This window comes from Bradyrhizobium sp. 195 (genome assembly GCF_023101665.1).
Taxonomy (GTDB): Bacteria; Pseudomonadota; Alphaproteobacteria; order Rhizobiales; family Xanthobacteraceae; genus Bradyrhizobium.
In genome coordinates this window covers 624,916-680,593 of sequence record NZ_CP082161.1, presented here as the reverse complement: position 1 = coordinate 680,593, position 55,678 = coordinate 624,916, and the positions used below count along the sequence as shown (strand labels likewise).

Annotated in this window: 53 protein-coding genes and 1 pseudogene (2 of these 54 running past the window's edge); 19 read left to right on the top strand and 35 right to left on the bottom strand. The window is 65.6% G+C overall.

All coding sequences use genetic code 11. From position 1 onward, the window contains the following. The 3 genes in view from IVB26_RS03150 to IVB26_RS03140 are tightly spaced (at most 45 nt apart) and all read right to left on the bottom strand, a layout consistent with a single transcriptional unit that may run on beyond the window. On the bottom strand, positions 1-390 hold the 5' end (the start) of the coding sequence (locus tag IVB26_RS03150) for a fumarylacetoacetate hydrolase family protein (RefSeq protein WP_247970582.1). The gene continues 471 nt to the left of window position 1, outside the view; 390 of the gene's 861 nt are visible here — the first part of the coding sequence; the start codon lies at positions 388-390; the stop codon falls past the left edge of the window. A gap of 45 nt (positions 391-435) precedes the next feature. Further along, positions 436-1,053 (bottom strand): flavin reductase family protein, encoded by a 618-nt coding sequence (locus tag IVB26_RS03145; RefSeq protein WP_247970581.1) that lies wholly within the window; start codon positions 1,051-1,053, stop codon positions 436-438. Between the two features lie 3 nt (positions 1,054-1,056). Beyond that, the gene (locus tag IVB26_RS03140; protein WP_247970580.1) at positions 1,057-2,022 is read right to left on the bottom strand and encodes a Bug family tripartite tricarboxylate transporter substrate binding protein; all 966 of its coding nucleotides are present in this window, start codon (positions 2,020-2,022) and stop codon (positions 1,057-1,059) included. Positions 2,023-2,162: 140 nt separating this feature from the next. On the opposite strand from IVB26_RS03140, the gene IVB26_RS03135 reads away from it, so the two are divergent. The 4 genes from IVB26_RS03135 (at position 2,163) to IVB26_RS03120 (ending at position 5,865) form a co-directional block, all read left to right on the top strand. Next, positions 2,163-2,954 carry an IclR family transcriptional regulator gene (locus tag IVB26_RS03135; RefSeq protein ID WP_247970579.1) on the top strand — a complete coding sequence of 264 codons (792 nt, stop codon included), beginning with the start codon at positions 2,163-2,165 and terminating at the stop codon, positions 2,952-2,954. A gap of 260 nt (positions 2,955-3,214) precedes the next feature. After that, complete coding sequence (locus tag IVB26_RS03130; RefSeq protein ID WP_247970578.1) at positions 3,215-4,510, top strand: O-acetylhomoserine aminocarboxypropyltransferase; 1,296 nt, start codon at positions 3,215-3,217, stop codon at positions 4,508-4,510. Positions 4,511-4,513: 3 nt separating this feature from the next. Continuing rightward, positions 4,514-5,296, top strand: coding sequence for an alpha/beta fold hydrolase (locus tag IVB26_RS03125; protein WP_247970577.1), 783 nt, complete (start codon positions 4,514-4,516; stop codon positions 5,294-5,296). A 68-nt stretch (positions 5,297-5,364) separates the two neighbouring features. Beyond that, a complete protein-coding gene (locus tag IVB26_RS03120) occupies positions 5,365-5,865 on the top strand; it encodes a DUF6496 domain-containing protein (RefSeq protein WP_247970576.1) in 501 nt (166 codons plus the stop codon). On the opposite strand, the gene IVB26_RS03115 is transcribed toward IVB26_RS03120, so the two are convergent. The 10 genes from IVB26_RS03115 to phnG all read right to left on the bottom strand — a co-directional run bounded on the left by IVB26_RS03115 (position 5,866) and on the right by phnG (position 13,761). Continuing rightward, positions 5,866-6,069, bottom strand: a complete 204-nt coding sequence (locus IVB26_RS03115) for a hypothetical protein (protein ID WP_247970575.1) — start codon at positions 6,067-6,069, stop codon at positions 5,866-5,868. Positions 6,070-6,787: 718 nt separating this feature from the next. Beyond that, entirely contained in the window at positions 6,788-7,399 is a 612-nt protein-coding gene (locus tag IVB26_RS03110) for a pyridoxamine 5'-phosphate oxidase family protein (RefSeq protein ID WP_247970574.1), read from the bottom strand. Positions 7,400-7,421: 22 nt separating this feature from the next. Further along, positions 7,422-8,018: a phosphonate metabolism protein/1,5-bisphosphokinase (PRPP-forming) PhnN gene (phnN, locus tag IVB26_RS03105; RefSeq protein ID WP_247970573.1), complete on the bottom strand. Its 597-nt coding sequence runs from the start codon at positions 8,016-8,018 to the stop codon at positions 7,422-7,424. After that, positions 8,015-9,169, bottom strand: coding sequence for an alpha-D-ribose 1-methylphosphonate 5-triphosphate diphosphatase (locus tag IVB26_RS03100; RefSeq protein ID WP_247970572.1), 1,155 nt, complete (start codon positions 9,167-9,169; stop codon positions 8,015-8,017). Before IVB26_RS03100 ends, phnN begins: the two co-directional genes overlap by 4 nt. An 11-nt stretch (positions 9,170-9,180) precedes the next feature. Continuing rightward, entirely contained in the window at positions 9,181-9,879 is a 699-nt protein-coding gene (phnL, locus tag IVB26_RS03095) for a phosphonate C-P lyase system protein PhnL (protein WP_247970571.1), read from the bottom strand. An 8-nt stretch (positions 9,880-9,887) separates the two neighbouring features. Next, entirely contained in the window at positions 9,888-10,685 is a 798-nt protein-coding gene (phnK, locus tag IVB26_RS03090) for a phosphonate C-P lyase system protein PhnK (protein ID WP_247970570.1), read from the bottom strand. After that, positions 10,678-11,568 carry an alpha-D-ribose 1-methylphosphonate 5-phosphate C-P-lyase PhnJ gene (locus IVB26_RS03085; protein ID WP_247970569.1) on the bottom strand — a complete coding sequence of 297 codons (891 nt, stop codon included), beginning with the start codon at positions 11,566-11,568 and terminating at the stop codon, positions 10,678-10,680. Before IVB26_RS03085 ends, phnK begins: the two co-directional genes overlap by 8 nt. After that, complete coding sequence (locus tag IVB26_RS03080) at positions 11,565-12,668, bottom strand: carbon-phosphorus lyase complex subunit PhnI (RefSeq protein ID WP_247970568.1); 1,104 nt, start codon at positions 12,666-12,668, stop codon at positions 11,565-11,567. Before IVB26_RS03080 ends, IVB26_RS03085 begins: the two co-directional genes overlap by 4 nt. A gap of 3 nt (positions 12,669-12,671) precedes the next feature. Then, positions 12,672-13,280 carry a phosphonate C-P lyase system protein PhnH gene (gene phnH, locus IVB26_RS03075; RefSeq protein ID WP_247970567.1) on the bottom strand — a complete coding sequence of 203 codons (609 nt, stop codon included), beginning with the start codon at positions 13,278-13,280 and terminating at the stop codon, positions 12,672-12,674. Between the two features lie 4 nt (positions 13,281-13,284). After that, a complete protein-coding gene (gene phnG / locus IVB26_RS03070; protein WP_247970566.1) occupies positions 13,285-13,761 on the bottom strand; it encodes a phosphonate C-P lyase system protein PhnG in 477 nt (158 codons plus the stop codon). Between the two features lie 107 nt (positions 13,762-13,868). Between phnG and phnF the strand changes: the two genes are divergently transcribed. Beyond that, positions 13,869-14,597, top strand: coding sequence for a phosphonate metabolism transcriptional regulator PhnF (gene phnF / locus IVB26_RS03065; protein WP_247970565.1), 729 nt, complete (start codon positions 13,869-13,871; stop codon positions 14,595-14,597). A 128-nt stretch (positions 14,598-14,725) separates the two neighbouring features. Here phnF and phnE (IVB26_RS03060) read toward each other — a convergent pair whose 3' ends face one another. The 4 genes from phnE (IVB26_RS03060) to phnC all read right to left on the bottom strand — a co-directional run bounded on the left by phnE (IVB26_RS03060) (position 14,726) and on the right by phnC (position 18,336). Beyond that, on the bottom strand, positions 14,726-15,574 hold the full coding sequence (phnE, locus tag IVB26_RS03060; RefSeq protein WP_247970564.1) for a phosphonate ABC transporter, permease protein PhnE: 849 nt from the start codon (positions 15,572-15,574) through the stop codon (positions 14,726-14,728). Next, positions 15,571-16,455, bottom strand: a complete 885-nt coding sequence (phnE, locus tag IVB26_RS03055) for a phosphonate ABC transporter, permease protein PhnE (protein ID WP_247970563.1) — start codon at positions 16,453-16,455, stop codon at positions 15,571-15,573. Before phnE (IVB26_RS03055) ends, phnE (IVB26_RS03060) begins: the two co-directional genes overlap by 4 nt. 73 nt (positions 16,456-16,528) lie before the next feature. Then, positions 16,529-17,464 (bottom strand): phosphonate ABC transporter substrate-binding protein, encoded by a 936-nt coding sequence (gene phnD, locus IVB26_RS03050; RefSeq protein ID WP_247970562.1) that lies wholly within the window; start codon positions 17,462-17,464, stop codon positions 16,529-16,531. A 62-nt stretch (positions 17,465-17,526) separates the two neighbouring features. Beyond that, positions 17,527-18,336: a phosphonate ABC transporter ATP-binding protein gene (phnC, locus tag IVB26_RS03045; protein WP_247970561.1), complete on the bottom strand. Its 810-nt coding sequence runs from the start codon at positions 18,334-18,336 to the stop codon at positions 17,527-17,529. A gap of 173 nt (positions 18,337-18,509) precedes the next feature. Here phnC and IVB26_RS03040 point away from each other — a divergent pair, with 173 nt between their 5' ends. The 3 genes from IVB26_RS03040 to IVB26_RS03030 are packed head-to-tail and all read left to right on the top strand — an operon-like array spanning position 18,510 to position 21,112. Continuing rightward, positions 18,510-19,205, top strand: coding sequence for a transferase hexapeptide repeat family protein (locus IVB26_RS03040; protein ID WP_247970560.1), 696 nt, complete (start codon positions 18,510-18,512; stop codon positions 19,203-19,205). Continuing rightward, complete coding sequence (locus tag IVB26_RS03035) at positions 19,202-20,395, top strand: alpha-D-ribose 1-methylphosphonate 5-triphosphate diphosphatase (protein WP_247970559.1); 1,194 nt, start codon at positions 19,202-19,204, stop codon at positions 20,393-20,395. The genes IVB26_RS03040 and IVB26_RS03035 overlap by 4 nt, the downstream gene beginning before the upstream one ends. Positions 20,396-20,413: 18 nt before the next feature. Then, on the top strand, positions 20,414-21,112 hold the full coding sequence (locus IVB26_RS03030; protein ID WP_247970558.1) for a DUF1045 domain-containing protein: 699 nt from the start codon (positions 20,414-20,416) through the stop codon (positions 21,110-21,112). Positions 21,113-21,121: 9 nt separating this feature from the next. Here IVB26_RS03030 and IVB26_RS03025 read toward each other — a convergent pair whose 3' ends face one another. From IVB26_RS03025 to IVB26_RS03000, 6 genes are all read right to left on the bottom strand, one after another. Further along, the gene (locus IVB26_RS03025) at positions 21,122-21,709 is read right to left on the bottom strand and encodes a hypothetical protein (protein WP_247970557.1); all 588 of its coding nucleotides are present in this window, start codon (positions 21,707-21,709) and stop codon (positions 21,122-21,124) included. Between the two features lie 83 nt (positions 21,710-21,792). Beyond that, positions 21,793-23,193, bottom strand: a complete 1,401-nt coding sequence (locus IVB26_RS03020) for a selenium-binding family protein (protein ID WP_247970556.1) — start codon at positions 23,191-23,193, stop codon at positions 21,793-21,795. Positions 23,194-23,595: 402 nt separating this feature from the next. Then, positions 23,596-24,534, bottom strand: a complete 939-nt coding sequence (locus IVB26_RS03015; protein WP_247970555.1) for a dihydrodipicolinate synthase family protein — start codon at positions 24,532-24,534, stop codon at positions 23,596-23,598. A 131-nt stretch (positions 24,535-24,665) separates the two neighbouring features. Further along, a complete protein-coding gene (locus IVB26_RS03010) occupies positions 24,666-26,747 on the bottom strand; it encodes a methyl-accepting chemotaxis protein (protein ID WP_247970554.1) in 2,082 nt (693 codons plus the stop codon). Positions 26,748-26,868: 121 nt separating this feature from the next. Then, positions 26,869-27,639 (bottom strand): enoyl-CoA hydratase, encoded by a 771-nt coding sequence (locus IVB26_RS03005; RefSeq protein WP_247970553.1) that lies wholly within the window; start codon positions 27,637-27,639, stop codon positions 26,869-26,871. A gap of 12 nt (positions 27,640-27,651) precedes the next feature. Beyond that, positions 27,652-28,101, bottom strand: a complete 450-nt coding sequence (locus tag IVB26_RS03000; RefSeq protein WP_247970552.1) for a MarR family winged helix-turn-helix transcriptional regulator — start codon at positions 28,099-28,101, stop codon at positions 27,652-27,654. A 223-nt stretch (positions 28,102-28,324) separates the two neighbouring features. Here IVB26_RS03000 and IVB26_RS02995 point away from each other — a divergent pair, with 223 nt between their 5' ends. Then, the gene (locus IVB26_RS02995; RefSeq protein ID WP_247970551.1) at positions 28,325-29,590 is read left to right on the top strand and encodes an ATP-binding protein; all 1,266 of its coding nucleotides are present in this window, start codon (positions 28,325-28,327) and stop codon (positions 29,588-29,590) included. A gap of 31 nt (positions 29,591-29,621) precedes the next feature. Here IVB26_RS02995 and IVB26_RS02990 read toward each other — a convergent pair whose 3' ends face one another. Next, positions 29,622-31,283 carry a tannase/feruloyl esterase family alpha/beta hydrolase gene (locus IVB26_RS02990; protein WP_247970550.1) on the bottom strand — a complete coding sequence of 554 codons (1,662 nt, stop codon included), beginning with the start codon at positions 31,281-31,283 and terminating at the stop codon, positions 29,622-29,624. A 270-nt stretch (positions 31,284-31,553) separates the two neighbouring features. Between IVB26_RS02990 and IVB26_RS02985 the strand changes: the two genes are divergently transcribed. The 4 genes from IVB26_RS02985 to IVB26_RS02970 all read left to right on the top strand — a co-directional run bounded on the left by IVB26_RS02985 (position 31,554) and on the right by IVB26_RS02970 (position 36,052). After that, on the top strand, positions 31,554-32,639 hold the full coding sequence (locus tag IVB26_RS02985; RefSeq protein ID WP_458309309.1) for a toxic anion resistance protein: 1,086 nt from the start codon (positions 31,554-31,556) through the stop codon (positions 32,637-32,639). A 66-nt stretch (positions 32,640-32,705) separates the two neighbouring features. Next, complete coding sequence (locus IVB26_RS02980) at positions 32,706-34,295, top strand: vWA domain-containing protein (protein ID WP_247970548.1); 1,590 nt, start codon at positions 32,706-32,708, stop codon at positions 34,293-34,295. Beyond that, entirely contained in the window at positions 34,296-34,943 is a 648-nt protein-coding gene (locus tag IVB26_RS02975) for a 5-bromo-4-chloroindolyl phosphate hydrolysis family protein (protein ID WP_247970547.1), read from the top strand. Beyond that, entirely contained in the window at positions 34,943-36,052 is a 1,110-nt protein-coding gene (locus IVB26_RS02970; RefSeq protein WP_247970546.1) for a hypothetical protein, read from the top strand. The genes IVB26_RS02975 and IVB26_RS02970 overlap by 1 nt, the downstream gene beginning before the upstream one ends. Before the next feature lie 18 nt (positions 36,053-36,070). Here the strand turns inward: IVB26_RS02970 and IVB26_RS02965 are convergent. The 8 genes and pseudogenes from IVB26_RS02965 to IVB26_RS02930 form a co-directional block, all read right to left on the bottom strand. Further along, positions 36,071-36,697: pseudogene (locus tag IVB26_RS02965) on the bottom strand (GntP family permease); the annotation flags it as partial. A gap of 187 nt (positions 36,698-36,884) precedes the next feature. Continuing rightward, positions 36,885-37,904, bottom strand: coding sequence for a patatin-like phospholipase family protein (locus IVB26_RS02960; RefSeq protein WP_247970545.1), 1,020 nt, complete (start codon positions 37,902-37,904; stop codon positions 36,885-36,887). A gap of 111 nt (positions 37,905-38,015) precedes the next feature. Next, on the bottom strand, positions 38,016-39,260 hold the full coding sequence (gene serA / locus IVB26_RS02955) for a phosphoglycerate dehydrogenase (protein WP_247970544.1): 1,245 nt from the start codon (positions 39,258-39,260) through the stop codon (positions 38,016-38,018). A 270-nt stretch (positions 39,261-39,530) separates the two neighbouring features. Next, positions 39,531-40,763, bottom strand: a complete 1,233-nt coding sequence (locus tag IVB26_RS02950) for a rhodanese-like domain-containing protein (RefSeq protein ID WP_247970543.1) — start codon at positions 40,761-40,763, stop codon at positions 39,531-39,533. Positions 40,764-40,860: 97 nt separating this feature from the next. Then, the gene (locus tag IVB26_RS02945; protein ID WP_247970542.1) at positions 40,861-42,144 is read right to left on the bottom strand and encodes a DUF1963 domain-containing protein; all 1,284 of its coding nucleotides are present in this window, start codon (positions 42,142-42,144) and stop codon (positions 40,861-40,863) included. Between the two features lie 167 nt (positions 42,145-42,311). After that, positions 42,312-43,493: a PepSY-associated TM helix domain-containing protein gene (locus tag IVB26_RS02940; RefSeq protein WP_247970541.1), complete on the bottom strand. Its 1,182-nt coding sequence runs from the start codon at positions 43,491-43,493 to the stop codon at positions 42,312-42,314. Positions 43,494-43,495: 2 nt separating this feature from the next. Then, positions 43,496-45,814: a TonB-dependent siderophore receptor gene (locus IVB26_RS02935; RefSeq protein ID WP_247970540.1), complete on the bottom strand. Its 2,319-nt coding sequence runs from the start codon at positions 45,812-45,814 to the stop codon at positions 43,496-43,498. Between the two features lie 204 nt (positions 45,815-46,018). Continuing rightward, positions 46,019-46,903 (bottom strand): dihydrodipicolinate synthase family protein, encoded by an 885-nt coding sequence (locus IVB26_RS02930; protein ID WP_247970539.1) that lies wholly within the window; start codon positions 46,901-46,903, stop codon positions 46,019-46,021. 178 nt (positions 46,904-47,081) lie between these two features. Here IVB26_RS02930 and IVB26_RS02925 point away from each other — a divergent pair, with 178 nt between their 5' ends. After that, the gene (locus IVB26_RS02925) at positions 47,082-48,494 is read left to right on the top strand and encodes an FAD-binding oxidoreductase (protein WP_247970538.1); all 1,413 of its coding nucleotides are present in this window, start codon (positions 47,082-47,084) and stop codon (positions 48,492-48,494) included. A gap of 8 nt (positions 48,495-48,502) precedes the next feature. Beyond that, positions 48,503-49,168 (top strand): GntR family transcriptional regulator, encoded by a 666-nt coding sequence (locus tag IVB26_RS02920; protein ID WP_247970537.1) that lies wholly within the window; start codon positions 48,503-48,505, stop codon positions 49,166-49,168. A 311-nt stretch (positions 49,169-49,479) separates the two neighbouring features. On the opposite strand, the gene IVB26_RS02915 is transcribed toward IVB26_RS02920, so the two are convergent. Both IVB26_RS02915 and IVB26_RS02910 read right to left on the bottom strand, forming a co-directional pair. Beyond that, complete coding sequence (locus IVB26_RS02915) at positions 49,480-50,424, bottom strand: DMT family transporter (RefSeq protein WP_247970536.1); 945 nt, start codon at positions 50,422-50,424, stop codon at positions 49,480-49,482. Positions 50,425-50,492: 68 nt separating this feature from the next. After that, a complete protein-coding gene (locus IVB26_RS02910) occupies positions 50,493-50,678 on the bottom strand; it encodes a hypothetical protein (RefSeq protein WP_247970535.1) in 186 nt (61 codons plus the stop codon). Between the two features lie 158 nt (positions 50,679-50,836). Between IVB26_RS02910 and IVB26_RS02905 the strand changes: the two genes are divergently transcribed. Both IVB26_RS02905 and IVB26_RS02900 read left to right on the top strand, forming a co-directional pair. Then, the gene (locus IVB26_RS02905; RefSeq protein WP_247970534.1) at positions 50,837-51,703 is read left to right on the top strand and encodes a beta-keto acid cleavage family enzyme; all 867 of its coding nucleotides are present in this window, start codon (positions 50,837-50,839) and stop codon (positions 51,701-51,703) included. Between the two features lie 84 nt (positions 51,704-51,787). After that, the gene (locus IVB26_RS02900; protein WP_247970533.1) at positions 51,788-53,809 is read left to right on the top strand and encodes a YgiQ family radical SAM protein; all 2,022 of its coding nucleotides are present in this window, start codon (positions 51,788-51,790) and stop codon (positions 53,807-53,809) included. 17 nt (positions 53,810-53,826) lie between these two features. Here IVB26_RS02900 and IVB26_RS02895 read toward each other — a convergent pair whose 3' ends face one another. Beyond that, positions 53,827-54,120 (bottom strand): DUF718 domain-containing protein, encoded by a 294-nt coding sequence (locus IVB26_RS02895; RefSeq protein ID WP_247970532.1) that lies wholly within the window; start codon positions 54,118-54,120, stop codon positions 53,827-53,829. Positions 54,121-54,590: 470 nt separating this feature from the next. Here IVB26_RS02895 and IVB26_RS02890 point away from each other — a divergent pair, with 470 nt between their 5' ends. After that, positions 54,591-55,049, top strand: a complete 459-nt coding sequence (locus IVB26_RS02890; protein WP_247970531.1) for an Rrf2 family transcriptional regulator — start codon at positions 54,591-54,593, stop codon at positions 55,047-55,049. 26 nt (positions 55,050-55,075) lie between these two features. Then, a protein-coding gene (locus IVB26_RS02885) for a class I SAM-dependent methyltransferase (RefSeq protein ID WP_247970530.1) crosses the window boundary here: on the top strand, positions 55,076-55,678 show its 5' portion. The gene runs 81 nt beyond the window's last position; only the first 603 of its 684 coding nucleotides appear in the window; it begins with the start codon at positions 55,076-55,078; its stop codon lies beyond the right edge, outside the window.

The window sequence follows — 55,678 nt, the reverse complement described above, 5'->3', positions numbered from 1 at the left end:
GCCCTCGTAGTCGAGCTGATCCGAAACCTTCGGCTTCTCCAGCGGCTGGCCCGAGCCCGTCATCGACGACATGCTGCGCACGAACAGGCTCGGATATTTGGGCAGGTCCGAATTGTCCTGATATTCGGCGTTGCGCTCGGCGTAATTGACGCCGATGCACCACAGCTTTTCCGGCGCCAGCACCGGCGGCAGCAGGACGAGGTCGTCCAGCGCGTAGTCGGGCTTGACGCCGGCTACCGCTTCCTGCGCATCGGCGAGCGCATTGGCCGCGATCAGCGCGCGGACATCGGAGAAGTCGCGGCCGATCCGCCTGGTCAGATCGATCACGCCGCCTTCAACGGCCGCGCCATAGCGCGGCTCTCCATCCAAGAGATAGCTTACGAGGCGCATGGTCGTTCTCCAATGGTGTTCGGGCAGCGCGGCGGGCGGCGGCGCTCAGTCTTTCGATTTCGGCGTCTGGAACACGGTCTTGAGCGTCACGATCTCGCCGAGCCGGGCGTAACGAGGACCGCCGATGCGGGCGATCGGGTCGAGCGCGGCGGTCTCAACCTTGCCGTCGTTCACGAGGCCGTCGCGGATATGGAACATCATGACCTCGCCGACGATGAGCCGGCTCTTGGCGTCGCCGAATTCGAGGCATTGCCGAAAGCGGCATTCCATCGCGACGGGCGCCGCCGCCAGCCGACGCACCTTGATGCGCTCGCAGGGCAGCGTTTCGAGTCCGAGATGTTCGACCTCGCTGATCTCAGGCGGATGCTCGACCGATGAATCGTGCACCGCTGACATCAGCGGCGCATCGGCGATGTGGATGACGTATTCCTCGGTATCGAGGATGTTGTGCGCGGTGTCCTTGTAGTCGGCGCCCTTGCGGCCGACGCTGATGGCGAGCATCGGCGGCTTCTGCGAGACGAAGGTGAAGGCGCTGAACGGGGCGAGGTTGAGCACGCCGGATCGCGACAGGCTGGTGACCCACGCGATGGGACGCGGCACCACGATGCCGGTCATCAGACGGTAGATGCGCTCGGCGCCGAGCTCGGTGGGATCGATCCGCATGGCTCAGTTCGCCGTGATGTTGGCCTTGCGCACCACCGGAATCCACTTGGCGTCCTCGCGCTCGAGATAGGCCCTGAATTCATCCGGCGTCATCGGCGTGGCTTCGCCGCCGAGTTTTTCGAATTTGTCGACCACGCCAGGGTCCTTCAGGATCGCGACAAGCGTTTCGTGCAGCTTCTCCACGATCGGCGCCGGCGTGCCCGCGGGCGCGAACAGGCCCGTAAAAGTCTGGCCGTCGAAATCCTTGTAGCCGAGCTCGGTGAAGGTCGGCACGTCGGGCAGCGACTTCAGGCGGTGCGGGCTGGTAACGGCGAGCGCGCGGAACAAGCCGGCCTTGATGTGCTGCAGGCTGACCGTGAGCTGGTCGAACGCGAACTGCACCTGGCCGCCGAGCAGATCGTTGATGGCCGGCGCATTGCCGCGGTAATGCGCGGTGACCCATTGCACGTCGAGGTTCGACTGCATCAGCTCGCTGAGCAGATGGTTGGTGGTGCCGGGGCCGGGCGAGGCCATCGTCAGCTTGCCGGGCTCGCGCTTGGCGAGCTCGATGAACTCCTTCAGCGTCGTTGCCTGCACGGACGGATGGACCTCGAGCACCAGCGGCGTCATCGAGATCGTCGAGATCGGCAGAAAGTCCTTCTTCCAGTTATAGGCGTCGCGCTTGTTGATCTCGGTCGCGAACAGCACCGGGCCGTTGGCGCCGACGAACAGCGTGTAGCCGTCGGGCGCCGATTTCGCGAAGGCCTCGCCCGCGATCATGCCGCCGGCGCCGGCCTTGTTCTCGATGACGAAGGGCTGGCCGAGCTTTTCCTGCAGCTTGTCGGCGACGATGCGCGCGGCGCTGTCGACATTGCCGCCGGCGGGATAGGGCACGATCAGCTTGACGTTGCGTGCCGGCCATTGCTGGCCCGACGCTGGCCCGGCCAGCATCGCAGTAGCGGCAGCTATGGCAATCCAGATTAATCTCATGTTAACCTCCCGGCGGCGCTTCCAATTTCGTCGAATGCCCTGACGTCGCGCATGGCAACTCGAAAGGCACCTCGATCGGAGCGCAATTTCCAAAGGCGCGCTTTACCTGTCGAGTGAATTGTGGCGTTCTTGTCCATATTATGGACAGAACCAGAGTAGCCCGCAACGCGATGGCACCGCGGCAGGGCGCGCAGGCAATCCGCCGCGCGCTCGCGGTGCTGCGCATTCTCGCCGCAGGCCGCGAGGCCGGTGTGCCATTGGCCGACGTCGTGCGCGCGACCGGCCTCACCCGACCGACCGTGCATCGCATCGTGCACGTGCTGATCGAGGAAGGCATCGTCGAGCGGAACGAGCGGAGCGGCCGCTACGCGATCGGCAACCAGGTGCCGGAACTGGCGCTGGCCCGGCCGCGGCCGTCGCGGCTGCTGATTGCCGCCAATCCGTCGCTGCAACGTGCCTCCGCCGAGATCGGCGACACGCTGTTCCTGACGGTTCGCACCGGCAACGACACGCTGTGCGTCGATCGCAGGATCGGCGTCTATCCGATCCAGGTGCTGTCGATCGAGATCGGCGCGCGCCGGCCGCTCGGCGTCTCCAGCGCGGGCGTCGCCATCCTCGCCGCGATGCCGGCGCAGGACGCGCGAAAGATCGTCGCAGCCAACGAAAAGAGGTTCGAGGCCTACCAGACCGACGTCGCCGCCGTGATGAGCCATGTCACCACGGCGCGGCGGCGAGGCTACAACATGAGAGAGATCGGCCTCGTGCAGGGCACGAAATCGATCTCGACCTGGATCAAGACCCCGGATGGGCAGCCGGCTGCGGCGATCACGGTCTCCGCCGTTCGGACGAGGCTCGGGCCAAGGCGCGAACAGGAGGTCGCGGAGATATTGCTGCGGGAGGCGCGGATCATCGAGCAGGCCATTCGCGGCTAAGCACGGACGGCGCTTCTTCGCCTCTCCCGCCTGCGGGAGAGGCCGACGCGCTCGCAGAGCGCGGCGGGTGAGGGCTCTCACCACGCAGGGACATCCGCTGCAATCCTCGACAATCCCGACGCGGCGATACCCCCACCCCAACCCTCCCCCGCAAGCGGGAGAGGGAGCGCACCGTCTTTCGCAGCGCTGTCAATGGGCTGACTTCGCGCGCCATTTTGTGGCACAACGCCTCCATCGCCGACAGACCCACGAGGCCACGCATGCCCGCGCCAAAACCGCCTGCCTTCGAGACCCTGAGCCTGCATGCGGGCCAGCATCCGGATCCCGCGACCGGGGCCCGCGCGGTGCCGATCTACCAGACCACGTCCTACGTGTTCCAGGACTCCGATCACGCGGCTGCGCTGTTCAATCTGGAGCGCGCCGGCCACATCTATACGCGCATCTCCAATCCGACCACCGGCGTGCTGGAAGAGCGGCTCGCGGCACTGGAAGGCGGCGTCGGTGCGATCTGCACCGCGAGCGGCATGGCCGCGCTGCATCTGGCGATCGCGACGCTGCTGAGCGCCGGTGACCATATCGTAGCGTCGAGCTCGCTCTATGGCGGTACCATCAACCTCCTGGCGCACACGCTGCCGCGCTTCGGCATCACCACGACGTTTGTGAAACCGCGCGATCTCGACGCGTTCCGCAGCGCCATCAAGCCGAACACGAAGCTCGTGATCGGCGAGACCATCGGCAATCCGGGGCTGGAGGTGCTCGACATTCCCAAGGTCGCGCAGATCGCGCATGACGCGAAGATTCCGCTGCTGATCGACAACACCTTTGCCACGCCCTATCTGAGCCGGCCGATCGAACTCGGCGCCGACATCGTCATGCACTCCGCGACCAAATGGATCGGCGGCCACGGCATCGCGATCGGCGGCGCCATCGTCGACGGCGGCCGCTTCGACTGGCGCGCATCGGGAAAGTTCGCCGTGCTGACCGAGCCCTATGGCGGCTATCACGGCATCGTCTTCGACGAGCAGTTCGGCACGGCCGCCTTCATCATGCGCGCGCGCACCGAGGGACTGCGCGATTTCGGCGCCTGCCTGTCGCCGACCAACGCGTTCCAGCTGCTGCAGGGCGTCGAGACGCTCGGCGTGCGCATGGACCGCCACATGCAGAACACGCATCTCGCGCTGGAAGCACTGAAGTCCAACAAGGCCGTCGACTGGGTGCTGCATCCCTCGCTGGAGACGCACACGGACTATCAGCTCGCAAAGCAGCTCCTGCCGCGCGGCGCCGGCTCGATCATCTCCTTCGGCATCAAGGGCGGGCGACCCGCGGGCCGCAAGTTCATCGAGAGCCTGCGCATGATCAGCCATCTCGCCAATGTCGGGGATGCCAAGACGCTGGTGATCCACCCGGCCTCGACCACGCATCAGCAGATGGATTCCGAACAGCTCAAGGCTGCCGGCATCGGCGAGGAGCTGGTGCGACTGTCGGTCGGCATCGAGACCGCGAGCGACATCATCGACGATCTCGCCCAAGCGCTGCGCATCTCGCAAAAGGTTTAAGCTATGAAGCTCTCCGTCAACGGAACCGAGGTGTTTGTCGCAACCGGCGGCCGCGACTTCGACAAATCCCTGCCCGCGGTCGCCTTCATCCATGGCGCCGGCTTCGACCATTCGACCTGGGCGCTGCATACACGCTGGTTCGCTCATCACGGCTTTGCCGTGCTCGCGCCTGATATGCCCGGTCACGGCCGTTCGGCCGGGCCATCGCTTGGCAGCATCGCCGAGATGGCCGACTGGACGGCGGCGCTGCTCGACGCGGCCGGTAGCTCGAAGGCGCATCTGATCGGCCATTCCATGGGATCGCTGATCTCGCTGGAGACCGCCGCGCGGCATCCCGACAAGGTGTCCGCGCTGAGCCTGATCGGCACCGCCGCGACCATGACGGTCGGCCCGGATCTCCTGAAGGCAGCCGAGGCCAACTCGCAGGACGCAAACGATATGGTGTCGATCTGGGGCCTTGGCTTCAACGCGGAGCTCGGCGGCAGTCTCGCGCCGGGCCTGTGGATGCATGGCGGCGCGCAGGCGGTGCTGAAGGCTTGCGAACCCGGCGTGCTGTTCAGGGATTTGTCGGCCTGCAATGCCTACGCGAATGCGCTTCAAGCCGCCGCGAGCCTCAAGGTGCCGACAACGCTGATCCTCGGCGAGCGGGACATGATGACACCGGCGAAGGCCGGCAAAGCTCTCGCTGCGGCAATCCCGCATGCGAAGACCGTCGTGGTGCCGGGCGCCGGTCACATGATCATGGCCGAGCGGCCTGATGAACTGCTGGCGGCCTTACGGAACTGAAAAGGATCAATCGTCCGCGTCATGCGTTGCGGTCAGATATCCCGATGTCTCTCAGAGGGAACTCGGCCATGCCAAGACAGGAAATCATTCGCAAAGCGAAGCAGGACAAGCGCGCCGGCAAATCGGCAAGCACGCAGGCCGGCGAATTCGTCAAGGATGAGATCGACAGGATCCGCAAAGGCAAGCACGGCGCACGCTCGACGAAGCAGGCCATCGCCATCGGCCTGTCGGAGGCGCGCCGCGCCGGCGTCGACCTGCCGCCGCGCAAGGGACGCACCAAGAAAGCGACGCGCCGCAGCGCCAAATACGCCTACGAGGTCGGCCAGGGCAAACGCACGCCGAAGCGCCGGCCGAAAGTGTCGCGCGCGGTCGAGAACGTCCTGAAGAAGGAGCCGCGCTCGACCGCATCGCGGAGCGCGCTGTCGAAGCAGGGCAAGCGTGCTGCAAGCCGGCGAACCGCCGCGTCGCGTTCGGCCGCCGCGCGAAAGGCGAGCCACACCAAGGGTGCCAAGGTGCGGTCCGCTGCAGCAAAGAAGGCAGCGCGCACCAGGACGCGCCGCCGGAGCTGATCAACTCAAACGCCGGCCCCGCTCGGAGAACACCGCGCGTGCGGCGCGCTCGGCCTCGCGCGCCGAGCGAAACTGGCGGCCTTCGAGACTGTCGAACAGGCGCTCGGAGGAGAAGAAGCGGAAGCCGCGCGCATCTCGCGTGACGATGCCGGCGGCGCGGTCGTGGATCTCGATGATGTAGGCGTTCGACTGGGTCTGGGACATGGCTGCTCGTTCGCCGATGGCTCGGCGTTCCTGTCTGGGGATTCTTGGTGCTGGGAGGTGCTAGGAGGCGGTCAGCAACAACAACAGGCGCCCGTGGCCGCCGAGACACAGCGCCGCATCATGCATGCATGCATGCATGTCATCGGGATTGCGCTGGTGATCGATTTTCATGTCGCGGCTTGGGCTCGAGGAGCAGTTAACTCTGTGACTATCGAGCGATTGGGGCGATCGGTCAATGAAATGGCTATCCATATTTGGCAGCGCCGCGCCGGGGCGTTTCTCTCGCGACGAGCGGGGACAGCCGGATTCATCTCGCGCGGCGCTGCCGTTCCCTTCTCCCCTTGTGGGAGAAGGTGGCGCGAAGCGCCGGATGAGGGGTATCTGTCCGCGTGCAACACTTTTCGTGAGGGGAGATACCCCTGACCCGTCTCGCCGCTTCGCGACGAGCCAGCCTCTCCCACAAGGGGAGAGGGGAAAGAAGTGCGTGTAACCGGAGAGAGTTCGTGGGCACGGCGCAAGCGCGCCTTTGCCCACCCTACGATTCCTGCATGGAAAGGAGACAGCTGGCGAGGAAAACGAGAGAGACGGTAGCGTGGGCAAAGCGGCGCGTGCCCACCATTTGCGTGCGACCGGCGAGAGTTCGTGGGCACGGCGCGAGTGCGCCTTTGCCCACCCTACGATTCTTCTCGTGAGGAGAGAGACCCTCACTCAAGAAAGGTCACCACATCGTCGCGGCAGCGCGCTCGGGCCAGGCGCGATCATACTCCGCGCCACCGACCTTATTCTCGCTCATCTCAGCGAGGATCTGGCCGGGCGTCGGCAGCGTCTTCGGGTCGACCCGCTTGTCGGGATTCCAGAGGTCGGAGCGCACGATGGCGCGGGCGCACTGGAAGTAGATCTCGTCGACCTTCATCACCATGACGCTGCGCGGCGCCTTGCCCTCGACCTTGAACGAGGCCAGCAGTTCGGGATCGATAGAGAGATGGGCGCGGCCGTTGACGCGGGTCGCGTTGCCGGAGCCGGGGATCAGGAACATCAGCGACACCCTGGGATCACGCACGATATTGCGCAAGGAATCGACGCGGTTGTTGCCGCGGCGATCCGGCAGCATCAGCGTCTTGGGATCGTGGATGCGGACGAATCCGGGCAGATCGCCACGCGGCGAGCAGTCGATCCCTTCCGGCCCAATGGTGGCGAGCGCCGCAAACGGCGCCTTCTCGATGAAGACCCGATAGAGCGGCGTGACGTGGTCGGCGACTTTCACGGTCGAGGCGTCGTTGATGACGCCGTAGATGGCCTCCAGCTGTTCGACCGTTTCGATCACCGACATTCCGTTCTCCTTGCTGTACCGGCTATTCCTGCCAGCCTTGATTCCTGATCACGCGCAGGAGCTGGCGGCTATGATAGTCCGCGGTGCCGGCGTTGAGGATGGTGACATCGGCAGGCGCCGAGGCCTCATCGACGTTGCGGGTGAGACGTTCGGCGATGTTGCCGTCGCTGTGCCGCGCGCGCGCGGCAAGCCGCGCCGCCAACACCTCCGGCGGCGCAGTGACCGCGACCACCACGACATTCGCATAGGTCTGGCGAAGTGCAGAGATCACCGTGCGCGAGACGTTGACGACGACCGTGCGCCCGGCGCGGATATCGTCGTCGATCCCGGTCGACAAGGCGTAGAAATGCCCGTGCGCCTCCCAATGCACAGCGAAATCGCCGTGCTCGCGCGCACGACGGAATTCGTCGAATGTCACCGCGATGTTGTCCTCGTCGGCGGAGGATTCGCGCGTCACGACACGACGCGGAAAGACGACGCTGGGGTCATCGACGCTCGCCGCCCGCGCCAGACGCAACAGCGTGTCCTTGCCGGCGCCGCTGGGGCCGACCACGAGCACGAGCCGCCCGGGTCCGATCCCGCCTGCCGCGTCCTGCGTCATGGTAGCGGCCTCGCTCATGCGACGCGACTGCCTTCGCGCCAGACGCTGCGAACCACCGGAACGTGGCCTGCGACGTGCACGCGAATGAGGTCGGCGCGCCTGCCGATCGCGACCTCGCCGCGATCGGTGAGGCCAACCGCCTCGGCCGGCGCCTTCGTCACCGTGCGGATCGCGGCGGGAAGGCTGATGGCCGGCACATGCTCGGGCAATTGCAACGCACCCATCAGCAGGCTCGACGGGATGTAGTCCGAGGACAGGATGTCGAGCAGACCTTCGCGGGCGAGATCGACCGCGGCGATGTTGCCGGAATGCGAGCCGCCACGCACGACGTTGGGCGCGCCCATCAGGATGTCGATGCCGGCCTCATGCAGGCCGCGCGCGGCTTCCAGCGTGGTCGGGAACTCCGCGACGGCGACGCCGTCGCGCACGGCGTCCGCGACGTTCTCGTTGGTGGTGTCGTCATGGCTTGCGAGCGGGATCTTGTAGGCCTGCGCCAGCGCCACGATCTCGCGCATGTTGGTGGCGGCATAGGCCTTCTGGTACTCGAAGCGCTTTGCGAACAGCTCGTCGAGCTCGGCATCGGTCTTGCCGCCGCCCTTGCCGCGGTAATAGTCGCGCAGCTTGACCTCGTCGCGGAACTGGCGCTGGCCAGGGGTGTGATCCATCAGCGACATCAGCTTGACGTCGGGGCGGTCGATCAGCTCCTTGGCCTCCTCGACCACGCTCGGCATCGGGATTTCGCAGCGCAGATGCAGGAAGTGGTCGGCGCGCAGCAGGCTGGCGTCGCGCGCGGTGGTGATCGCGGCGGCGAGCACGCCGGCACGGCCGTCGACTTCCTCGGCGCCGTCCTCACGCCAGACCCGGAGCGAATCGAACACGGTGGTGATGCCTGAGGTGGCGAGCTGACCGTCATAGGAGATCACGGCGGCGACCGGATTCCAGAACACTTTTGGGCGCGGCACGTAGTGAGCTTCGAGGTGGTCGGTGTGGAGCTCGATCAGGCCCGGCATGATCAGATCGCCGCCGGCATTCTCCGCACCCGCAGGGGCCCCGCCCTCACCGATCTCGGCAATGCGGCCGTTGGCAAGGGCGAGCCAGCCCTGCTCGATCACCCGGTCGGCCAACACGATCCTGGCATTGGCGATCACGATATCCTTCGGGGCGTTCATTTCCATTTCCTTCAGGCCGCGGCGGCAAAGCTGGTGACGTCGACGATACGGTCGGCAATCAGATGACGGATTTCGTCGTCGTGGACAATGGCGACCATGGCGACGCCCTGGCGCTTTTTCTCGGCGACAAGCTCGACCACCACAGTGCGGTTGGCGGCATCGAGTGAGGCGGTCGGCTCGTCGAGCAGCAGGATCGGCAGGTCCGAGATGAAGCCGCGGGCGATGTTGACGCGCTGCTGCTCGCCGCCGGAGAAAGTCGCGGGCGGAAGCTGCCAGAGCCGCTCGGGGATGTTGAGACGATGCAGCAGCTCGCCGGCGCGGGCCCGTGCATCGGCCCGGGCCATGCCACCAGCGATCAGCGGCTCGGCGACGACGTCGATGGTGGCGACGCGCGGCACCGCACGCAGGAACTGGCTGACATAGCCGATGGTCGAGCGGCGGACGTTGAGCACCTGGCGCGGCTCGGCGGCGGCAAGATCGATCAGCGCGCCGCGATGGCGGATGCCGATGCGGCCGGAATCGCAACGGTAGTTGCCGAAGATCATCTTCAGGATCGACGATTTTCCGGCGCCCGACGGCCCCGACAGCACGACGCATTCGCCGGGATCGACCTGGAAGGTCACGCCGCTGACAACCGGCAATTCGATGCCGCCCTGCAGGTGCATCGTGAAGGTCTTCTTGGCGTCGGCGATATCGATCATGGCGGACATTGCAATGCTCATGGCGGCAGAATCGAGGAGACAAGGAGTTGCGTATAGGGCTCGCGAGGATCGTCGAGCACCTGGTCGGTGAGACCGGTCTCGATGACGCGGCCGCCCTTCATCACCATCACGCGATGCGACAACAGGCGCGCCACCGCGAGATCGTGGGTGACGATGATGACCGCGAGATGCAACTCGGCGACGAGGCTGCGCAGGAGGTCGAGCAGGCGGGCCTGCACGGAGACGTCGAGGCCACCGGTCGGCTCGTCCATGAACACCAGGCGCGGCTCGGTGACGAGATTGCGGGCGATCTGGAGCCGCTGGCGCATGCCGCCCGAATAGGTGCGCGGCGCATCGTCGATGCGGGCGACGTCGATCTCGACGCGCGTGAGCCAGTCCGATGCGGTGTCGCGGATGCGGCCGTAGTGATTCCAGCCCACCGCCATCAGCCGCTCGCCGACATTGGCGCCGGCCGACACCGCCATGCGCAGCCCTTGCGCAGGATCCTGATGCACGAAGCCCCAATCGGTCCGGAACAGGAAGCGCCGCTCGGCTTCGCCGAGCGTGGCGAGATCGCGCGCGACGCCGTCGCGCATCCGATAGGACACATGGCCGCCGCTGGCCGCCAGCTGGCCCGATAGCAGCTGAAGCAGCGTCGACTTGCCCGAGCCGGACTCGCCGACGATCGCCAGCACCTCGCCGGGATAGAGCGAGAACGACACGTCGCGGCAGGCGGCGATGCGGCCGAAGGATTTGCTGAGAGATCTTGCGACCAGCAGCGGTTGGTCGTTTTCAAGGGTATCGAGATCAGCCATGCGAGCCCGCCTTCTCCTTGTATGGCGCGGCGCTGAGGCTGCCGTGATGGCCGGCAGCCTGGCGGCCCTCGCAATAATCGGTGTCCGAGCAGACAAACATGCGGCCGCCCTTGTCGTCGGTGACGATCTCGTCGAGATAGGAGTTTTCCGCGGCGCACAGCGCGCAGGGCGCGTTGAAGCGGTAGGGCTCGAACGGATGGTCCTCGAAGTCCAGCGACACCACCTGCGTATAAGGCGGGATCGCGTAGATGCGCTTCTCGCGGCCGGCGCCGAACAATTGCAGCGCCGGGCAATTGTCCATCTTGGGATTGTCGAATTTCGGCGTCGGCGACGGGTCCATCACGTAGCGCGCGTTCACCTTCACCGGATAGGCATAGGCGGTAGCGATGTGGCCGAAGCGGGCGATGTCCTCATAGAGCTTCACATGCATCAGGCCGTATTCGGCCAGCGCGTGCATGCGCCGCGTCTCGGTCTCGCGCGGCTCGAGGAACCGCAACGGTTCCGGGATCGGCACCTGATAGACCAGCACCTGATTTTCGTGCAGCGTCGTCTCCGGGATGCGGTGACGCGTCTGGATCACCGTCGCATCGTCAGTCGCCGTGGTCGTGGCGACGCCCGCGGTCTTGGCAAAGAATTTTCGGATCGAGATCGCGTTGGTGGTGTCGTCGGAGCCCTGGTCGATCACCTTCAACACGTCGGCGGGACCGATGATCGCCGCCGTCACCTGCACGCCGCCGGTGCCCCAGCCATAGGGCATCGGCATTTCGCGGCTGGCGAACGGCACCTGGTAGCCGGGGATCGCGATCGCCTTCAGGATGGCGCGGCGGATCATCCGCTTGGTCTGCTCGTCGAGATAGGCGAAGTTGTAGGCGGGCGCGTTCATTCCGCGGCCTCCTTCATGGCATCGGGCGCTTGGGCCTCCGCGAACTCCTGACGCAGCTTGCGCAAAAGCCCGAGCTCGGACTGGAAGTCGACATAATGCGGCAGCTTCAGATGCTCGACGAAGCCGGTGGCTTGGACGTTGTCCGAATGCGACATCACGAACTCCTCGTCCTGCGCCGGTGCACGCACCTCCTCGCCGAGTTCGCGGGCGCGCAGTGCGCGATCGACCAGCGCCATCGACATGGTCTTGCGCTCGCTTTGGCCGAAGGCGAGGCCATAGCCGCGGGTGAAGCACGGCGCTTCCGTCGCAGAGCCCTTGAACTGATTGACCATCTGGCACTCGGTCAGTTCGATCGAACCCAGCGGCACGGCGAAGCCGGCGTCTTCCGCGACGAATTCCACCTCGACCTCGCCGAAGCGGATCTCGCCGGCAAACGGATGGTTGCGGCCATAGCCACGCTGGGTGGAATAGCCCATCGCCAGCAAAAACCCTTCGTCGCCGCGCGCGAGATTTTGCAGACGCAAATCGCGGTCGGCCGGGAAGTTCAGCGGCTCGCGGGTGAGATCGCCGACGCTGGCGCCATCTTCGGCCTGCGGCGAGGATTCGATCAAGCCGTCGCGGCCGAGAATGTCCGTCACGCGCGGCGTCGGCGCCGTGGACGCATCAGCAGTCGCCGGCGCCTCCGGCACAAAACCTTGCGCGAGCGAGGGATCGAGCAGGCGGTGGGTATAGTCGAAGGTCGGCCCGAGGATCTGGCCGCCCGGAATGTCCTTGAAGGTCGAGGACACCCGCCGCTGCACGCGCATCGCGCCGGTGTCGACCGGCTCGCTCGCACCGAAACGCGGCATGGTGGCGCGGAAGGCGCGAACCAGGAAGATCGCCTCGATCAGATCGCCGCGCGCCTGCTTGATCGCAAGCGAGGCAAGCTCGCGATCGTAGAGCGAGCCTTCACTCATGACACGGTCGACGGCGAGGCCAAGCTGCTCCGAGATCTGGTCGAGCGTGAGCTCCGGAATGCTTTGGTCGCCGCGCCGCTTGTGTGCGAGCAGGCGATGAGCGTTCTCGATGGCGCGTTCGCCGCCTTTGACTGCGACATACATGCTTCAGCTTCCCTTGCTCACGACGCGCGTGGTGCGGGGGATCGCCACCACGGCGTCATCGGCGACCAGCACGACATCGATGCCGCGTGGAAACAGCGCCTCGTTGACATGCAGGCGCTCGAACAGATCGAACGGCTTGATCGACGCCTGGAGCGTCGCGGCGCCGTCGATGCCGGGGCCGCGCAGCTCGAAGCCGCGGCCTGCATCAAGGCGCTCGACCTGGATGATCAAGGTGGTCGAACGATCCGGATATTCGCTCGTCCCGAGCGCAAAGCGTTCGAGCGGCGGAAGCGCTCCGCCATCGCTGATCAGCGCGAAGCTCGCGATGGAGGAATCCTGCACCACCGGCGCGCCGGTGTGGAATTTCAGCCATTTCACCACGTCCACGCTCTCCGCCATCCGCGAGTCGAGCCAGAGCGGCGTGTCGTGATCGAACAGCGTCAGTGCGATCGCGGCGGTGCCGCGCATCATCCTGTCGGGCGTCCCCGCTCCCGGCACGATGCGCTGGACCGAGCCGGGCCGCGCCATCGCGTCCATCACCGAGCGAAAGGTCGATTGCGCCGACAGCACCTTGTCGGCGAAACCCGGTGGCAGTTCCGCAATCGTGGTCATGATCTCACCCCTCACCGCGCACCATGGTGTAGAAATCAACCTTCGTCGCAGCGGTCTCGGCCGCCGCCTGCGTGCGCCTCGTCATAAGCTGCTCACGCAACGGGGCGATAACGTCCCGCTCGACCGCCGCGCTGAAATCACGGGACTGCACCAGCGCATCGCACAGGGCGATCAGCCGCGCCTTCTCACCGTCGCGTCCGAGCGTGTAGCCGAAACCGACCTCGCCGCTCGCAAGCCGGACCGCCGCGCGCGACACCGTGGCTTCGCCGAGGTTGAAGGGCGCGCCGTCGCCGCCGGCCCGGCCGCGCAGCATGACGAGGCCGTTTTCGGGCGCCCGCAGATCCTGATGGGCCGGCAGGGCCAGGTCGCGAGCCAAGTCGCGGAGGCGGGCGGCGATCTCGCCCGCCTCCGCGTGCGCCAGCACGGCCATCGCGGCCTTGCGCTGGGCTTGCTGGTCGTTGTGTTGCGTCACCGGATCCACCGAACTTGCCGATTCTAAGTTGTCTATGATAATAGACAACTTCATAAGTGAGCGCCATGACTGTTTCGTGACAAAGCCGTGATTTCTGGGCTAGGCTGACCGGCGATATGAGCATGCAAGACACTGCATCGTCGGGCGTCGCGCTATGGCGCCTCGTTGCCGACGGCATCGAGCGCGGCATCGCCGACGGCCGCTTTGCGGCCGGCGACAAATTGCCGGGCGAGATGGAGATCGCCGAGACCTATCGCGTCAACCGCCACACCGTGCGGCGCGCGCTCGCAGCCCTTGCCGAACGCGGCCTGGTGCGGGCCGAACGCGGCAGTGGAACCTATGTCGAGGCGCAGAAGCTCGCCTATCCGCTGCGCTCGCGCACCCGCTTTTCCGAGATCGTCGGCGCCGAGGGGCGCGAACCGCATGGCCGGATGATCGAGGCAACGGAGGACGTCGCGACGCGCGAGCTGGCGCGGGAGCTCGGATTGAAGGCCGGCGCGCCGCTGGTGCGGATCGAGGCGATCCGCCTTGCCGATCGCACGCCGATCTGCGTCTCCACCACCTGGCTGTCGGCCGTGCTGTTTCCCGACGCGGGCGCCGTGTTCGCAGCGACGCGCTCGATGACGAAACTGCTCGAACATTATGGCGTGCGCGACTATCGCCGCGGCGCGACCCGGATCACCGCCGGCATCGTCGACGCAACCGACGCGGCCCGGCTCGATCTCGCGCTGGGACGGCCGATCCTGGTGGTCGATGCCACCGACCACGATCTCGAGGGCAAGCCGCTGCTGACCAAGCACTCGCGGTTTGCCGCCGAGCGCGTGGAGTTCTTGGTAGAGTCGTAGCGGCGCTCTTTCCGGCGAGCCCGGACTCGTAGGGTGGGCGAAGGCGCACTTGCGCCGTGCCCACGATCTCTCTCAATCGTTAAAGGTGGTGGGCACGCTTCGCTTTGCCCACCCTACGGCACCGCTGGTCAGGCGACAGCACGCCTTCCAATAATCGCAAACCGCAGCTTGCCGGAGATGAAATCGATCGCGGCGACCGCGACCAGGATCATCAGGATCAGGAACGACACCTTCTGCCATTCCAGCACGCGGATCTGCTCGGCAAGCTGGAGGCCGATGCCGCCGGCGCCGACGATGCCGATGATGGTGGCCGAGCGCGTGTTGGATTCGATGAAATAGAGCACCTGGCCCGCGATCACGGGCAGGACCTGCGGCAACAGGCCGAAGCGGATCTCGTGCAGTGGGCTGCCGCCGGAGGCGCGGATGCCTTCGACCTGCTTCTGGTCGGCGCCCTCGATCGCCTCCGAGAACAGTTTTCCAAAGGCGCCGAAATCCGACACCGCGATGGCGAGCACGCCGGCGAACGGCCCCAGCCCGACGACGTTGATCCACACCAGCGCCCAGATCAGCGTGTCGACGCCGCGGATCGAATCCAGGACGCGGCGAACCGGAAAGCGCAGGAGCTTCGACGGCACCACGTTGCGCGCGGCGAGCAGGCTGACCGGAAGTGCGAACACCGCAGCCAGCGTCGTGCCGAGCAGCGCGATCGAGAGAGTCTCGCCGAGCGCCTTCAGGTAGATCGGCAGCGAGGAGCCGGGATCGGGCGGGATCATCATCATGCTGATCCAGCCGAGCTGGCTGAGACCTGCGATGAATCGCGACGGCGAAAAGTCGAGATCGACGAGGCCGTAAATGAGGATCGCGAACGCCGCGACGATCATCGCCGGCATGGCGAGGCGCGCCGAGGCGGGCCGGTCGAACACGTCGGGGTAGCGCGCCCGAAGCTCTCGCGTATCGACCTCGTGCGGCCTCGTCACGTGCGCGCCTCCCCGCCGAACAGGCGGCCGCGCAGCCAGCCGGTGGTGATGTCGATGATGAAGACGGTGATGATGATGGTGAGCAGGATCGCGCTGACGTCCGAATAGTAGAACTTGCGGATGGCGACCACGAGCTCCTGGCCGATGCCGCCGGCGCCGACGAAGCCCATCACGGAGGCTTCGCGGACGTTGATCTCGAAGCGCAGCAGCGCGTAGCTGGCATAGCCCGCCGTCACCTGCGGTACCACGGCAAAGCGCATGCAGGACAGCCAGCTCGCGCCGGTCGAGCGGATGCCCTCGACAGGCTTCATGTCGGCGTTCTCGACGATCTCCGAGAACAGCTTGCCGAGCGCGCCGGTGGAGTGGATGGCGATCGCGAGCACGCCCGCCATCGGTCCCAGACCGAAGGCGATCACGAAGATCAGCGCGAAGACGATGCCCGGAACGGTGCGGGCGAATTCGAGCAGGCGCCGCACCGTGAAGCGCAGCCAGGGTGCAGGCGAGGTGTTTTCGGCCGCGAAGAAGTTGAGGCAGAATGCCAAGGTCGCACCGATCAGCGTGCCAACATAGGAGATCAGCAGGGTCTCGCCCAGCATCTTCAGCCATTTGCGCCAGCCCCACAGCCACTCGCCGACATCGGTCCAGACGCGTTGGCCGTTGTCGAGCGTGAGGATGCGGTCGAAATAGCTGATGAAGTTGCCGAAATAGGTGAAGAGCGTGCGCAGATTCACTTCGGCGCCGATCGCGGCGAGCAGCAACGCCGCGGCGAAGATCACGATCCCCGACAGCAGGCGGAGCCGCCTGCGCCCGACCGCCCGGCGATAGGCGGCGTTGAGCACGGCGAGCTGCTGCTCGGGAAGGATCGAAACCGCTGTCGTCATCGGCCTGAGATTAAGTCCCGTCAAAGAAAGAGCCGGGTCGATGGACCCGGCTCCAGTGGCATCGTCCCGATAGTTAGGACGCCTTCTTTTTACGCAGCGCGTCGACGAACTTGATCAGCTCGATCGTGCCATCCCAATCCTTGGTGGTGGCGGGATGAAAGCCCTTCTTCTGGCCGTCGGAAAGACGGTCGAACGCGGCCTTGTCCTTGGCCGGCGCGTCGAAGAATGCTTTCGCGATGGCGGCCTTGGCGTCTTCCGGCAGCTCCGAATTGTAGGCATAGGGTCCGTTGATGATCGGCGCCGACTTGTGGATGATGCGGAAATCGTCCTTCTTCATCGCCGAGCCGTCGGCATTCTTCAGCATGCCCTTGGTCAGCATCTGCGCCAGCGTGGAATCGTCGTCGCTGGTCCACTGGTTGGCGGCGACGTCGACCGTGCCCTGCGACAGCGCCAGCATCGCGTTCTCGTGGCTGCCGGTGAAGACGACCTTGCTGAAATAAGTGTCGGCATCGTGGATGCCCATCTTGTCCAGCTCGAAGCGCGGCACGTTGTTGCCGGAGGTCGAGTTCGGATCGACCAGGCCGAGATTCTTGCCCTTGAGATCATCGATCTTCTTGTAGGCGCTGCTCGCCTTTACGAAGAATACCGAATAGTAGCCGGTCGAGCCGTCGGCGTTGATGTCGTTGGCGAAGGCGTCGGTCTTGACGCCGGTCAGGCGGGCGCGGGCGAACGAGGCCGAGCCGTAGCTGGCGACGTGGATGTTGCCGGCGCGCTGGCCTTCGATGACCGCGGCGTAGTCATTGGCGATGCGCAGCGTGACCTTCACGCCCAGTTCCTTGGAGAGATAGCTCACGAACGGCGCCCAGCGCTCGGTGACGCCGGAGGCGTTCTCGGCCGGGACGACCGCAAAGGTCAGCTCGGGATATTTGGCCTTCCAGTCGTCAGCGGAGGCGGAGGCCGTGAGCGCGAGCGCGGCGGCGCCGGCAAGGATTAATCTGCGAGTGATCATGATACCCTCTTCATCGGTTTGGGTCGGTTGACGCAAAGACTTGCAAAAGAAACAGACGTCGCTCAGGCGGCCGCGGCCGTTCCGAGCGCGGGGACGCCCGCGGGCGCCGGGACAGGCATGCCGCCCATGACATCGGCGGCTTCGAGATCGTAGAGTTCGCGCGCGACGTGATCGGTCAGCGCGGACGGTGCCCCGTCGAACACCACGCGACCCTGCGCCATGCCGATCAGGCGATCGCAATAGCTGCGCGCCAGATCGAGCGAATGCAGGTTGCAGAGCACGGTGATGCCGAAATGCTTGTTGATGCGCAGCAGCGCATCCATCACGATCTTCGTGTTGCGCGGATCGAGCGATGCGATCGGCTCGTCGGCAAGGATGATGTCGGGCTGCTGCACCAGCGCACGCGCGATCGCCACGCGCTGCTGCTGGCCGCCGGAGAGCTGGTCGGCGCGCTGGGCGGCGAGCGATGCGATGTCGAACTGTTCGAGTGCGGACATCGCCAGCGCCTTGTCCTGCTCCGGCCACGCTTGCGACAGCGAGCGCCAGGCCGGCATCGTCGCAAGCCGTCCCATCAGGACGTTGGTGAGGACATCGAGCCGGCCGACCAGGTTGAACTGCTGGAAGATCATCGCCGAACGCGCCCGCCACTGCCGCAGCTCCTTGCCGCGCAGTGCGGTGACGTCGATGCCGTCGAACAGGATGCGCCCATCAGTCGGCGTCACCAGGCGGTTGATGCTCCGCAGCAGCGTCGACTTGCCGGCGCCGGACCGCCCGATCACTCCGACGAACCCGCCGGGGGAAACTTGAAACGAGGCGTCGTCCACCGCGGCTTTTGCGCCGAAGCGACACGTCAGACCATCCACCACCAGCATGCAGGGCTCCAGATTAGCTGGAGCCCACCGCTAACGCCGGCGCTTAACACTTGTGTGACACGGGCGTCGCAGTGCGGCGATCCTACACAGCTCATCCCCTGTCATCGCGGCGTCATGATGTCGTCATCAAGTCGCTCGAAGAGGAATGCCCGCCCTCGCAGTCCGGATTCACCATGGCCGCCAAAGCTCTTTCGGTCCAGCCGACCATCGATCCCTCGGCCAAGCTGCATGAGACCAGGCTCGGCGCCTATACCGAGGTCGGCGCGCGCACGATCCTGCATGACGTGGCGATGGGCGACTACTCCTACGTCGTGAATGACGCCCAGATCACCTACACCACCATCGGAAAGTTCTGCTCGATCGCGGCGATGTCGCGGATCAATCCCGGCAACCATCCGATGCATCGCGCGACGCAGGCGCATTTCACCTATCGCTCCAGCGCCTATTTCGAAGGCGAGAGCGACGATGCCGAGTTCTTCGACTGGCGGCGCCAGCATCACGTCCACATCGGCCACGACGTCTGGATCGGCCACGGCGCGATCGTGCTGCCGGGCCGCAACATCGGCACCGGCGCGGTGATCGCGGCCGGTGCCATCGTCACCAAGGACGTGCCGGCCTACACCATCGTCGCCGGCAATCCGGCCCGCATCGTGCGGCGGCGGTTTTCGGAAGAAATCGCCGGACGGCTTGCGCGGCTGGCGTGGTGGGATTGGGATCACGACAAGTTGCGTGAAGCCCTGCCGGATTTCCGCAAACTCGGGATTGAAGATTTCCTCGCGACATACGAAGCACGGACGAGATCTCTCACCAATTCTCATGCCGGTTCCCTTGCCAGTTCCCTTGCCAGCAAACGAAGCGCGGTCGCGTGACAGACATTTTCCTTGAAGGCGGCCGGGCCCTGATCGGCGCCGAACTCGTCGAAACCTCATTGGCGGTGTCCGGACAGGACATCGCCGCCATGGACGCCTCTCGCGGCCGGGCGCGGCTGGCGATCGATGCGCGCAACCTGCTGGTGCTGCCCGGCATCGTCGATCTTCACGGCGATGCCTTCGAGCGGCAGATGATGCCGCGCGCCGGCGTCGACTTTCCGATCGATGTCGCGCTCGCCGACAGCGACCGCCAGGCGATCAGCAACGGCATCACCACCGTGTTTCACGCCACGACCTGTTCGTGGGAGCCGGGCCTGCGCAGCGCCGACAACGCGCGCGGGCTGATGGAGGCCATCGAGCGGCAGCGTCCGCAATTCGCCGCCGACACCCGCTTCCATCTGCGGCACGAGACCTACAATCTCGACGCCGAGGCCGAGATCATCCAATGGCTCGCTGAGGGCCGCGTCGACCTGTTCGCCTTCAACGACCATATGGACGGCACCGTTGCCGACATGGCCAAGCCGCGGAAGCGCAGCCGCATGGTTGAGCGCACTGGCCTGTCCAGCGAGGAATTCGACCGGCTGGTCGAACGCGTGGTCTCGCGCGCCGACGAGGTGCCGGCTTCGGTGGCGCGACTGGCCGCGGCGGCCCGTGCGGCCGAAGTGCGGATGCTCTCGCACGACGATGCGACACCGGCGATGCGCGGGGAGTTTCGCGCGCTCGGCGCTGAGATCGCGGAGTTTCCGGTCAACGAGGAGACGGCGCGGGCGGCGGCAAGCCATGGCGATGCCATCGTCTACGGCGCGCCGAACGTCGTACGCGGCGGCAGCCACACCGGCTGGACCAAGGCCTCCGACATGATCGCCAAGGGGCTCTGCTCGGTGCTGGCGTCGGACTATTATTACCCCGCTCAGCTGCTCGCCGCGTTCCGCCTCGCCGCCGATGGCGTGCTGCCGCTGACGGAAGCCTGGAATCTGGTCTCCGCCGGCCCTGCGCGCGCAACCGGCCTTGCCGATCGCGGCGTGCTTGCCGAAGGTCGCCGCGCCGACATTCTGCTGGTCGACGACAGCGTGAAGCTGAGGCCGCGACTGATTGCGGTGATCGCGGGCGGCAAGCTTGTCCATCTCACCGATGCGACCCGACTGCTCGCGGCGGCATCGACGCCGCGCGAGGCTGTCGTCGCGGCTTAAACCGGCTATGCTTGGGCAATGACAGGTCTTCCCCGTTACGCGATCTATTTTGCCGCAGGCCACGACAGTGCGCTCTCGCGCTTCGGCGCGGAGCTGCTCGGCTACGATGCCTACACCGGCGACGAGCTGCCGTTTCCGCGCGAGGCGTTGGAGGTCGCGCCTGATTGGCGCGACGTCAGCGCCGATCCCCGCAAATACGGCTTTCATGCCACGCTGAAGGCGCCGATGACGCTTGCGCCTGGCAGGACTGATGCCGAGCTGGTGGCCGCCTGCGCGATGTTCGCCGGCAAGGCGCGACCGATCCCAACGATCCGTCCGGTCGTCGATGCCATCAGCGGCTTCATTGCCGTCATTCCGGCCGAGCCGGTCGATGCGCTGCAAGAGCTCGCCGCCGATTGCGTCCGCGAGTTCGATTCGTTCCGGGCCCCGCTCACGGCGGAAGACCGTGCACGGCGGAGACCCGAGAAGCTGAGCGAGCGGCAGCGCGACTATCTCGATCGCTGGGGCTACCCTTACGTGATGGAAGAATTCCGCTTCCACATGACGCTCACCGGCCGGCTGGATTCAGAACGCCGTGGAGCAATCCTGGAAATGTTGCGAACGCGGTTTGCGACGCTTGGTCTCGGCACGTTGGCGATCGATCGCCTCGCCCTATTCAAGCAGGACGATGCCAAGGCTCGCTTCCGCATCATCGGTGAGTGGGCGTTGGCGCGGTAGGATTGGCTGTCAGCTCGCAAGATTGAATGCGAGCGCCACCGCGCCGACCAGAACGAGGCTGGTCGCCCAAACCGCATCCAGATTGAACCAGCTTCGCGAAACGAACTTCAATCCCAGATGGCGGTAGACCAGCCACGCCAGACATCCGCCGGCGCCGACCATGGCGATCACGTGCACGAGGGACACCAGCACCGCCATCCCGAGATTCGCCTTCATTAGTGCTTCTGCCGCCCCATGGCCGGGATCGAGGGCCAAGGCCTGGCAAAGCCCGAGATAGATCGGCACGAGCATCAATGCGGCGCCGTGAGCAATGGCAACGGCAAACGACCAGAGCGCCAATTGCGTCGGCGGAATTCGTGCCAGCGCGCGGGGATGGCGCCGCGCGGTCAACCGATAGGCACCGAAGGCGATGACGAGAAGGCTCGCACTGATCTGGATCGAACGCTGCCACTCGGCCAGGACGAGCAGGAATGCGAATGGCAGCACCACGAGAAGCGTCGCCAGAAGATGCCCGGCCGACAGTGCCCACAATGCGCGGAAGAGCGCGCGTGGGCTCTTGTCCATCAGCCCGGCCGAAACGGCGAGCGGCCATCCCATCCCCGGATTGATCCCGTGGTAGAGACCGCTCGCAACAAGAGCGAACCAGAGCCAGCCAAGCGCCGGGCTCGCGTGCCCCCCGTCTAGACCGACGGGTAGCAAAACGAGTCTGTCGAACAATCGCCGCCTTCGAGCCTGATCTGGTGCGCGCGATATCCGTCGGGGAAGCTCACGAAGTAGTCCTTGTCGAGCTCGAGGCCGCCGTTGCGACCGACATTGGCCATGACCTCGACGCCCGGAACTCCGTCGGGATAGAACTGGTCGTCCCAGGTGGAATAGAGCGAATTGGTCCAGTACACGCGCCTGCCGTCGCGGCTGATCTCGACCATCTGCGGGCCGGCCGCAAAGGCCTTGCCATTCGGATGCGCCGTACGGCGTGCAATGCCGCCGATGTGAACCGAGCCCGCAAGCTTCGGCTTGCGCGGATCACTGACGTCGTACTGCCGCATTTCCCCCGTGCCCCAGCACGAGACATAGAGGAACCGGTCATCCATCGACAGGTCGATGTCGGTCACCAGCGGCGGCACGGCGCCAAAGCCCTGCAGCAGCGGCGGGAGCTTCTCCTTTGGCGCGGGCTCGGGCGGGATCGTCGCCGTCTTCTCCGCATGGAATTTCCCGCCGTCGCGCCACCACGTCCAGATCGATGCTTCGAGGTTGGTGGTGTCGACCACAACGCCAACGAAGCCGTATTCGCGAACCGGATCGTGCGCCGGTCGCACCTCCAGCGCCATCTGATGGTTGGCGCCGAGATCGATGGTCTGGACGTTGCGACGTGCGCGAAGATCCCAGAAGTGGAGACGATGGCCATATTTGTTCGACAGCAGATCTTCCGGGACGATCCCGTTCTCGAACTGCGGCGGCAACGCCCATTCGCTCGTCACCATGTAATCGCGCGGCAGGTTCCACCAGAAGTCATAATGCAGCGTCTGCGGACCGCGGTCGATCTCCCATCGTCCAAGGACCTCGAACGTCTCGCAATCCATGATGAAGACGCCTGGAGGCCCGTTGGTGCCGTCCTTGCCGCCGCCACCCAGCGTGCTGACATAAATGCCGTCCGGCCCACAATGGATCGTGTGCGGCCGCGAGTAACCGGTCTTCTTGAAGACTTCCTCTGGCTCGATGATCTTGTGGATCTTGGCTTTGGTCGGATCGGGCTTGGTATCGATGATGTAGATCCGCGACGAGCGCAGCCCGGGGATGATGAGATAGCGTCGCTCGATGAAGGCGTGTCCCGCAAGCGGCGACAAGGCGGAGGAGCAGGCATTCCAGCCGAAGTGATGAAACTCGTCGCCCTTGTTGGGCATCGTCACGGTGTGGACGATCTGACTGTAGGTCGGCGATCCCGGCTTGACGTCGATGACCGCAAGGGCATCCGGCTTTGAGAAATCCGGACTGAGCAGCAACGTGTACGCAAAGTTCTCCGCGGGCGCCTCCATCGCAAGCTTGGGCGATGCGTGGAAGGTGGGATCGGGCCTCATCGTCATGGCACTGCCTCCCTGTTCTGTCGGTTCGCGCCAACCTGGCTCGGGATAACGGCATAATGAAGAGGTATTACGCGATGTCTTGGGATTCTCCGCAGGGCCGGTTGGCGAGCGTACAATATGCCATCGCGGAGCTGCGGGAAACGGCTCCGGCCGCGCTAATTCGACGCCTTCGGCCGAAATGCGGATCAGCGCTCCGCTTCGCGGAGCTTGTCCGGGACGACGGTTGAGTATATCCGCGCGACTTCCTCCACGCAGCCCTCGTAAGGTGGGCAAAGGCGCAGAGCGCCGTGCCCACCACGCTCCTCGACGGCACACAGGTCGGTGGGCACGCTTCCGCCTTCGCTCTGCGAGCTACGGCGGACAAGTCGCTTCGCCCGCCCTACGAGGGCGGAGTGCGTGACTCTACTTCCCCCACCTCAGCGCCAGCGCATCGCGCTCCTTGGCGAGTTCCAGCAGGCCCGCGCGCGTTGCCGGATGCAGCGGCTGAAGCGGATGGCGCACCGCGTCCGACTTGATCACGCCGCCGGCCTGCATCATCGCCTTGCAGGCGATCAGGCCGCATTGGCGGTTCTCGTAGTTGATCAGCGGCAGCCAGCGCTCGTAAGCGGCCTTCGCCTTCTCGCGATCGCCGGCGAAATAGGGATCTATGATCTGGCGGATGCCGTCGGGATAGCCGCCCCCGGTCATCGCACCGGTGGCGCCGGCATCGAGATCGGCCAGCAGCGTGATCGCCTCCTCGCCGTCCCAGGGACCCTCGATGTCTTTGCCGCCGGCCTCGATCAGGCTGCGCAGCTTCGAAGCCGCGCCCGCTACCTCGATCTTGAAATAGCGGATGTTCGAGAACTCGCGCGCCAGCCGCGCCAGCAGCTCGACCGACAGCGGCGTGCCGGCCACCGGCGCGTCCTGGATCATGACGGGAATGTCGATCGCGCCCGAGAGCACCTTGAAGAATTCGACGACGCCCTTCTCCGGCACCCGGAAGGTCGCGCCGTGATAGGGCGGCATCACCATCACCATGGCGGCGCCCGCCGCCTCCGCCTGCTGGCTGCGCGCCGCGCAGACGGCCGAGCTGAAATGCGTGGTGGTGACGATCACGGGAACCCGGCCCGCGACATGCTCCAGCACTGCATGCATCACGGTTTCGCGCTCAGCATCGGTGAGCACGAACTGCTCGGAGAAATTGGCGAGGATGCAGATGCCATTCGAGCCGGCATCGATCATGAAATCGATGCAGCGGCGCTGGCCCTCGAGGTCGAGCTCACCGCGCTCGTCGAAGATGGTGGGCGCGACCGGGAACACGCCGCGATAAGGGCGCTGGGCCTTGTGGGGGGTGACCGGCATCGAACTCTCCATCCCTGATGTGTCTTACGTCTGGCGCTGCGCTCACGGAGCGAGGCGGCACAGATGTAGCCGCCACGCGGATCGACGGCAATGCCGAACGCACGACGTCAGGATGGAAGAATGAGACGAAACTACGCGGTCTTCACCGCTCCCAAGAAGCCCTCGACCGCGACGCGGAGGCGATCGGCGTCGGCTGACATCTTCTTGACGGAGTCCGACAACACCGTGCCGGCATTGCCGGTCTCCTGGTTGAGCCTGGCGACGCTGCCGATGGTGTCTGTGACCTCGCGGGTGCCTTGCGCGGCCTGCTGGAAGTTGCGTGAGATCTCGGTGGTCGCCGCGCGCTGCTGCTCGACGGCTGCGGCAATCGCCGTCATCTTCTCATCGATGCCGCTGATGGCACCGCCGATGGCGCGGATGGCGGTCACCGCCTGTCCCGTCGCGCCCTGGATCTCCTCGACCTGACGCGAGATCTCTTCCGTCGCTGTCGCCGTCTGGGAGGCGAGGCTCTTGACCTCGCCGGCGACCACGGCGAAACCGCGGCCGGCCTCGCCTGCGCGCGCGGCTTCGATGGTGGCGTTCAAGGCCAGAAGGTTGGTCTGCCCGGCGATGGCGTTGATCATCTTCACGACTTCGCCGATGCGGCTTGCGGTCTGGTCGAGAATCTCGACCGTCGTGTTGGTCTGCTCGGCCTGCGACACGGCTTCGCGGGCCTCGCGGGCGCTGGACTGCACCTGCGCGGAGATCTCGCCGACGGATGCGGAGAGTTCTTCGGTCGCCGCCGCGATGGTCTCGAGATTGTTGGTGGCCTGCTCGGCGGCGGAGGAGACCGCTGCGGTCTGGCTGCTCGATTGCGAGACCAGCGAGCGCACGCCGGACGCGGTAGCATCGAGCTCCCTCGTCGAGGCCACAACGCTCTGGATGACCGCCTGCACGGTGTCGTCGAAGCCGCGGCATGCGGAATCGACGGTGCCGGAGCGGGCCAGCTGCAGTGCCTGCTGCGATTCGCGTTCCTGGCCCAGCCGTTCCGCAGTCGCCGCGCTCTCGCGCAGGCTTTCGAGTGCGGCGGCCATGGTGCCGAATTCGTCGGGATGCCGGGATTGCGGCACCGGCGTCGCATAGTCGCGTGCGCTGATGCGGGCGATGGCGTCGAGAATGGCGCGAACCGGGCGCATCAGGCGATTGCGCACCACGTACACGCCGGTCAGGGTCACGGCGAGTGCGAGCAGGAAGGCGAGCGACTGCCCGATGAGGTTGGTGAGGGCTTTCGCCTGAACCATCTCCGCACGCGCGATCGACTGGTCGAGGGCCGTGTTGGCGACAGCGACGATGGGCGCGAACGGCGACTGGCACAGCGCGTTCCATTCCGCCGCGGGCATCGCCGGACGGCCGCTGCCGTCGAAATTCTTGGTGAGATCGCCGATCTGCTTGAGGACGCCGTCGGTCTTGGCGCGCGCTTCCTTCGCCGCGTTGACGAGGTTCGCCGTCACGTCAGGCGCAGCCAGCAGTTCCTCCATGCCGGTCCAGCCGGCGGTGACGATGCCGTTCCAGCCGGCCACGGTCTGCTTCTGGGTCTCGTCGAGCGGCTTGGAGGTGTTGACGTTCGGGCGCAGGGTCGAGCATTGGATGCCGTAGCGGTCGCGCACCTGCCAGGCGAGGCGGCGGGCCTGGATCATGCGGGCGATGAAGGGATCGTTGGTCCAGGCGCGGTTCGACACCGCGGTGGACGCGAGATTGGCGGTCTCGATCACCTTTGTGACGCCATCGTACCAGGGTGCGGTGCGCTCGACCTTGCGCTCGGCACGCGGCAGCTTCGCCTCGTCGTAGAACAGCTGGAACTTCGGCGCGGCCTCGCTCCAGCGCTGCTTCAGCGTGCTTGCGAGCTCGTCGCGGCGGGCGAATTCGACGGTGGAGAGCGCCGCGACGATGGCGTCAAAGCCGGCCTGCTCCGCCTTCTCGGCGGCACCGAGCTTGGCGCGCGGATCGTCCTCGCCGAGCAGCGCACTCTGGGCATCGCCCCGATTGTTGCGCAAGGACAGCACGCCATGGAAGATCGCCTTGTCGGCATTCGCAAGCCGTTCGGTCTCGAGACTGTCGCTGTAGCGGCCGAAGGCCCCAACCATCTGGGTCGCCGTAGAGGCCAGCGCGCCGGCGGCCAGCAGCGCCATCAGCGTCAGGAGAAGCGAACTTACCGATTTCTTAAACATCGTCATGGGTCGGGGGCCTACTCTTCACGAGAGGCCACCTTGCATCGCGACATGCCAAGGTTTGGTTAAGACTTTAACCAAACACCTGCGGTTGTACCCGCCGCTTCTCCCGGCAGGCCCCGTCCCCTCACGCGACCTTGGTGAAATCGGGCGGGCGGCGCTCGGCAAAGGCCGTGAACGCCTCGCGCGCCTCGGCAGTGCGCAGGCGCTGGGCGAACTGCTCGCCCTCGGCCTGCATCTGCGCAAGCAGCGCTTCGCCGTTGCGCATCAAGCGCTTGGTGGCGGTGAGGGCGCCGGCTGGCTGGCGGGCGAGACGTTGCGCCAGCGCGAGCGCCTCGGCATCGAGCTTGTCGAGCGGCACCACACGATTGGCGAGGCCCCATTCCAGCGCCGACTTGGCGGGAACGGTCTCGCCGAGCGCGAACATCTCATAAGCGCGGGCATGGCCGATGCGCGCCGGCATCAACAGGCTGGAGGCGGCTTCCGGCACCAGCGCGAGGCTGACGAAAGGCGTCGACAATTGCGCGTTGTCGGCGAGCACGACGAGATCGCAATGCAGCAGCATCGTGGTGCCGACACCGACGGCGCGGCCTTGCACCGCGGCGACCAGCGGCCTTGTGCAGCGCGCCAGCGACTGGATGAAGCGCCATACGTTGCGGCTGCCTTCTGACTTGCCGGTTGCGACCGCGGCAAATTCGCCGACGTCGTTGCCGGCGGTGAACATGTCGCCCTCGCCGCGGATCAGGATCACGCGGGCCGACGGATCGAACTCGGCGGATTCGATTGCGTCGGCGAGCTTGCCGTACATCGCATCGGTCAGCGCGTTCTTCTTGTCGGGACGTGCCAGTGTGAGGGTGAGAATTCCACCGTTGTTCTCGATCCGGACATGCTCGGTCATCGGTCTCTCCTTTTAGTCGTCTGAACTTCTCGGAAACTTGCCTTGAATGCTCGCCAGCCAGCGCGCGACGATGTCGATCTCCGCAGCTGTAAATCCGTCCGTCAGCGCCGCGTTGATCTCGGCAGCGCCCGCCTTCGCCTGCGCCAACGCGTTCCGTCCCTTCGGCGTCAGCCAGATCCGCCAGGCGCGTCCGTCCTCGCGGTCGGGCCGCCGCTCGATCAGCTTCGCAGCCTCGGTGCGGTCGACGAGGCCGGAAATGCCGGCCGGTCCCAGATCGAGCGCCGCGCCCGCCTCGCCCATCAGGACGCCGTCCTGCTTACCGAGGATGAACAACAGCCCGGCTTGCGCCGGCGTCACCTCGCTCTCGGGCCGCGCCGCCATCCAGCGCTGCAGCCGGCGTTGTGCGACGCTCAGCAGGTAGATCAACCGGTGATGCCGCGCGTCGGCGGTATTATTTCGCATGCGAAGTAAATAGCGCCTGCCGATTTCCTTGTCAAAGCGCTTGATGTTCTCGCGCGCTCATGTTCCATATTTGTTCTACTCGCTTCAGTTGCAGACAAAGAGGCACGCCGTGGCGCAGAGGCAGGAGCAAGCGGAAGAGCAAGACCAAGAGCACGCACCCGAAGGCGAGCTCGCCTATGCATTCGAAGTTCTGGACGCGTACTTCGAAGGAGTTCCGCTCAGCATGCTCGTGACCACCACCCGGCAGTTTCCCGGCCACATGCGGGTGGACGTCCAGGCCGCGCTCGACAGGCTCCTTGGAGCGCACATCGACTTGTTCGGACTTGCCGAGGAACACTACGACACGCTGTCGTTTGCACGCCTACTCCGCGACGATCGGAGCGCCGTGGCGATCGCACCGCTGCAATATTCCGACGTCGATGTCGGCGAGAGCAGTCCGTCCCGGTGCCTCGACAACGGTTTGTGGCTCTGCGAGCAGGACGGCTTGCGCCATGCGGTCCTGCTCTGCGCCAACCGCGAATCCCGTCGCGAGCCCGGCATCCGGATCGAAATCATGGTGTCCGCGGGAAGCGCGGGGGCGGCCGTGGTGCAGCGTTGCTTCGGCGAGCTCGAAGACGCCGTGCAGGCCGCGCGCACCTATCGCGGCAAGATCCTGTCGCTCGAGGAGTCTTCCGACTACCGCGGCCAATCCCGCGGCATCAATGTACACCGGCTGCCGACCGTCGGACGCGACGGGGTGATCCTGCCGGAGCGGACTCTGCGGCTGCTCGATCGCAACGCGCTGACGTTCGTCGGCACCCGCGAGCAGTTGCGGCGGCTCGGGCAATCGACGCGCAAGGGCATTCTGCTTTATGGACCGCCCGGCACAGGCAAGACCCATACGATCCGCTATCTCGCAACGCATCTGCCTGGACACACGACCCTGATTATCACCGCCGAGCAGATAGGTCTTCTCAACGCCTATATGAGCCTGGCACGGCTGCTGCAGCCCTCGATGGTGGTGATCGAGGACGTCGACCTGATCGCGCGCGACCCCCGCAACATGGGGCCGTGCGAAGAATCCATGCTCAACAGGCTGCTCAACGAGATGGACGGACTGAAGCAGGATGCCGACATCCTGTTCGTTCTCACCACCAATCGGCCGCAGGATCTGGAAGCCGCCCTGGCCGGTCGCCCCGGCCGCATCGACCAAGCCATCGAAGTGCCGCTCCCGGACGAGAATGGCCGGAGCAAGCTGGTGCGCCTCTATGGCAAGGGACTGCCGCTCGACGACGCGATCGTCATCGAGGCTGCCCGCCGCAGCGAGGGGACGAGTTGCGCCTTCATCAAGGAACTGATGCGGAGGCTGGCGCAAGCCAGCCTGGCGCGCGACGGCGGCAACTCGATCGTTTCGGCCGATATCGACGAAGCCCTCGACGACATGCTGTTCTCGGGCGGCCGGCTCAATGCGCGCCTGCTCGGCGGGGCGCAGGCGATGGCAGCGGAGTGATGTTCGCTGTCATCCATCCGGCCTGTCAGCCTCACGGAGCGCAGGTGAAGCTCGCCGCCTCCGTCACCGCACCCGCCTTGTAATGCGGCCAGGCCGGCCAGCGGCAAAGCGGCAGCGCGCGCAGGGTCGCGAATGAAGGCGGCTCGACCTTCTGCTCGATAACCTCGAGATCGCCAGGCGCCTTGCCCTTCTCGACCCAGTCGACCAGAACGCTCAGCATGTCGACATTGGCCGGCGCGCCGGAGCCGACATGATCGACGCCGGGTGCGGTGTAGAGCCGCGCGAACTCCGCGGTCTCGGCCTTGCCGAGCTTGCGCTCGACGCTCTCGAAATAGCGGATGCCGGCATAGGGGTTCTGGGCGTAGTCCGCCATGTGCTCGAGCATGATCAGCCGGCCGCCGCGGGCGCGGAAGCGACTGAGATCGGGATCGGTCGAATCCATCAGCTTCGAGACCTCGAGCAGCCGCGCCTTGTGCTCCTCCACCTTGTAGGTGGTGACATCGAGCTTGGGATCGCGCGCAAAGACATATTGAATGCCGCCGGCGCCGTAGATCCAGGCGATGCCGTTGTTGGGCGCGGGCGGCTGCGCCGGCGGCGCAGTGCCGAGCCACCACGCGGTCCAGCCGCCGGTCGGCCCGATCGCCGGCGTATCCTCGCCCGAGACGCCCCAGCCCGGATAATCGTCGAGGCCGTTGGCGAGCGCGAACGGGAATTTGTAGGTCGCGTGCAGGGTCTCGATCGCCCTGATCTGCGCGTCGGTGAGACACTGATCGCCGCTCTGGCCAGAGGCGCAGCGCAGCGTCTCGACCTTGAAGGCGGCCTTGCAGCCGACGGGGTCCTGAACCAGCTCATCGTCGGAGCCGTCGGCCTTGTCGCATGCCGCCCGCACGGCCTCACCGACGAGCTTCACCTGCGCCGGATTGATCCAGCCCGCACCCATGGTGACGAGACCCGACCGCGTGCCGGCGTGCTGCAGGCCGACCCAGTTGATGACGGGGACGCGGGCGAAGATGCCGTCGAAATCATCCGGGTAGCGCTGCGCCATGGTCAGGCCTTCGCGGCCGCCCTCGGACGAGCCCATGAAGTACATCTTCTGGGGTTTCTTGCCGTAGGCGCGGTCCATCAGCCCAACAGCCGCATCGCGCACCTTCTTGTAGGCGCGGTGAGCGAAATTCTCGAAGGCTTCGTCATTCAGCGCAAAGACCTGCGGCGGCTCGCCTTGCTTGGTCTCGTGGCCCGAGTCAGTGCCGTAGGTGACGAAGCCTCGAGCCAGCGGCGACGGCTTGTCGAAGGGAGAGGCCGGCGGCAGCGCAAGACCCGTGATCAGCACGCCGTTGAAACCGCCGCCGCCATATTGCAGCGAGCGACCGTTCCATTCGACGGGAAGGTTGACCTGAAATCTGATCGGCGGCGCCTTGGGGTCGACCGGGTCGATATGGCCGAGCACCTTGCAGAAGCCGGGATTGGCCGGCGTGATGCGTCCGGACGGCGTCGGCCCGCGTTCGGCGACGGCGAGCTGCGAGGGCGCCAGCAGCATCGCCGAATCGATCTTCACGGCCTCAGTGCCCCCGACGAGGCCCTTGCAGACGCTGTCTGCATCCTCCGCCAGCGTCGCGGCGAACGCGCTGCTCGCTCCCATCGCGGCCACGGCACCGGCTAGCCACACACTCAGCTTCGCAATCCTGCGCGCCATCGTTTCCATCCCTGCTGCTTATCGTTCGGGCGAACAATTCAATGCATGACGTGCCAGCCGTCAATCGCCCCGGCTGATGGTGCGACCGCCATCAACGGAAACCTCCGGGACGCCAGACCGGCTCCACCCCACCCCGCAGAGGTTTGAATTCCGTACGAAATCCTGCCCCGCCCCCGAACTCGGGCCGCACCGCCGACGACCAGATCCACAGGCCGTCATCAATCTGTCATACGACCTGGGGTTACCTGCCTCTGGGGTCGGCATGCTATCATGGCCGCCGAGAACAAGGAGCGAGTGGTGAGCGAAACGATCAATCTCCCGGCGTTACCGACGGACGCCTCAGCGGTCGCACGCATCAAGTCCGAGATCGACATTTCGGATCGCTCACGTCTCGTCACCTTCGGCGAGCGCGCCCAGCGTTCGGTGGTCGAGTTCGCCGACCGCATCCTCGCCCAGACCCAGAACCGCGAGCTCGGCGCCACCGGCAAGCTGTTGACGGACATCCTCGGCAAGGCGCGGGGGCTCGATCCAGCCGATCTCAAGGACAAGGGTTTTCTGACCCGCCTTTTTTCGTCGGCGGAGGCGCGGCTGCGCCGGTTCACCGAGCAGTTCAACGACGTCGCCTCGCAGATCGACCGCGTCTGCGTTGAGCTCGATCGCAACAAGGAGGTCCTGCGCCGCGACATCGCGCTGCTCGACGATCTCTACGAACAGACCCGCGGCGCGCTCGGCCAGCTCGACATGCACATCGCCGCAGGCAAGGCGTTCACCGAGGAATTCCGCGGCGGCAAACTCGTCGAGATGGAGCGGAGCGCGAAGGCGCAAGGCGCGGGCAGCGACGCCATGCTCGCCGCACAGACCTATCAGGATGCGCTCCAGGCGCTCGACCGGCTGGAGAAGCGCGTCTTCTATCTGCAACAGGCGCGCCAGATCGGCATCCAGCAGCTGCCGCAGATCCGCATCGTCCAGTCCGGCGACGAGACGCTGATCGAGAATCTTCAGGCGACGACCGAGCTGACGATTCCCGTGTGGAAGCAGAAGATGATCCTGCTGCTCGGCCTAAACCGGCAAAAGTCCGCGCTTGAATTGCAGAAGACCGTCACCGACGCGACCAACGAGATGATGCGCCAGGCGTCCGAGATGATGAAGACCCAGGCAATCGAGATCGAGAAGCAGTCGCAGCGCGGTATCGTCGATATCCAGACCCTGGAGAAGACCAACCGCGACCTGATCGACACCATCGCCGGCGTGCTCGATGTGCAGGAGCAGGGCCGCACCAAGCGCGCCGGGATCGAGCGCCGCATGGCGGAGCTAACGGACGAGTTGAAGACCGCCATATCGAAGGCCGCTCCCTAGATGCGTGCCATGTAACGGTTTCCCCATGAAGCTTCTGCATAAGGGCTGCTGCATGAAGGCGCGCGCATGAGAACTCTTCGCTTCCTGCGGCGATCGCTGGCGCTGCTCGCGGCAGTGCCGTTGATTGCCACGATGCTGTCGGGCTGCGGCGGGCCCGGGCCACAATTCACCATCCTCTCGGGCTCGGAAAACGACGTCCTCGAACCGCTGGTGCAGGAGTTCTGCAAGTCCCGCAACGCGACCTGCACCATGCGCTATCAGGGATCGCTCGACATCGCCCTGGCCCTCAAGACCGGCGATCCCGGCGCCGACGCGGTTTGGCCGGCCGCCTCGATCTGGATCGACATGTTCGACACCACGCGGCGCGTGAAGATGGTCAAGTCGATCGTGCAGATGCCGGTCATCCTCGGCGTGCGCCGGTCCAGGGCCGAGGCGCTGGGCTGGATCGGTGCCAAGGTGACGGCCAAGGACATCCTAGCCGCCGTGCAAGGCGGCAAGCTGAAATTCCTGATGACATCGGCGACCCAGTCGAATTCGGGAGCTGCCGCCTATCTCGCGATGCTGGCGGCCGGCATCGGCAAGCCCGACCTGATCGAGGCCGGCGATCTCGACAAGCCGGAGGTGCTCGCGACGGCGCGCGGGCTGCTGAAGGGCGTCGAGCGCAGCGCGGGCTCGAGCGGCTGGCTCGCCGACCTCTACCGCGACGGCGAGCGCAGCGGCGCGCATTACCAGGCGATCTGGAATTACGAGGCCGTCATCAAGGAGACCAACGACAAGCTGACCGCCGACAACCATGAGCCGCTTTACGCGATCTATCCCGCCGACGGCGTGGCGGTTGCCGATTCGCCACTGGGCTTCGTCGACCGCGGCCGTGGCAAGGAGGTCGAAGGCTTCTTCACCGATCTTCAGGCCTTCCTGCTCAACGGCGATGCGCAAGGCAAGATCGCCAGGACCGGCCGGCGGGTCGAGCTCGGCCGTGCCACGCCGCTGGCGGCTGACCCGAAGACGAACCTGGATCCGTCCCGGCCGGTGACCGTGATCCGTCCGCCGGAGCCTGCAGTGATTCAGAAGGCGCTCCTGATCTATCAGGAGGCACTGCGGCGACCTTCCCTGACGGCGCTCTGCCTCGACGTCTCCGGCAGCATGCAGGGCGCCGGCGAAGCGCAATTGCTCGACGCCATGCGCTTCCTGCTCACGCCCGCGCGCACGCGCGAGGTGCTGGTGCAATGGACCAAGTCGGATGAAATCCTGGTGCTGCCGTTCAGCGATCACATCCTCTGGACGGCGCATGCCAGCGGCGACGAGAGCGAGCAGACCGGCCTGCTCGCGCGCGCGCTCGAACTACGCGCCGGCGGTGGCACCGATTTCTATACCTGCGCGGCGCAGGCACTCGCCGCGATGAAGACGCAGCTCGACGACGGCCAGCATCTGCCGGCCATCGTCATCATGACGGACGGCAAGAGCCAGGGATATATGTCGACATTCGAGAATGCCTGGCGCGCGGATGGTCACCGTGTGCCGGTGTTCGGCGTGACGTTCGGCTCCGAGGTCGATCGTGCCCAGCTTGACAATCTGGCGAAACTGACCGGAGGCCGCGTGTTCGACGGCAGCAAGAGTCTCACCGACGCGTTTCGCGCTGTACGAGGATACAACTGAATGGCCGCGATGCCGTCCGGGCTTGGCTGGATCGCGGGTGGCGTGGCAGCAGCAGTGCTGCTGCCGTCGCTCGCGATCGGGCTCGCCATGCCGTTCTGGATCGCGCTTACGATCAGCGCGGTCGCCGGTGGCGGCATTGTCGTGGCACTTGCGCCAAGAAACCGGTTCGCCGCGCTGGAGGCCAGCGGCGTCGCGCGCGGCAAGATCGAGTTCGCGAACGAGCTGCTGGCCGAGGCCGAGCCGCTTGCGGAACAGATGGACTATGCCGCGTCGGCGATCCGAAGCCGCGCGGTCGCCGATCGCATCCGTCATCTGGTACAAATCGCCCGTGACATTTTCGCCGCCATCGAGCGCGATCCGCTGCGGCTCGACCGGGTGCGCCGATTCCTGACCTACTATTTGCCGCGCGCGGCCGAGATTGCCGACGCCTATCGCGCGCTGGAGAAGAGCCCGGTGCCCGACACGGCGCGACTGGCCGCTACAGGTGCCATGATCGATCGGCTCGATGGCGCCTTCACCCGCTATGCCGCCAATCTCCAGGACGCCGACCTCGACAAGCTGGACATCGAGCTGAAGCTGTTGAAAAGCTCGCTCGACGAGGACATCGGCCCGGCAGCGCCCGTCGAGACCAAGAGAGGAACCTCCTGATGGCTATCTCGCGCCGCGCCTTCGGCATCGGCCTCGTCGCTGCAAGCGCGGCGGCGACCGGCGGCTATGTGTATTTGCGCGAGCATCCCGAAATCGCCGGCCGCTTCGGCGAAGCGAAGCGGCTGTCCGGCTTTGCGGGCGGCGAGAAAGAGGGTTTTCTCGCCAATGCCCGCGTCAAGAGCGTGCTGGAACGCCGCTTCGGGCTGATCCTCGACGGACGCCGCGCCGGGTCGGTCGAAATGGTCCGCGAGCGCGCGCTGCTCGACCAGAAGCCGCAATTCCTGTGGCCGTCCTCGTCGGTGCTGGTCGAGGTGGCCCGCTCGTCCGGCATCAAGATCTCGCGCGACCAGGTGATCTTCAATTCGCCGATCGTGCTTTATTCCTGGGACAGGATCGCTGACGGCCTGGTGAAGGGTGGCATCGCCCAGCCCGCCGGCGGGCCACGCTACACGGTGGACCTGTCGAAACTGCTCAAGGCCATCATCGCCGGCGAGAACTGGTCGGCAATCGGCGTCGCCGACCTGTTCGGCCGCGCCCGCGTGGTCTGCACCGATCCGAACAAATCCAACTCCGGTTTCATGTTCGCGGGCCTTGCGGCGAGCCTTTTGTCCGGCGACGTCGTGATGCCTGACACGCTGAGCAAGATCGACGGTGACGTCGCGACCGTCTTCCGCCGCATGGGCTTCAAGCCGCCGTCCTCGGGCAAATTGTTCGACGATTATGTCGCCGGCGGCGCCGGCGCGCAGCCGCTGATCGTCGGTTACGAGAACCAGCTCGTCGAATGGGTGCTCCAGGACGCGGAGCGCTGGAAGCGGCTCGAGGCCAACGCCCCGGCCAAGCCGGTCATTCTCTATCCGCAGCCGACAGTGTTCTCGGCCCATCCGCTCATCAGCATCGAGCGCCAGGCCGACGAGCTGATCGAGGCCCTGATGAGCGAGAGCCTGCTCGAAATGGCCTGGGAGGACCACGGTTTTCGCGGGCCGCTCGGCACCATCGGCAAGGCGCGCAATGCGCTGTTGCAGTCGCGCCTGCTCGAACGGATCGACGCCGTGCTGCCGATGCCCGACGCACCGGTCATGCTGGCCCTGCTCGACCGGCTCGCCGCATAGGCAGCCGGCACGTTCGTTTCAGAACGCGCCGAACGCGCTGCCCAGCGCGATCACGGCCACCAGCGCCAGCAGCGACGTCACGATGCCCACCATGACGATGTCGAAATAGCTGTCGCGATGGGTCAGGCCGCAGATCGCGAGCAGGCTGACCACCGCACCATTGTGCGGCAAGATGTCGAGGGTCCCCGAGCCGATCACCGCCACGCGATGCATCAGCCCGAGGTCGATGCCGATACGATCGGCAAGTTCGACATAGGTCTGGCCGAGGGCCTCGAGGGCGATGGTCAGGCCTCCCGACGCCGACCCGGTCAGCGCGGCCAGGATGTTGGTCGCGACGGCGAGCGAGACCAGCGGTCCGCCTTCGATTCCGAGGACCCAGTCGCGCACGATCGTGAACGCCGGCAGCGAGGCGACGACGGCGCCGAAACCGACGAGGCTGGCGACGCTGAACGCGGGCAGGACCGACGCATTGGCCCCGGCGTCCATGGTCCGGCGGAGCGCCGGCAGGCGCGCCCAGTTCAGCGCGATGGTCGTGACGATGGCCGCAGCCAGCGCGACCACGACCGACCACACGCCGGCAACGGCCGCGAGCGACGTGCCGCCGAAGCGTTGCTCGGCGAGATAGCTGACGTCGAGCCGCGGCAGCGAACTGGGCGAGGAATCCCGCGGCGTTGAGCATGAACACCTGGGTCAGGTTCGCGAGCAGCGGCTCACCGCCGAACAGCGCGGCAACGAGTGCGGCGAACGGCGCGAGCAGCAGCACGCTCCAGCCGCGGAAGGCGAACAGCACGAGCAGCCCGAGCCCGACGAGGAGGCCGAGGAGACCCATGTCTCAGCACTCCGACAGGAGGACGTCGAGATCGGCGGTCGAACGACGGCCGATATCCGCGCCGTGCTCGCGGAGAAAGGCGTCCGCGGCCATGCGCCCCTCGGCGCGCAGCATCGAGACGAACTCCCACTCTGCGTTGAGCTTCGAGGAGGCCCCGAACTTCGCCAGCATGTCGCTCTTGACCCGGTGTGTCCGCATCTTCGCCCAGCGCGCGCCCTCGCCGCTGCCGGGGTCGGCCGCCTGGCGCAGCAGCGCGATCATGCGCAGCTCCTTCATCAGCGGCGAGTTGAAGGAGATTTCGTTCAGCCGGTTGAGGATCTCCGCGGCGGTCCGCGGCTCCTCCAGCCGCTCAGTCGGGTTGATCTGGACGAGAATGGTGTCGTGCGCGTCGCTTTCGCGGACGAGCGGCGTGATCGTCGGGTTGCCGGCGTAGCCGCCGTCCCAATAGGGCTCGCCGTCGATGTCGATGGCGCGGAACATGGTCGGCAGGCAGGCCGATGCCAGCAGCACGTCCACCGTGATCTCCGCGTTACGGAAGATGCGGCCGCGCCCGGTGCGCACCCGCGTCGCGGTGATGAACAGCTGGATCGGTGAGCGCACCAGCCGTTCGAAATCGATGCTCTCGGCCAGCACCGCGCGCAGCGGATTGAAGCCGGTCGGATTGAGATCGTAGGGCGACAGCACACGCGACATCAGGTCGGTGAGGATGTAGGCCGGCGAGGTGTCGAGGGTCCAGCGCCCCATCAAGCGATCGAGCGGCGAGCGCTGGAGCGGGCTGAAGGCCGCTGCCTTCGAAACACGGCGCCAGTATTGCTCGAGCGCCTCACGCGCGCCCTCGGCCCCGCCGGCCGTCCAGCCGTCCGCCAGCACCGCCGCATTCATCGCGCCCGCTGAGGTTCCGGAGATCGCGGCGATGCTGAGCCAGTGTTCCTCCAGCAGGCGATCAAGCACACCCCAGGAGAAGGCGCCGTGCGAACCGCCGCCCTGAAGCGCGAGATCGATCAGTACCGCGTCCCGTTCCATGGCGGACACTCACGCGACTGAAGTTCAAATTCGACATGATTTTTGACCATGTCGAATTCGACCGCAGTGTGAGAGCAGTTGCCACAAGATGCAACCGGAACGTGGAGTTGTTTAGTGCTCGAATACCAGCCTTGCGCCGACCGTGCCGTCGAGGCCGCGGATCTGCTGGAGCAGCGCCGCGGAGTCCTGGCCGCCGAGATCTGCGTCGAGCACGACGTAACCGAGATCGCCGGCGGTCTCCAGATATTGCGCGGCGATGTTGATGTCGCGCTGGAGGAACACCTCGTTGAGCCGCCGCAGCATGCCGGGCACGTTGCGATGGACATGACTGAAGCGCGCGCCGGCGGGACGCAGATGCAGCTGCACTTCCGGGAAATTCACCGCGCCCATGGTCGAGCCCGTAATGAAATAATCGACCAGTTTTCGCGCGACTTCACCGCCGATGCGCTCCTGCGCCTCCTCGGTGGAGCCGCCGATATGCGGCGTGAGGATGACGTTTTCGAGACCCTGCACCGGGCTGTTGAAGCGATCCGAATTCGAGGACGGCTCGACCGGAAACACGTCGATCGCGGCGCCGGCGAGATGACCGTCGCGCAAGGCGCGCGCGAGCGCGTCGAGATCGACCACGGTGCCGCGGCTGTTGTTGATCAGGAACGAGCCTGATTTCATCGCCCGCAGTTCCTTTTCGCCGATCATGCCCGCGGTCTCCGGCGTCTCCGGCACGTGCAGGCTGACGACGTCGCTCTGCGCCAGCAGCTCTTCCAGCTTCTCGACCGGCTCGGTGTTGCCGTGGCGGAGCTTGTCGGTGCGGTCGAAATAGATCACGCGCATGCCGATCGCCTCGGCCAGCGTCGAGAGCTGCGAGCCGATATTGCCGTAGCCGACAATGCCGAGGGTGCGGCCGCGCACCTCGCGGCTACCGGTCGCCGACTTGTCCCAGCCGCCCTCATGCGCCGACACCGAGCGCGGAAATATCCGCCGCAGCAACATCACGATCTCGCCGATCACGAGCTCGGCGACGCTGCGCGTGTTGGAGAACGGTGCGTTGAACACGGGAATGCCGCGCTTGCGCGCCGCCATGAGATCGACCTGGTTGGTGCCGACGCTGAAGCAGCCGACCGCGAGCAGCTGGTCGGCGGCGGCGAGCACCTCGTCGGTGATCTGGGTGCGCGAGCGGATGCCGAGCAGCGACACGCCCTTGAGGGCGCGCCGCAGATCCTCACCGTCCAGCGCCTTGGTCAGCCGCTCGACATTGGTGAAGCCCGCGCTCCTGAACAGGTCCACGGCACTGTCATTGACGCCTTCGAGCAGCAGCGCCTTGGCGCTCCGCTCAGGGCTTTGGCCTGGGGCTGGCATGGTGTCTCCTGAAATGGCGGCTTTGCCGCAGCTCTTAGACCGCGGAGGAGGCCCAACACAATAGGGGTCGGATACGGGGAGAAGATGGCAGGTAATAGAGGAGCCTGGCATCCCACCATTGTCTCCGTCATCCTGAGGTGCGAGTGGCGCGATGCCGGCATCGCGCCGGGAGCCTCGAAGGATGAACGGCCCCAGTGCAGCCGGCAGCCGGGCCGTCGCACTTCGAGGGCCGCTAAAGAAGCGGCCACCTCAGGGTGACGGATAACAGAATTAAATCACATAAAACCCATGCGTGCCGTCGCGGCGGAGCTGCTCGACGAGGCCGTATTCCCAATCGAGATAGGCCTGCATCGCGGCTTGCGCGATGTCGGTGCCTTCATAGGGCCGACGGTAACGGTGGGCCGGATCGGGCTTGGGCAGCACCCGCGGCGGGCCGATCTCGAGCGCGCCGTCATAGCCTCCGTCCAGCACATAGACCTCCCAACCCATCTGCGCCAGCCACGACGCCGTCATGTCAGCGCGAACGGCCTTGTCGTCGGTCAGGAGGATGCGTGCCCCGCGCACCGGCGCGGCCATGTCGGTCTCTTGCACGAGTTGCCCGCCCGGATAATGGCGGAAACCGGGGAGATGGCCGGCTGCATACTCTTCAGCGTCGCGCACGTCGAAGCGGTAGAGTGTGCGATCCGCCTGTGCGACAAGCGCAACCATCTCGTTCGCGCCGATGTGGCGCACGCCGGCACGATAGGCGACATCGCGCGCATTGGCCGGACCACCCTCGAACGGCCCGACCGCGCCGCGCCTGTCGGCGCCGTGGTCGAGCGTGTGCCGCGCCAGCGTCCAGCCGATGGTGCCGTTGCGCAACGCGCGCACCTTGTTGGGCACGCCGGCATTGATCAGCGACTGGGTTCCGATGATGGAGCGGGTGCGGCCGGCACAATTGACGATGATGGTGGTTTCGGGATTCGGCGCGGCCTGCCCTGCCCGCAACACCAGCTCCGCGCCGGGCACGCTGACCGAGCCCGGAATGTTCATGGTCGCGTACTCGTCGAAACGGCGAACGTCGAGGATGGCGATGTCAGCCTTGTCGGCGATCAGCTTGGCCACCTCGTCGGCGCTGAACGACGGCGTGTGCCGCCGCGCTTCGACCAATTCGCCGAACGCTTTCGAGTAGGAATTGACGTCCTCGAAGACCTCATAGCCCGCCGCGCGCCAGGCCTTCAGCCCGCCGTCGAGTGCGCTGATATTGATATAGCCGAGCGCGGCGAGGCGTTCGGCGCCGGTCGCGACCAGCCCCTCACCGTCGTCATAGAGTACGATCGCCGCGTCCTTGCGCGGCAGCCGCGTCTCGGCCTCAATCGCGATCCGGTCGACGGCCATATTGGCCGCGAACAACGGATGCCCCGTCGCGAAGCCTGCCTCATATCTGAGATCGAGCAGCGCGATTTCTTCGCGCAGCAGCAGGGCGCGGCGGATATCGGCGGGGGTGACGGTGGGGAGCTTCATGGCATGGACCCTAGCAAGGACAGGCCATGGGCTTTTGAACCATCGCGGTGGTGTTGGCTAGCGATATCGGAGAGCAGGGCAACGCGCAGAGATCAGGCTAGTCGCACTCATATGTAGCGACGACTTGCGAAAAGTCGCGCCGGTCAAGAGCATCCCGATCGATCCAAAAATGAAGCACACCGCCGACATCGGAGTGCCAATTAGAAAAAGCGAGATCACCTTGTATCTGGAGCAGCAACATGTCCTCCAAATGCACCTCGGTCGCATCCTGCGGGCCGCTGCCGTATCCCAGCATCTGATGAAGCGCGGTGGAAAATCGGCGATATTCTCCATCTCGCGCCTCCGGCGTCTTCCAACGATTCTGCCGCACGAGGTTCATAACGTAACTCGGAGGGGCATCTTCGGAAGCGTCGACATCCTGGGTGAACATACAACGGATCGTATGATTGATGGCATTGCGGAGGTCGTCCACGATTTCACCCGCATACGTGCGTACCTGGCCTTCCATTCTCTTGTAGGTCTGTACGACGTCGATCCACCATGATCTGAAGGTCGCCTTCGGGTCCGGACTGACGTCATCCATCGGGGTCAGCGCCCGACACCGCTCGAGCCATCCGATCGCACTGGCGCGAAGACGCTTCAACTCTACCTTTGCTTCGTCGGCGAGCGGCTTGCCGTAATATCCAAGCGTCAGATCGCGCTGGACGTGCGACAAGACCGACCGAACCACGTAAGTGACCAGGAGCCAGTTGAAAGGCCAGTCCTCGTCCTTTTCGTATTGGGCCACGCTTCGGAATCGAAGCAGATCATTCTCCTGCGGCCCGCCTGGACCCAGCGCCTTGCATAATTCCTTGATCATGAGCTCGCCTCCGACGACATCCTCACGGAAGTAGAAGTCGCGGAACGGCAGAAATGAGATTGGATATTTGAACTCGACCTTGGAATGAAAATCGACGTCGGGATTGAGCCATTTGACCTGACGATCGCCGTTGGTCCCTGCCAGCGGCATCAGGTCTGGCGGTGGAGCGCGGTCGGCATACGCGCCTCCGTCAGTCGGGCTGTAGAGGACGCGACACGGTGGATGTCCTTCGCCTACAAAAACCGAGCTGCAGAAGAAAAAGAGCGTGCCCCGCGTCGGAAGCGGCGACCAGCTGGCTCCAGGCACTTCAGCCAAGTCGATCTGAGCGACGAATGTAAGTGCAACGGTCTCCAAGGCCACGTCGGCTCTGACCTCCGTTGTGGGCCAGTCAAACTGCGGAGGCAATTTGGGAAGTCCACCGAAAAAGCTTCGCGCCGGATGCGTCAGCGGCACGGGCAGATCACTGCGTCTGACGAGCACCGCAGGCAGCGCCGTCTCTTCGATTTCGTCTCGTTCAGACATTTCCGTCGAAGTCCCCACCCACCTTAACGTGTGCGAGGCACATCGAACCATTCCACGGTAGTTCAGACAAGAGCTTCTTGGGCGCCGGAAGCGATAGCTTGGACGAGTTCAGCCGCGGCGTGGATGATTAGCGACCTTCCAAGCATTCGCCCAGCCGCCTGGAGTTCTCACTCGCCCGGAACGAGCCGCGCCAGTGGCGGCGCCGGTTGCCGCAGCCGGCGGCGCGACAGATAGAGCAGGAGGCCGGTAACCGCGAACAGCGGCATCAGGATCGCTGCCATCATGAAGGCGAGCTTGCCGGGCCAGCCAAGGATCGCGCCGCGATGGATGTCGTAGATGGCTGCGATGATCGTTTCGCCAAGGGTCTTGTCGGCGTAGCGCTCGGCGGAGACCAGCTGGCCGGAGACGGCGTCGATGCGGAATTCGTCGCGCGTGGTCTCGAGCAACGACGCTTTCCCCCACGATCGGATGCGTATCATCGTGCCCGGCCCCGCCGGCAGCGTCAGCAAGGCCCTTGAGAACCGATCGCCTTCCTCGCGCCGGAACGTCGTCCATGCCCGATCGAATCCGATTGGCGGCGCCGGCTCGGCGCGGCCTTCCGGGCGCGGCGGCTTTGTCGTCATCTTCGCTGCGGTGACCGGAGGACGCGCCAACAGCCAGGTCACGCCGTCCTTGTACCATTCAAAGGAGAAATACAGCCCGGTGAGCGTCATTGTCAGATAGACCGGAAGGACCCAGGTGCCGATCACGGTGTGCAGCGACCGGTGCAGGGCGCGGCCGCCGAGTCCGAGATTTGGTTTCAGCCACATTTTCACGCTGCCCGCGCGACGCGGCCAGCGCAGCACGAGTCCCGACACCAGCATGATGATGAGGCCGAGCGCGATCGTGCCGGTGATCGGACGCCCCCAGCCCTTGCCGTCGCCGGGGATGAGGAGCCAGCGATGCAGCCTGCGCACGGTCGCAAAGAACGTCTCGCCGCGGGGCGAGCCCAGCACCCGCGCGTCATAGGGATCGACGTAGAGCGAGGCCGGCCTTCCGCCCTGCTCGTCGCGGCCGAAGCGGACATGGACCGCGGCCGACGGATCGCTCGATAATGTGACGGCGGCGACCTTGCCGAGGTCCTGCCCTGCTTTCAGCCGCGCCACCAGCTCATCCGGCATCAGCGCCGATGCCGGACGCGGCGTGACCTGCATGATGCCGGCGTTGAGGTGATCGACGATCTCGTCCTCGAAAGTCATGACCGCGCCGGTCAGCGCGATCAGGGACACCAGCAGCGCAAGGACCAGGCCCGCGATGGAATGAACCTGGAACAGGACCGCCTTGATCGTATGTCCCAGCCGCGCTGCCATGGCTAGAACTTCACCGTCGCCGACAGCGAGACGCGCCGCGCATCGCCGATGGCGACGTTGAGATTGTTGACGGCGGAGGGATAGTAGACGGTGTCGAACAGGTTCTTGACGTTGAACTGATAGATCACGGGCGTGTTCTGGTATCTCGTCTCATAGGTCGCGAAGATATCGGCGACGACATAGGACGGCAGGAAAAAGGTGTTGGTGGAATCGCCGGGACGATCGCCGACATAACGCGCGCCGCCGCCGAGACGGAGCTGGCCGGGCAATGCGGTACCGAAGTCGTAGACCAGATAGAGCGATGCGGTGTTCAAGGCAACGTTTTGCAGCTTCTTGCCGAGCAATGTCAGATCCTCGGACGCCGTCACGCGGGCATCCGTATAGCCATAGCTGCCGATCAAGGCCCAGCTGTCGGTGAGCCTGCCGGTGACGTCCAGCTCGACGCCGCGCGAGCGGGCGCGGCCGACGGTATGGAGCTCCACGATGCCCGCGCTGTTCGTCTTCGTCGTCTGCACGTTCTTCTTGTCGAGATCGTAGAGCGCCAGCGTGCCGGAGATGCGCTTGTTCAGATCGAACTTCACGCCGGTCTCGTACGACACACCTTCCTCGGGCGCGACGTTGGAATCGATGACCACGCCGATCGGTGCAATCGTCGAGTTCGGCTTCAGCGACTGCGTGTAGCTCGCACAGAGCGAAATCTGATCCGTGAGCTTGAAGATGGCACCACCGAGCGGAAGCACCTTGTCCTGCGACACGTTGGTGTTGGTGACGAAGGGTTTTCCGCGACCGGCGATCTGATCGTAGTCCATATAGCGCACGCCGCCGACCAGCGCGAAGCGTTCAGTCAGATGCAGCGTGTCCTGGGCAAACAGCGACCATTGGCCGAGTTTGTCGGTCTGGGCGCTGTCGGAGCTCGACGCCGTGGTGCCCGGTCCGATCAGCCCATAGACGGGATTGTAGACATTGAAGGCGGGCGTCGTCTGCCGGATCAGGATGTCGCGATAGATCGTGCGATACTGACCATCGCCGCCAAACACGACGTCATTGCGCATGTCGCCGAGCCAGAAGCTGCCGGAAATGTATGAGGTCCCGTAGCTGACGTTGCTGAGCGAGCTTCCCGTGCCATCGTTGCTGCGCGTCTCCCTGCCGGTCGTGAAGTTGATGCCGGTGATGCGGAGCTGGTTGGCGCTGAAGGTTTCGGTGTTGTAGCTGTAGCCGGCGTAGAGCTTCCAGTCCTGATTGAAGCGGTGCTCGACCGAGGCCTGGATCAGGTCGGACGTGCCCCAGGTGTTGTTGAAAGGCTCATCCAACCGGCGCGTGGCGGGTACCGCCAGCGGCGCCTTGGTCACCGGATTGAACGCCGTGCCGCGATCGAACGGGTAGATGAACTCGCGATGCTCGTAGTTGAGCTGCACCGTGGTGTCCTGGCCGTACCAGGCCAGCGACGGCGCCACCAGCATCTCGCGGTGACGGCCGAAATTGCGCCAATAGTCCTCGCTGGCGCCATAGCCGATGAAGCGATAGGCAAGGCCCTGGTCGCCGATCGGACCGGTGACGTCGAGCAGGCCATCGGCGCCGGTCTTGGAAGCATTGAATGCCGAGCCGAGCAGCGTGACCGAGCCGTGCTGGTAGAGCTCCGGACGCTTGCTGATGGTGTTGACGATGCCGCCGGGGTCCATGATGCCGTAGAGCAGCGAAGCCGGCCCCTTCAGCACCTCGACGCTTTCGACCGCGGGATTGAAGCTGCGGCCCTGCACCAGCGGCATGCCGTTGCGCATGATCGAGCCGTCGCGATTGTCGCCGAAGCCGCGGCGGATGACGGCGTCCTGGCTGCCCGCGAGCGTGTTGGTCTGGGTGATGCCGGAGACGTTGATGAGCGCATCGTCGATGTTGCGCGGGAGCTGGTCCTTCAACACCTGCTCGGGCACGACGTTGACCGCCTGCGATGTGTCCAGCGGCGAAGCGCCGCTGCGTAGCGTCGTCGCGCTCGGCATCGCGCGGTAGCCGAGCTTTGCGGCCTGCTGCGCGGCGGCTTCCGCGGCCGCGCGCTCCGAGAGCGTCGGCGCTGCGGGTGCGGGATTGCGCTGGCGCGCCGCGGTCTGCGTGCGGCGTGGAGACTGCTCCGAGGCGCGCGCCGGTTTCGGCCGCTGTGCCGGCGCCTCGACCGTCACCGGCGGCAGAGCCGATTGCGCCTGCGCGGTCGTCGTGGTGGAGGGGCATTCGGCGAGCAGCACGGCTGCTCCAATGAGAAGACCTGCACGGCGCTTGCCGGCACGATGACGATGGCCGCTGACGCGTTGACCATCCGGATGAGCACGCACGTTCGATTCACTTCCAGGTCAGACACGGCATTGAAGCTCGCGCGTCTAACAGCCACGATGCGCGAAGAGAACCGTAGGCGGACTTGAATCGCTCTAGTGTTGAATCGTTCTAAGAAGAGAGCGGCAGCAAACCGCAATCTCCAATCGCCGTCGTGGCGATCGCGACACGTCGCGCGGCGAAGTATCACGATTTTGTGCGAAATCTCACGCGACGGCAGGAGCCGTCAACTCATCGAGCTTCCGCTTGAACGCGGCGCCGTCCGACGATGCGCGGAGCGGCGGACGCACGCGCAGCCAGGCGGCGTCGCCGGTCTGCGCCGCCAGGATGGCCTTCAGCGTCGCGGTGAATGACGGCGTCTTCAGCACGACGTCGATCGCAGCCTGCATGCGCGCTTCGACATTCTTGCCCTCGACCATGCCCTTGACCAGCTCGGGCACGACGTTGGCCATGCCGCAGATGGTGCCGGCACCGCCAGCCGCGATCGCGCGGGTGATATCGGCTTCGTTGCCGACGGTGATGGCGAGTTCGGGGCTAGCTGTGCGGAAGGCCTGGAACTGCTTGAAGTCACCGCTGGAGTCTTTCAGGCCGGCAACCTGCTTGCCATAGCGCTTGCGCAAGTTCGCGGCGACGCTGGTCGGAATCGCAACGCCCGACGTCTGCGGGATGTGGTAGAGATAAGCGCGCAGCCTGTCGTCGGCGATGCCGTCGATGATCGCGGCAAAGGCATCCTCGATGCCTTCGGGCGAGACGCCGCGGTCGAAATAGGGCGGCAGCACCAGCACGTGACGCAGGCCAAGGCCGAGCACGGCGCGTGAGAGGGCGATGCTGTCGGTGATGGCGGAAAAGCCGCCGCCGATGCCAATGCGTTCCGGGGCAACGCCGGCCTTGAGCACGGCTTCGATGGTCGCGAGACGCTCGGCGACATTGAAGGAGGTGCCCTCGCCGGTGGTGCCGAACAGCACGACGCCGTCAACGCCCTTGCCGAAGAGCTGCTTGGCGTGAGCCGCGAGCTTTGCCGAATCTACGCTGCCGTCGGCCGCCAGCGGCGTCGCCGATGCCACCCAGAACCCGCGAATTGCCTCGGTCATCACACTGCCCTTTGCTTGGATCCCGAACTATGCCTCTGATCTCAAACGACCTTCCGAAGCTTAACCGGGCTTTGTTTTCGCTTTACTTTTCATCTTGTACCTTACATACAAGAGGCACGCAAACTCTTTCCGGCGTCACGGCGCGCATGGGCGCAGTCAGATTTTGAGGAGGTCTCGCATGGACATGGTGACCCCCGTCGGGCGACCCGACCAATTGCTCGGCGCACTGCGCGACAAGCTCGGCGAAGCCGCCGTGCTGATCGGCACCGACGTGCCCGCGCGCAATTGCAACGACTGGAGCGCGAGCCTGCCGCAGACGCCACTTGCGGTGATCCGCCCCGTGGATGCGGAAGGTGTCGCCGACGCGATTCTGACCTGCCGGCAGGCGCGGCTTCCGTTCGTGCCGCAGGGCGGACTGACCGGGCTGTGCCGCGGCGCATCGCCCGAAGCAGGCTGGGTCGCGATCTCGCTGGAGCGCATGACCGGCATCGAGGAGATCGACCCTGCCTCGGCGACGATGACGGTGAAAGCGGGCACGCCGCTGGAGACGATCCAGAAGGCCGCCGACGAGGCCGGCTTCTTCTTTCCGCTCGACCTCGGCTCGCGCGGCTCCTGTGCGATCGGCGGCAATCTTTCGACCAATGCCGGCGGCAACCGCGTGATCCGCTACGGCATGACGCGCGAACTGGTGCTCGGCCTGGAAGTGGTGTTGCCCGATGGCACCGTCATGACCAGCCTCAACAAGCTGATGAAGAACAATGCCGGCTACGATCTGAAGCATCTGTTCATCGGGTCCGAAGGCACGCTCGGCATCATCACCCGCGTGGTGCTGAAACTGTTCCCGAAGCCGCGCTCGACCATGGCCGCCCTGTGCGCGCTGAAGGACTATGCCGCAGTGATCGCGTTGCTCGACGCGGCGCGCAGCGGGCTCGGCCCGCTGCTGTCGGCATTCGAGGTGATGTGGCCGGACTATTGGGACGTGATCACGAATCGCGCCGGCGTGAAGCCGCCGGTCGGCGCGGGTCACGGCCTCTACGTGCTGGTCGAGGCGCAGGGCACCGACGAAAGCCTGGACGCGCCGCGGTTCGAGAGCTGGCTCGAAGAGCTGATGGAGCGCGGGCTGCTGGTGGATGCCGCCGTGGCGCAATCGCTGGCGCAGACGCAGGCGTTCTGGCGCGTGCGCGACATCTGCGCCGAATTCGGCCAGGTGCTGGGCCCGCACATCTCCTACGACATCGGCCTTGCCGTTAAGCGGATGGACGAGTTCGTCACGCGCTGCAAGGCGGCGCTCGCTTCCGGCATCAAGGGCTGTGAGAGCGTCTATTACGGCCATATCGGCGACGGCAATCTGCATCTGGTCTCCTGGGTCACCGGCCTTTCCGTCGAGCAGCAGCCGAAGGAAGAGATGGACACGATCATCTACGGTCTGGTCCGTGAGCTCGGCGGCAGCGTCTCCGCCGAACACGGCATCGGCACGCTGAAGAAGAAGTGGCTGGGGCATGCCCGAAGCGAGGCCGAGATCGCGCTGATGCGGACGCTGAAGGCGGCGCTCGATCCCGATCACCTGCTCAATCCCGGCAAAGTCGTCTGAGAGAGCAGATGCGCTCGCTCAAGCTCGATACGCCGAAATCGCTGTCGCAACGGGTGATGCAGCGGCTGCGGCAGGCGATCATCGACGGCGAGTTCGCGCTCGGCGCCGCCATCTCCGAGGAGATGGTGGCGAATTCCTTCGGCGTCAGCCGCACGCCGGTGCGCGAGGCCATGGGCCAGTTGCAGGCGCAAGGCCTCGTGGTGATCCGCCCGCAGGTCGGCAGCTTCGTGTTCACGCCGAGCGCGGAAGACATCACCGCGCTCTGCACCTTCCGCATCGCGCTCGAGCCTAGGGCCGCCGAGCTCGCCTATCGCCACGATCGCGACGGTGCGATCGCCTCGATGAGTGGGGCGATCGCGGCGATGGAGCCGGCGGTCTCAGCGAAGGACAACATCGCCTATGGCCGCGCCGACGCCGCCTTTCACGAGGCGCTGTTCGCCCATTGCGGCAACCGCTACCTCGCCGAATCCTATCAGCTGGTTTCCGGCCGCGTCGCCGCACTCCGCACCAATCTGACCTCGCCGATCGACGTCCGGACACGCACGTCGTTCGACGAGCATCGCAAGCTGCTCGATTTGTTCGCAGGCGGCGAGTTCGCCGCCTTCGAGGAATTGATGACAACGCACATCACCAATTCGGGCTCGGTCTACGCAAGAGCGCTCAAGGTAGGGTGAGCGCGCCTATCGCGCGTCCCTTGATCCCGGCCTGTCCAGAAAATCCAGCGCGGTATTGATCTGTTCGAGCTGGTGCTCGATCTTGTCGCGGTCCTCGACTGACGGCGCCCTTTGGAGCTGTTCCACGAGCTTCTGCTTCCGCAACAGCAAGTTCTCTATGACTGTGCTCACAAGTCCCCCATCGCCAGAGGCGACACCGCGAACGCCGAAACAATAGAGGCGCGCGCAACCGGGCCCAGACGGGCCCTTGATCAGAATGTTCGCCGTCTCGGATGGTTCCTGCGTCTGAACTACGATGCGCCCAGATGGAACTATCGGCGCAAGCTGGCCCAGACGCCGCCAAGGATCAATAGGCCGCCGGCGAAATGGATCGGCTTTGGCGGCTCGCCGAGGATCGCGAAAGACAACAGGGCGCTTGCAACCGGTCCGAGGTAAAGGACGAGCGAGGTTCGCACCGACCCGAATTTGGCGCCGAGCCAGGCAAAGCCGGCATACGCAAGCAGGCCAGGAACGATCCCTGCGAACACGTAGGCCGCGAGTGCCCTGACGCTGAAGATTTGGGCCGGCATGGTCCACATTTCCCAGGCGGCGAGTGGCAGCGAGAACAAGGCGCCGGCGGCTGCGAACAGGCTGATGCGCGCAAGCAGGGACGCGCGCGGCGCGGCCCGCGATTGCAGCAGAGTATAGCCGGACCAGCTGAGCATCGCGATCACGACCAAGCCGTCGCCCGCCGCGGTCTCCAGTTCGATCAGCGTCTGCGGATGACCGCCGGAGATGATGAGCAGCGCGCCAGCCAGCGCGAGCGCGGTGCCCAACCATTGCAGCGGGCCGACGTGTTCCATGCCGCGCACGGCGGAGATCAGCAGCACGGTGATCGGCGACAGCGCCATGATCAAGGCGATATGGATGGCCGTCGTCGATACGCCGGCGGCGTAGACCGGGCCGCCGCAGAGAAACATGCCCATGAACCCGGCCGCCAGGATCGGCCAGATGTTCTTGGCAAGTGCGAGGCGGCCGTCACGAATCTCGGCGAGCGCAATCGGCGCAAGCCCGACGGCAACGATGCTCCAGCGGAAGAAGGCGAGCGCAAACGGCGGGACGGATCCGGCGAGCCCGCGCGCCAGGATCTGATTCGACGCCTGCGCAGTCGCCACCAGGATGAAGCCGACCAGCGCGATGGCGCCGAGCCAGGCTCCGGCGGACGATGCAGAGCCGGCAGCGGCCACGCCGCCGCTGTCTGATGTTCCCTTGCCCATGGCGCCGTCGAATACTGCATGCGAGCAGCCGTGAGAAGCCGGATCGCCGCATGCGACGATTGCAGGGATCAATGGACCGCGACCAGGCCTGCGAGCTGCATCGGGGCGACATAAGTACGAGTGACCGAGACCGACAACACCGCCAGCAACGCGCAGAGCATGCAGAGCCGCATCCGCACCGTCCTGCGATCGGTGATCGGCAGGAACAGGAAGAACAGCATCGCCAGGATCAGCAGCATGTCGACCACGAGCATCGATCTCTCCCTCGAAACCAAGGAGAGCATGACGTAATTGGCGCCCGCCGGTATGTGGACGACGTCACACACCTGATGCCGCTGACCGCGCGCAGCCGACATGATACGGTTCTGCAAAACAAGCGTCGGTTCGTTCGGACGGGCGCGGGAGGCGCAAGATGCAGAAGGTCTGGATCGAGGCGGCACTGAACGGACCCTGGAGCCGCGCGCTTCAGCCCGGTATCCCCGATACGATCGACGCAATCATCGCCGAGGGCATTGCCTGCGCGAAGGCCGGCGCCGCGATCATTCACACGCATGCCTATGACGGCGGGGGACCGCAGACTTTCGATTGGCAGGTCTATGCGCGGATCATCGAAGGCATTCGTGCCAGGATCGACGTGCCCGTTTATCCCTCGATCCCCGGCCTCGATGCGCGCGGCAACATCGCCGACCCCAAGGCGCGCTTCGCCCATATCGAGGCGCTAGCCGAGCGCGGCCTGCTCGAATTTGCCGTGGTCGATCCCGGCAGCGTCAACTTCACCCTGACCGCCACCACGGCGGACGCCAAGCCGGCCGAGACCTATCTCAATCCGGAGACCCACATCCGGCACGGGCTTGGCGTGGCCAGGCGCCACGGAATTCACCCCGCCTTCGCCATCTACGAGCCGGGCTTCATCCGCGCCGGCGCGGCACTGGCGCGCGCGAGCGGTGTGAAGACGCCGGTCTACCGCTTCATGTTCTCGCAGCAATTCGCGTTCTGCTTTCCGCCAAAGCCTTATGGCCTTGCGGCACTGGTCACGCTGACCGAGGAGGAGGCCGGCGGCGCGCCCTGGATGATCTCCGGCCTCGGCGTCGACCTCACACCGTTGATCGCAGATGCGGTCGCCCGCGGCGGACATATCCGCGTCGGGCTCGAGGATGCGCTGCTGGGTTCGACGGCGACCAATCTTCGCCTTGTCGAGGACGCGGTCCGGAGGGTGCGCGAGCATGGCGGCGAACCGGCGACGACGGCCGAGGTCCGGCAGGCGCTCGCCGGAGGCTGAAGCGCCCGGATCGGTCAGGGAACCTCAATCTTTCACGCGTCCGTCGGTTGAATTCGCGGGGCCGGAGCCCTATCCCTTGGCGCCATGGACACCCAGATCGTTACCGCCCAGAAGCCGCTGATGGCTCAGGCCCGCCCGCGCAAGCCGGCGCCATTCCTCCCGATGAGCCGCGCCGAGATGGACGCGCTCGGCTGGGACGCCTGCGACATCGTGCTGGTGACCGGGGACGCCTATGTCGACCACCCAAGCTTCGGCATGGCCATCATCGGCCGGCTGCTGGAGGCGCAGGGCTTTCGCGTCGGCATCATCTCCCAGCCCGACTGGCACTCGGCCGAGCCGTTCAAGGCATTGGGCAAGCCACGCGTGTTCTTCGGCGTCACCGGGGGCAACATGGACTCCATGGTGAACCGCTACACCGCGGATCGCCGCCTGCGCCATGACGACGCCTATACGGCCGGCGGCGAAGGCGGCAAGCGGCCGGACCGCTGCACCGTGGTCTATGCGCAGCGCTGCCGCGAGGCGTTCAAGGATGTGCCGATCGTGCTCGGCGGCATCGAGGCCTCGCTGCGCCGGATCGCGCATTACGACTACTGGTCCGACAAGGTGCGCCGCTCGGTGCTCGCCGACGCCAAGGCGGACTTGCTGCTCTACGGCAATGCCGAGCGCGCCGTGGTCGAGGTCGCGCAACGCCTTGTCGCCGGCGAAGCGCCGCGCGCGCTCGACGACATCAGGGGCGTCGCGCTGTTCCGCAAAGTGCCCCAGGATTACACCGAGCTGCACGCCGACGATCTCGATTCCGCCGACGAGGGCGCAACGCGCCAGAAGGGTGCGACCGTGATCCGGTTGCCGGCGCTGGACCAGGTCGAGCAGGACAAGGAAGCTTATGCGCGCGCGTCACGCGTGCTGCACCGTGAGAGCAATCCCGGCAATGCGCGGCCGCTGGTGCAGCGTCACGGCGACCGCGACCTCTGGCTCAATCCGCCGCCGATCCCGCTGACCAGCGACGAGATGGACGCGGTCTACGATCTGCCCTATGCGCGCGCGCCGCATCCGTCCTATGGCGACGCCAAAATTCCCGCCTGGGACATGATCAAGTTCTCCGTGACGATCATGCGCGGCTGTTTTGGCGGCTGCACCTTCTGCTCGATCACCGAGCACGAGGGCCGCATCATCCAGAACCGCTCGGAGGGCTCTATCCTGCGCGAGATCGAGAAGATCCGCGACAAGACGCCCGGCTTCACCGGCGTGATCTCCGACATCGGCGGCCCCACCGCCAACATGTACCGGATGGCGTGCAAGGACCCGAAGGTCGAGGCGGCGTGCCGGCGGCCGTCCTGCGTCTTCCCGGAGATCTGCCCGAACCTCAACACCTCGCATGACGATCTGATCCGGCTCTATCGCAAGGTGCGCGAGACCAAGGGCATCAAGAAGGTGATGGTCGCCTCCGGCGTGCGCTACGACCTCGCGGTCGAGAGCCCCGAATACATCAAGGAGCTCGTCACCCATCACGTCGGGGGTTATCTGAAGATCGCGCCGGAGCATACCGAGCGCGGCCCGCTCGACAAGATGATGAAGCCGGGCATCGGCGCTTACAACAAGTTCAAGCGGATGTTCGACGAGGCGGCCGAACGGGCCGGCAAGAAATATTACCTGATCCCCTATTTCATCGCGGCACATCCGGGCACGACCGACGAGGACATGATGAACCTCGCGCTGTGGCTCAAGAAGAACCGTTATCGCGCCGATCAGGTGCAGACCTTCCTGCCCTCGCCGATGGCGACGGCGACCGCGATGTACCACACCGGCGTCAATCCGTTGCGCGGCGTGCGCCGCGGCGGCAGCGACAAGGTCGAGGCGATCAAGGGCCTGCGGCAGCGCCGCCTGCACAAGGCCTTCCTGCGCTATCACGACCCCGACAATTGGCCGGTGCTGCGCGAAGCCTTGATCGAGATGGGCCGCCGCGATCTGATCGGCTCGCAGCCGCACCAGCTCGTGCCCGCGCACCAGCCGCCCGGCACCGGCAAGGCCGCCGGCACACGGCGGCCGGTCCGTCCGGGCGAGAAGACCCAGCGCTTCACGACCAAGGGCTTGCGGGTGATGAAGTAGCGGGCGCGGCTCGCCTGCTAGAGATCGAGCACCACTTCCCCCGAAACGGCATCGGTTACGCCGCGGCCGTTGCCCTGGTCCTCGAGCACGGACCTGAAGCTGTCGAGGGTCTTGATCATCGCCGCTCGGGCCGCGACCATCGCATCCTGGCTGGACCAGGTGCCGATCAGGCAGAAGGTCTGCTCGCCGGTCTTGATGATGACGCCGTGCTCCAGGCCCGGCCATTTGGCCTTGCCGTTCCGATGCGCGTCGAGGAAGGCGGCTTCCTCACCCGGCTTCACCTTGAACTTGACCACATTGTAAACCTGCATGTGCGCCTCCGACAAATGGATGGATGAAAACGGGTGCCGCGCGAGGTCAGGACGAAAAGTCCACGCGATGCCGTGGCCGATTGTTGCGCTCGCGCGCGGCGGCGTCACCGTGACAAATCATCATGGTGACCTCCGTGTTTTGGCCCGCCAAGACAAAAAACTCGAAAACAACCCCATGCACAGTAGCCGGCTCAAGCGGGATCAATGGCTTAGGCGGATTGCGCAAATGCTGATCCGTCGGGCCGAACGCCGTTGCACCGTCGGGCAACACAGGCGCATGATGGCATCATCGGACAAGTTCTGATCGCGTCCGCTTTCCTACGCGTCACGCAACGCCTGCTGCGTTTCCCGGCAGCCTCTGTCCCGACAATCCAGAACTTCGCCCCTGCCGTACGGCCTCGCCGCGGGTTGCACCGGTGCGGCAAGGTCAACGGTTGACTTCGACACAGATATGTAACATATTAAGTTACATGAGGTGTGACTCCCGATTATCCGGCGTGCTGCACGTGCTGCTGCACATGGCGCAGCAACCCGGCCCGTTCACATCCGAGACCCTCGCGAAGGCGATGGACACCAACCCGGTGGTGATCCGGCGCATCATGGCGGGCCTGCGGGAGCTCGGTTACGTTCGCTCCGAGAAGGGGCATGGCGGCGGCTGGACGCTGGCCTGCGACCTCTCGAGGGTGACGCTGCGTGACGTCTACACCGCGCTTGGCAGCCCGGCGCTGCTGGCCATGGGCAATCGGACCGAGGCGCCCGGCTGTCTCGTCGAGCAGGCCGTCAATGCCGCGCTCGATCAGGCCTTTGGCGATGCGGAGGCGCTGCTGCTGTCGCGGCTCGGCGAGGTGACGCTGGCGATGCTGAGCGAGGATTTCCGCAAGCGCCTCGGGTCCCGCAAGCAGCAGGGCATGCGCGCACATGGTGCGTGATTGGCCCATTCAGCAAGGACGACGCCATGACCAACATTCAAGCCATGTTCTCCGATCCGCAGGCCGTGGCGCGATACACGGAAGGCCCGCCGCGCTTCGTGCCCGGCTACAATGCCATGCTGTCGATGGCGGCGATCCTGCTGGCCGAGCGCGCGCGTGAGGATGCGCGGATCCTCGTCCTCGGCGCCGGCGGCGGCCTTGAGTTGAAGACGTTTGCGCAAGCGCATCCGCGCTGGAGCTTCGACGGCGTGGACCCCTCCGCGGCGATGCTGGCGCTCGCCGGGCAAACCCTGGGCCCGCTCGCATCGCGCGCGCGTCTTCATCAGGGCTACATCGACGATGCACCGGGCGGACCGTTTGACGGTGCCAGCTGCCTGTTGACGTTGCACTTCGTCGATGTCGAGGAGCGACGCCGCATCGCCTCGGAGGTCCGCCGACGGCTGAAGCCGCGCGCAGCTTTCGTGGTCGCCCATCTGAGCGCGCCCGAGGGCAATGAGGAGCGCCCGCTATGGCTGTCGCGGTACTCCGCATTCCTGGCCGCCTCCGGCGTCGAGCCCGAGCAGGCCGCGGCCGCGCGGAACGCCGTCACCAACCATCTGGAAATCCTCACACCTGCACAGGACGAGGCG

Bases quoted from the DNA above. Each gene is read 5' to 3' on its own strand.
- phnF (WP_247970565.1), top strand. From the start codon at position 13,869: ATGAGCATGCAAGACACTGCATCGTCGGGCGTCGCGCTATGGCGCCTC.
- IVB26_RS03025 (WP_247970557.1), bottom strand. From the start codon at position 21,709: ATGGGATGGCCGCTCGCCGTTTCGGCCGGGCTGATGGACAAGAGCCCA.
- IVB26_RS03135 (WP_247970579.1), top strand. From the start codon at position 2,163: ATGGACAGAACCAGAGTAGCCCGCAACGCGATGGCACCGCGGCAGGGC.
- phnE (WP_247970563.1), bottom strand. From the start codon at position 16,455: ATGACGACAGCGGTTTCGATCCTTCCCGAGCAGCAGCTCGCCGTGCTC.
- IVB26_RS02900 (WP_247970533.1), top strand. From the start codon at position 51,788: ATGGACACCCAGATCGTTACCGCCCAGAAGCCGCTGATGGCTCAGGCC.
- IVB26_RS03010 (WP_247970554.1), bottom strand. From the start codon at position 26,747: ATGACGATGTTTAAGAAATCGGTAAGTTCGCTTCTCCTGACGCTGATG.
- IVB26_RS03125 (WP_247970577.1), top strand. From the start codon at position 4,514: ATGAAGCTCTCCGTCAACGGAACCGAGGTGTTTGTCGCAACCGGCGGC.
- IVB26_RS02985 (WP_458309309.1), top strand. From the start codon at position 31,554: ATGGCCGCCGAGAACAAGGAGCGAGTGGTGAGCGAAACGATCAATCTC.
- IVB26_RS02895 (WP_247970532.1), bottom strand. From the start codon at position 54,120: ATGCAGGTTTACAATGTGGTCAAGTTCAAGGTGAAGCCGGGTGAGGAA.
- IVB26_RS03080 (WP_247970568.1), bottom strand. From the start codon at position 12,668: ATGTATGTCGCAGTCAAAGGCGGCGAACGCGCCATCGAGAACGCTCAT.
- IVB26_RS03015 (WP_247970555.1), bottom strand. From the start codon at position 24,534: ATGCCGGTCACCCCCCACAAGGCCCAGCGCCCTTATCGCGGCGTGTTC.
- IVB26_RS03040 (WP_247970560.1), top strand. From the start codon at position 18,510: ATGGCCGCCAAAGCTCTTTCGGTCCAGCCGACCATCGATCCCTCGGCC.
- IVB26_RS03145 (WP_247970581.1), bottom strand. From the start codon at position 1,053: ATGCGGATCGATCCCACCGAGCTCGGCGCCGAGCGCATCTACCGTCTG.
- IVB26_RS02970 (WP_247970546.1), top strand. From the start codon at position 34,943: ATGGCTATCTCGCGCCGCGCCTTCGGCATCGGCCTCGTCGCTGCAAGC.
- IVB26_RS03020 (WP_247970556.1), bottom strand. From the start codon at position 23,193: ATGACGATGAGGCCCGATCCCACCTTCCACGCATCGCCCAAGCTTGCG.
- IVB26_RS03085 (WP_247970569.1), bottom strand. From the start codon at position 11,568: ATGAACGCGCCCGCCTACAACTTCGCCTATCTCGACGAGCAGACCAAG.
- phnN (WP_247970573.1), bottom strand. From the start codon at position 8,018: ATGAGCGAGGCCGCTACCATGACGCAGGACGCGGCAGGCGGGATCGGA.
- IVB26_RS02975 (WP_247970547.1), top strand. From the start codon at position 34,296: ATGGCCGCGATGCCGTCCGGGCTTGGCTGGATCGCGGGTGGCGTGGCA.
- phnD (WP_247970562.1), bottom strand. From the start codon at position 17,464: ATGATCACTCGCAGATTAATCCTTGCCGGCGCCGCCGCGCTCGCGCTC.
- IVB26_RS03005 (WP_247970553.1), bottom strand. From the start codon at position 27,639: ATGACCGAGCATGTCCGGATCGAGAACAACGGTGGAATTCTCACCCTC.
- phnL (WP_247970571.1), bottom strand. From the start codon at position 9,879: ATGTCCGCCATGATCGATATCGCCGACGCCAAGAAGACCTTCACGATG.
- serA (WP_247970544.1), bottom strand. From the start codon at position 39,260: ATGCCAGCCCCAGGCCAAAGCCCTGAGCGGAGCGCCAAGGCGCTGCTG.
- IVB26_RS02920 (WP_247970537.1), top strand. From the start codon at position 48,503: ATGCGCTCGCTCAAGCTCGATACGCCGAAATCGCTGTCGCAACGGGTG.
- IVB26_RS02915 (WP_247970536.1), bottom strand. From the start codon at position 50,424: ATGGGCAAGGGAACATCAGACAGCGGCGGCGTGGCCGCTGCCGGCTCT.
- IVB26_RS02995 (WP_247970551.1), top strand. From the start codon at position 28,325: ATGCTCGTGACCACCACCCGGCAGTTTCCCGGCCACATGCGGGTGGAC.
- IVB26_RS03130 (WP_247970578.1), top strand. From the start codon at position 3,215: ATGCCCGCGCCAAAACCGCCTGCCTTCGAGACCCTGAGCCTGCATGCG.
- phnC (WP_247970561.1), bottom strand. From the start codon at position 18,336: ATGCTGGTGGTGGATGGTCTGACGTGTCGCTTCGGCGCAAAAGCCGCG.
- IVB26_RS02910 (WP_247970535.1), bottom strand. From the start codon at position 50,678: ATGCTCGTGGTCGACATGCTGCTGATCCTGGCGATGCTGTTCTTCCTG.
- IVB26_RS02980 (WP_247970548.1), top strand. From the start codon at position 32,706: ATGAGAACTCTTCGCTTCCTGCGGCGATCGCTGGCGCTGCTCGCGGCA.
- IVB26_RS03030 (WP_247970558.1), top strand. From the start codon at position 20,414: ATGACAGGTCTTCCCCGTTACGCGATCTATTTTGCCGCAGGCCACGAC.
- phnK (WP_247970570.1), bottom strand. From the start codon at position 10,685: ATGGCTGATCTCGATACCCTTGAAAACGACCAACCGCTGCTGGTCGCA.
- IVB26_RS03140 (WP_247970580.1), bottom strand. From the start codon at position 2,022: ATGAGATTAATCTGGATTGCCATAGCTGCCGCTACTGCGATGCTGGCC.
- IVB26_RS03100 (WP_247970572.1), bottom strand. From the start codon at position 9,169: ATGAACGCCCCGAAGGATATCGTGATCGCCAATGCCAGGATCGTGTTG.
- IVB26_RS03110 (WP_247970574.1), bottom strand. From the start codon at position 7,399: ATGTCGGTGATCGAAACGGTCGAACAGCTGGAGGCCATCTACGGCGTC.
- phnH (WP_247970567.1), bottom strand. From the start codon at position 13,280: ATGACCACGATTGCGGAACTGCCACCGGGTTTCGCCGACAAGGTGCTG.
- IVB26_RS03115 (WP_247970575.1), bottom strand. From the start codon at position 6,069: ATGTCCCAGACCCAGTCGAACGCCTACATCATCGAGATCCACGACCGC.
- IVB26_RS02950 (WP_247970543.1), bottom strand. From the start codon at position 40,763: ATGAAGCTCCCCACCGTCACCCCCGCCGATATCCGCCGCGCCCTGCTG.
- IVB26_RS02945 (WP_247970542.1), bottom strand. From the start codon at position 42,144: ATGTCTGAACGAGACGAAATCGAAGAGACGGCGCTGCCTGCGGTGCTC.
- IVB26_RS03120 (WP_247970576.1), top strand. From the start codon at position 5,365: ATGCCAAGACAGGAAATCATTCGCAAAGCGAAGCAGGACAAGCGCGCC.
- IVB26_RS02990 (WP_247970550.1), bottom strand. From the start codon at position 31,283: ATGGCGCGCAGGATTGCGAAGCTGAGTGTGTGGCTAGCCGGTGCCGTG.
- IVB26_RS02930 (WP_247970539.1), bottom strand. From the start codon at position 46,903: ATGACCGAGGCAATTCGCGGGTTCTGGGTGGCATCGGCGACGCCGCTG.
- IVB26_RS02940 (WP_247970541.1), bottom strand. From the start codon at position 43,493: ATGGCAGCGCGGCTGGGACATACGATCAAGGCGGTCCTGTTCCAGGTT.
- IVB26_RS02925 (WP_247970538.1), top strand. From the start codon at position 47,082: ATGGACATGGTGACCCCCGTCGGGCGACCCGACCAATTGCTCGGCGCA.
- IVB26_RS03000 (WP_247970552.1), bottom strand. From the start codon at position 28,101: ATGCGAAATAATACCGCCGACGCGCGGCATCACCGGTTGATCTACCTG.
- IVB26_RS02960 (WP_247970545.1), bottom strand. From the start codon at position 37,904: ATGGAACGGGACGCGGTACTGATCGATCTCGCGCTTCAGGGCGGCGGT.
- IVB26_RS02890 (WP_247970531.1), top strand. From the start codon at position 54,591: ATGAGGTGTGACTCCCGATTATCCGGCGTGCTGCACGTGCTGCTGCAC.
- IVB26_RS02905 (WP_247970534.1), top strand. From the start codon at position 50,837: ATGCAGAAGGTCTGGATCGAGGCGGCACTGAACGGACCCTGGAGCCGC.